The 56,215-nt window shown below is 68.7% G+C and carries 53 protein-coding genes and 5 pseudogenes (1 of these 58 cut by a window edge); 28 read left to right on the forward strand and 30 right to left on the reverse strand.

The window, feature by feature from the left end:
* Positions 1–646, forward strand: the 3' portion of a protein-coding gene (locus AB0O36_RS24870) for a VCBS repeat-containing protein (RefSeq protein WP_365114165.1). Its footprint begins 941 nt before the window's first position; only the last 646 of its 1,587 coding nucleotides appear in the window; its start codon lies off the left edge, out of view; its stop codon occupies positions 644–646.
* Positions 647–774: 128 nt separating this feature from the next.
* On the opposite strand, the gene AB0O36_RS24875 is transcribed toward AB0O36_RS24870, so the two are convergent.
* The gene (locus AB0O36_RS24875) at positions 775–1,473 is read right to left on the reverse strand and encodes a transferase (protein WP_365114167.1); all 699 of its coding nucleotides are present in this window, start codon (positions 1,471–1,473) and stop codon (positions 775–777) included.
* Between the two features lie 34 nt (positions 1,474–1,507).
* The gene (locus AB0O36_RS24880) at positions 1,508–2,560 is read right to left on the reverse strand and encodes an NAD-dependent epimerase/dehydratase family protein (protein ID WP_365114169.1); all 1,053 of its coding nucleotides are present in this window, start codon (positions 2,558–2,560) and stop codon (positions 1,508–1,510) included.
* A gap of 249 nt (positions 2,561–2,809) precedes the next feature.
* On the opposite strand from AB0O36_RS24880, the gene AB0O36_RS24885 reads away from it, so the two are divergent.
* The 3 genes and pseudogenes from AB0O36_RS24885 to AB0O36_RS24895 all read left to right on the forward strand — a co-directional run.
* Positions 2,810–4,168 (forward strand): tetratricopeptide repeat protein, encoded by a 1,359-nt coding sequence (locus AB0O36_RS24885; RefSeq protein ID WP_365114290.1) that lies wholly within the window; start codon positions 2,810–2,812, stop codon positions 4,166–4,168.
* Positions 4,165–5,055: a glycosyltransferase gene (locus tag AB0O36_RS24890; RefSeq protein WP_365114171.1), complete on the forward strand. Its 891-nt coding sequence runs from the start codon at positions 4,165–4,167 to the stop codon at positions 5,053–5,055. The genes AB0O36_RS24885 and AB0O36_RS24890 overlap by 4 nt, the downstream gene beginning before the upstream one ends.
* A gap of 100 nt (positions 5,056–5,155) precedes the next feature.
* A pseudogene (locus tag AB0O36_RS24895) lies at positions 5,156–5,503 on the forward strand (transposase); the annotation flags it as partial.
* 10 nt (positions 5,504–5,513) lie between these two features.
* On the opposite strand, the gene AB0O36_RS24900 reads toward AB0O36_RS24895, so the two are convergent.
* The 5 genes from AB0O36_RS24900 to AB0O36_RS24920 form a co-directional block, all read right to left on the reverse strand.
* On the reverse strand, positions 5,514–5,903 hold the full coding sequence (locus AB0O36_RS24900) for a hypothetical protein (protein ID WP_365114173.1): 390 nt from the start codon (positions 5,901–5,903) through the stop codon (positions 5,514–5,516).
* Between the two features lie 27 nt (positions 5,904–5,930).
* The gene (locus tag AB0O36_RS24905) at positions 5,931–6,272 is read right to left on the reverse strand and encodes a hypothetical protein (protein ID WP_365114175.1); all 342 of its coding nucleotides are present in this window, start codon (positions 6,270–6,272) and stop codon (positions 5,931–5,933) included.
* Between the two features lie 156 nt (positions 6,273–6,428).
* Entirely contained in the window at positions 6,429–7,076 is a 648-nt protein-coding gene (locus AB0O36_RS24910; RefSeq protein WP_365114177.1) for a hypothetical protein, read from the reverse strand.
* Between the two features lie 131 nt (positions 7,077–7,207).
* On the reverse strand, positions 7,208–8,332 hold the full coding sequence (locus AB0O36_RS24915; protein WP_365114179.1) for a hypothetical protein: 1,125 nt from the start codon (positions 8,330–8,332) through the stop codon (positions 7,208–7,210).
* A 27-nt stretch (positions 8,333–8,359) separates the two neighbouring features.
* Complete coding sequence (locus tag AB0O36_RS24920) at positions 8,360–8,635, reverse strand: hypothetical protein (RefSeq protein ID WP_365114181.1); 276 nt, start codon at positions 8,633–8,635, stop codon at positions 8,360–8,362.
* Here AB0O36_RS24920 and AB0O36_RS24925 point away from each other — a divergent pair.
* Positions 8,561–8,822 (forward strand): annotated as a pseudogene (locus AB0O36_RS24925) (hypothetical protein); the annotation flags it as partial. The gene AB0O36_RS24920 and the pseudogene AB0O36_RS24925 sit on opposite strands and share 75 nt — an antisense overlap.
* 138 nt (positions 8,823–8,960) lie before the next feature.
* Here AB0O36_RS24925 and AB0O36_RS24930 read toward each other — a convergent pair.
* From AB0O36_RS24930 to AB0O36_RS24945, 4 genes are all read right to left on the reverse strand, one after another.
* The gene (locus AB0O36_RS24930; RefSeq protein WP_365114183.1) at positions 8,961–9,431 is read right to left on the reverse strand and encodes a hypothetical protein; all 471 of its coding nucleotides are present in this window, start codon (positions 9,429–9,431) and stop codon (positions 8,961–8,963) included.
* 94 nt (positions 9,432–9,525) lie between these two features.
* Positions 9,526–10,200: a hypothetical protein gene (locus AB0O36_RS24935; RefSeq protein WP_365114185.1), complete on the reverse strand. Its 675-nt coding sequence runs from the start codon at positions 10,198–10,200 to the stop codon at positions 9,526–9,528.
* 8 nt (positions 10,201–10,208) lie between these two features.
* The gene (locus AB0O36_RS24940; RefSeq protein WP_365114186.1) at positions 10,209–16,763 is read right to left on the reverse strand and encodes a polymorphic toxin-type HINT domain-containing protein; all 6,555 of its coding nucleotides are present in this window, start codon (positions 16,761–16,763) and stop codon (positions 10,209–10,211) included.
* A gap of 574 nt (positions 16,764–17,337) precedes the next feature.
* Positions 17,338–21,003, reverse strand: a complete 3,666-nt coding sequence (locus tag AB0O36_RS24945) for a LamG-like jellyroll fold domain-containing protein (RefSeq protein ID WP_365114188.1) — start codon at positions 21,001–21,003, stop codon at positions 17,338–17,340.
* Positions 21,004–21,332: 329 nt separating this feature from the next.
* Between AB0O36_RS24945 and AB0O36_RS24950 the strand changes: the two genes are divergently transcribed.
* Complete coding sequence (locus AB0O36_RS24950) at positions 21,333–21,524, forward strand: hypothetical protein (protein ID WP_365114190.1); 192 nt, start codon at positions 21,333–21,335, stop codon at positions 21,522–21,524.
* 235 nt (positions 21,525–21,759) lie between these two features.
* Here the strand turns inward: AB0O36_RS24950 and AB0O36_RS24955 are convergent, their stop codons facing one another.
* The 6 genes and pseudogenes from AB0O36_RS24955 to AB0O36_RS24980 all read right to left on the reverse strand — a co-directional run bounded on the left by AB0O36_RS24955 (position 21,760) and on the right by AB0O36_RS24980 (position 26,575).
* The gene (locus tag AB0O36_RS24955; protein ID WP_365114192.1) at positions 21,760–22,917 is read right to left on the reverse strand and encodes an ATP-binding protein; all 1,158 of its coding nucleotides are present in this window, start codon (positions 22,915–22,917) and stop codon (positions 21,760–21,762) included.
* A gap of 324 nt (positions 22,918–23,241) precedes the next feature.
* Positions 23,242–23,628: pseudogene (locus tag AB0O36_RS24960) on the reverse strand (transposase); the annotation flags it as partial.
* 370 nt (positions 23,629–23,998) lie between these two features.
* Complete coding sequence (locus AB0O36_RS24965; RefSeq protein WP_365114194.1) at positions 23,999–24,250, reverse strand: type II toxin-antitoxin system RelE/ParE family toxin; 252 nt, start codon at positions 24,248–24,250, stop codon at positions 23,999–24,001.
* Positions 24,247–24,501 (reverse strand): type II toxin-antitoxin system Phd/YefM family antitoxin, encoded by a 255-nt coding sequence (locus AB0O36_RS24970; protein WP_365114196.1) that lies wholly within the window; start codon positions 24,499–24,501, stop codon positions 24,247–24,249. Before AB0O36_RS24970 ends, AB0O36_RS24965 begins: the two co-directional genes overlap by 4 nt.
* A gap of 515 nt (positions 24,502–25,016) precedes the next feature.
* The gene (locus AB0O36_RS24975; protein ID WP_365114199.1) at positions 25,017–25,655 is read right to left on the reverse strand and encodes a hypothetical protein; all 639 of its coding nucleotides are present in this window, start codon (positions 25,653–25,655) and stop codon (positions 25,017–25,019) included.
* Positions 25,656–25,711: 56 nt separating this feature from the next.
* Positions 25,712–26,575: a hypothetical protein gene (locus AB0O36_RS24980; protein WP_365114201.1), complete on the reverse strand. Its 864-nt coding sequence runs from the start codon at positions 26,573–26,575 to the stop codon at positions 25,712–25,714.
* A gap of 59 nt (positions 26,576–26,634) precedes the next feature.
* Between AB0O36_RS24980 and AB0O36_RS24985 the strand changes: the two genes are divergently transcribed.
* On the forward strand, positions 26,635–27,213 hold the full coding sequence (locus AB0O36_RS24985; RefSeq protein ID WP_365114203.1) for a YdeI/OmpD-associated family protein: 579 nt from the start codon (positions 26,635–26,637) through the stop codon (positions 27,211–27,213).
* Positions 27,214–27,282: 69 nt separating this feature from the next.
* Here the strand turns inward: AB0O36_RS24985 and AB0O36_RS24990 are convergent, their stop codons facing one another.
* A complete protein-coding gene (locus AB0O36_RS24990; RefSeq protein WP_365114205.1) occupies positions 27,283–28,323 on the reverse strand; it encodes an endonuclease VII domain-containing protein in 1,041 nt (346 codons plus the stop codon).
* Positions 28,324–28,468: 145 nt separating this feature from the next.
* On the opposite strand from AB0O36_RS24990, the gene AB0O36_RS24995 reads away from it, so the two are divergent.
* From AB0O36_RS24995 to AB0O36_RS25020, 6 genes and pseudogenes are all read left to right on the forward strand, one after another.
* Positions 28,469–28,681, forward strand: a complete 213-nt coding sequence (locus tag AB0O36_RS24995; protein ID WP_365114207.1) for a hypothetical protein — start codon at positions 28,469–28,471, stop codon at positions 28,679–28,681.
* 480 nt (positions 28,682–29,161) lie between these two features.
* Entirely contained in the window at positions 29,162–30,214 is a 1,053-nt protein-coding gene (locus AB0O36_RS25000; protein ID WP_365114209.1) for a serine hydrolase domain-containing protein, read from the forward strand.
* A 150-nt stretch (positions 30,215–30,364) separates the two neighbouring features.
* Positions 30,365–30,772 (forward strand): Tn3 family transposase, encoded by a 408-nt coding sequence (locus AB0O36_RS25005; RefSeq protein ID WP_365114211.1) that lies wholly within the window; start codon positions 30,365–30,367, stop codon positions 30,770–30,772.
* A gap of 567 nt (positions 30,773–31,339) precedes the next feature.
* Positions 31,340–32,779, forward strand: coding sequence for a hypothetical protein (locus tag AB0O36_RS25010; RefSeq protein ID WP_365114213.1), 1,440 nt, complete (start codon positions 31,340–31,342; stop codon positions 32,777–32,779).
* Entirely contained in the window at positions 32,776–33,927 is a 1,152-nt protein-coding gene (locus AB0O36_RS25015) for a hypothetical protein (protein WP_365114215.1), read from the forward strand. Before AB0O36_RS25010 ends, AB0O36_RS25015 begins: the two co-directional genes overlap by 4 nt.
* Before the next feature lie 121 nt (positions 33,928–34,048).
* A pseudogene (locus tag AB0O36_RS25020) lies at positions 34,049–34,758 on the forward strand (Tn3 family transposase); the annotation flags it as partial.
* 45 nt (positions 34,759–34,803) lie between these two features.
* Here the strand turns inward: AB0O36_RS25020 and AB0O36_RS25025 are convergent.
* On the reverse strand, positions 34,804–35,265 hold the full coding sequence (locus tag AB0O36_RS25025; protein ID WP_365114217.1) for a Clp protease N-terminal domain-containing protein: 462 nt from the start codon (positions 35,263–35,265) through the stop codon (positions 34,804–34,806).
* Positions 35,266–35,273: 8 nt separating this feature from the next.
* Positions 35,274–35,477, reverse strand: a complete 204-nt coding sequence (locus AB0O36_RS25030; RefSeq protein ID WP_365114218.1) for a helix-turn-helix domain-containing protein — start codon at positions 35,475–35,477, stop codon at positions 35,274–35,276.
* A gap of 126 nt (positions 35,478–35,603) precedes the next feature.
* On the opposite strand from AB0O36_RS25030, the gene AB0O36_RS25035 reads away from it, so the two are divergent.
* Positions 35,604–37,166, forward strand: a complete 1,563-nt coding sequence (locus AB0O36_RS25035; protein ID WP_365114220.1) for an FAD-dependent monooxygenase — start codon at positions 35,604–35,606, stop codon at positions 37,164–37,166.
* Positions 37,167–37,206: 40 nt separating this feature from the next.
* Here the strand turns inward: AB0O36_RS25035 and AB0O36_RS25040 are convergent.
* The 3 genes and pseudogenes from AB0O36_RS25040 to AB0O36_RS25050 form a co-directional block, all read right to left on the reverse strand.
* A pseudogene (locus AB0O36_RS25040) lies at positions 37,207–38,086 on the reverse strand (site-specific integrase); the annotation flags it as partial.
* A 62-nt stretch (positions 38,087–38,148) separates the two neighbouring features.
* Entirely contained in the window at positions 38,149–38,334 is a 186-nt protein-coding gene (locus tag AB0O36_RS25045; RefSeq protein WP_365114221.1) for a hypothetical protein, read from the reverse strand.
* Between the two features lie 55 nt (positions 38,335–38,389).
* Entirely contained in the window at positions 38,390–38,818 is a 429-nt protein-coding gene (locus tag AB0O36_RS25050; protein WP_365114223.1) for a DUF4158 domain-containing protein, read from the reverse strand.
* A gap of 491 nt (positions 38,819–39,309) precedes the next feature.
* Here AB0O36_RS25050 and AB0O36_RS25055 point away from each other — a divergent pair, with 491 nt between their 5' ends.
* The 4 genes from AB0O36_RS25055 to AB0O36_RS25070 all read left to right on the forward strand — a co-directional run bounded on the left by AB0O36_RS25055 (position 39,310) and on the right by AB0O36_RS25070 (position 41,506).
* Positions 39,310–39,783, forward strand: coding sequence for a hypothetical protein (locus tag AB0O36_RS25055; RefSeq protein ID WP_365114224.1), 474 nt, complete (start codon positions 39,310–39,312; stop codon positions 39,781–39,783).
* 95 nt (positions 39,784–39,878) lie between these two features.
* Positions 39,879–40,418, forward strand: a complete 540-nt coding sequence (locus AB0O36_RS25060) for a hypothetical protein (protein WP_365114226.1) — start codon at positions 39,879–39,881, stop codon at positions 40,416–40,418.
* Positions 40,419–40,468: 50 nt separating this feature from the next.
* Positions 40,469–41,188 (forward strand): hypothetical protein, encoded by a 720-nt coding sequence (locus AB0O36_RS25065; protein WP_365114228.1) that lies wholly within the window; start codon positions 40,469–40,471, stop codon positions 41,186–41,188.
* 18 nt (positions 41,189–41,206) lie between these two features.
* Positions 41,207–41,506 carry a hypothetical protein gene (locus AB0O36_RS25070; RefSeq protein WP_365114229.1) on the forward strand — a complete coding sequence of 100 codons (300 nt, stop codon included), beginning with the start codon at positions 41,207–41,209 and terminating at the stop codon, positions 41,504–41,506.
* A gap of 60 nt (positions 41,507–41,566) precedes the next feature.
* Here the strand turns inward: AB0O36_RS25070 and AB0O36_RS25075 are convergent, their stop codons facing one another.
* Positions 41,567–41,986: a hypothetical protein gene (locus AB0O36_RS25075; RefSeq protein ID WP_365114231.1), complete on the reverse strand. Its 420-nt coding sequence runs from the start codon at positions 41,984–41,986 to the stop codon at positions 41,567–41,569.
* Between the two features lie 309 nt (positions 41,987–42,295).
* Positions 42,296–42,472, reverse strand: coding sequence for a hypothetical protein (locus AB0O36_RS25080; RefSeq protein ID WP_365114233.1), 177 nt, complete (start codon positions 42,470–42,472; stop codon positions 42,296–42,298).
* 486 nt (positions 42,473–42,958) lie between these two features.
* Between AB0O36_RS25080 and AB0O36_RS25085 the strand changes: the two genes are divergently transcribed.
* Positions 42,959–43,126 (forward strand): HNH endonuclease signature motif containing protein, encoded by a 168-nt coding sequence (locus AB0O36_RS25085; RefSeq protein ID WP_365114235.1) that lies wholly within the window; start codon positions 42,959–42,961, stop codon positions 43,124–43,126.
* Between the two features lie 103 nt (positions 43,127–43,229).
* Here AB0O36_RS25085 and AB0O36_RS25090 read toward each other — a convergent pair whose 3' ends face one another.
* A complete protein-coding gene (locus AB0O36_RS25090; protein WP_365114237.1) occupies positions 43,230–43,532 on the reverse strand; it encodes a hypothetical protein in 303 nt (100 codons plus the stop codon).
* A gap of 379 nt (positions 43,533–43,911) precedes the next feature.
* Between AB0O36_RS25090 and AB0O36_RS25095 the strand changes: the two genes are divergently transcribed.
* The 3 genes from AB0O36_RS25095 to AB0O36_RS25105 all read left to right on the forward strand — a co-directional run bounded on the left by AB0O36_RS25095 (position 43,912) and on the right by AB0O36_RS25105 (position 45,767).
* Complete coding sequence (locus tag AB0O36_RS25095; protein ID WP_365114238.1) at positions 43,912–44,286, forward strand: HAD family hydrolase; 375 nt, start codon at positions 43,912–43,914, stop codon at positions 44,284–44,286.
* A complete protein-coding gene (locus AB0O36_RS25100; protein ID WP_365114240.1) occupies positions 44,283–44,720 on the forward strand; it encodes a GNAT family N-acetyltransferase in 438 nt (145 codons plus the stop codon). The genes AB0O36_RS25095 and AB0O36_RS25100 overlap by 4 nt, the downstream gene beginning before the upstream one ends.
* A gap of 144 nt (positions 44,721–44,864) precedes the next feature.
* Positions 44,865–45,767 (forward strand): transposase family protein, encoded by a 903-nt coding sequence (locus AB0O36_RS25105; RefSeq protein WP_365114242.1) that lies wholly within the window; start codon positions 44,865–44,867, stop codon positions 45,765–45,767.
* 399 nt (positions 45,768–46,166) lie between these two features.
* On the opposite strand, the gene AB0O36_RS25110 is transcribed toward AB0O36_RS25105, so the two are convergent.
* Together AB0O36_RS25110 and AB0O36_RS25115 are read right to left on the reverse strand one after the other, a co-directional pair.
* Positions 46,167–46,850: a hypothetical protein gene (locus AB0O36_RS25110; protein ID WP_365114244.1), complete on the reverse strand. Its 684-nt coding sequence runs from the start codon at positions 46,848–46,850 to the stop codon at positions 46,167–46,169.
* Positions 46,850–47,164, reverse strand: coding sequence for a helix-turn-helix transcriptional regulator (locus AB0O36_RS25115; RefSeq protein ID WP_365114246.1), 315 nt, complete (start codon positions 47,162–47,164; stop codon positions 46,850–46,852). The genes AB0O36_RS25110 and AB0O36_RS25115 overlap by 1 nt, the downstream gene beginning before the upstream one ends.
* Positions 47,165–48,678: 1,514 nt before the next feature.
* On the opposite strand from AB0O36_RS25115, the gene AB0O36_RS25120 reads away from it, so the two are divergent.
* On the forward strand, positions 48,679–49,308 hold the full coding sequence (locus AB0O36_RS25120; protein ID WP_365114248.1) for a hypothetical protein: 630 nt from the start codon (positions 48,679–48,681) through the stop codon (positions 49,306–49,308).
* A 250-nt stretch (positions 49,309–49,558) separates the two neighbouring features.
* On the forward strand, positions 49,559–50,419 hold the full coding sequence (locus tag AB0O36_RS25125; protein ID WP_365114250.1) for a hypothetical protein: 861 nt from the start codon (positions 49,559–49,561) through the stop codon (positions 50,417–50,419).
* Positions 50,420–50,506: 87 nt separating this feature from the next.
* On the opposite strand, the gene AB0O36_RS25130 is transcribed toward AB0O36_RS25125, so the two are convergent.
* A complete protein-coding gene (locus tag AB0O36_RS25130) occupies positions 50,507–51,766 on the reverse strand; it encodes a nucleotide sugar dehydrogenase (protein ID WP_365114252.1) in 1,260 nt (419 codons plus the stop codon).
* A 29-nt stretch (positions 51,767–51,795) separates the two neighbouring features.
* Between AB0O36_RS25130 and AB0O36_RS25135 the strand changes: the two genes are divergently transcribed.
* Positions 51,796–52,569 carry a glycosyltransferase family 2 protein gene (locus AB0O36_RS25135; protein ID WP_365114254.1) on the forward strand — a complete coding sequence of 258 codons (774 nt, stop codon included), beginning with the start codon at positions 51,796–51,798 and terminating at the stop codon, positions 52,567–52,569.
* Here AB0O36_RS25135 and AB0O36_RS25140 read toward each other — a convergent pair.
* Positions 52,566–53,459, reverse strand: coding sequence for a TauD/TfdA family dioxygenase (locus AB0O36_RS25140; RefSeq protein ID WP_365114256.1), 894 nt, complete (start codon positions 53,457–53,459; stop codon positions 52,566–52,568). The two genes, AB0O36_RS25135 and AB0O36_RS25140, sit on opposite strands and share 4 nt — an antisense overlap.
* Positions 53,460–53,632: 173 nt before the next feature.
* Between AB0O36_RS25140 and AB0O36_RS25145 the strand changes: the two genes are divergently transcribed.
* From AB0O36_RS25145 to AB0O36_RS25155, 3 genes are all read left to right on the forward strand, one after another.
* Positions 53,633–54,961, forward strand: coding sequence for a helix-turn-helix transcriptional regulator (locus AB0O36_RS25145; protein ID WP_365114258.1), 1,329 nt, complete (start codon positions 53,633–53,635; stop codon positions 54,959–54,961).
* A gap of 211 nt (positions 54,962–55,172) precedes the next feature.
* Positions 55,173–55,661: an NUDIX hydrolase gene (locus tag AB0O36_RS25150; RefSeq protein ID WP_365114260.1), complete on the forward strand. Its 489-nt coding sequence runs from the start codon at positions 55,173–55,175 to the stop codon at positions 55,659–55,661.
* Positions 55,658–56,137: an NUDIX domain-containing protein gene (locus AB0O36_RS25155; RefSeq protein ID WP_365114262.1), complete on the forward strand. Its 480-nt coding sequence runs from the start codon at positions 55,658–55,660 to the stop codon at positions 56,135–56,137. The genes AB0O36_RS25150 and AB0O36_RS25155 overlap by 4 nt, the downstream gene beginning before the upstream one ends.
* Positions 56,138–56,215 lie beyond the last annotated feature (78 nt).

Here is a 56,215-nt window from a genome sequence, read left to right on the forward strand (position 1 = left end):
GGCCCGGCAGTACGGCCCCGCCGGCGTCTACGACCAGCACTGGAGGCTGACCTACGTCTCCACGCTGGGTGAGAACGACAAAGCATGCCTGATGGAATCCGGCCCGCAGAACCTGTACTGCGACGGCGTGGGCGACCTCTCCACGAGCCCGGCCTTCTACCAGTACTGGGAGTCACTCTCGCCCGGTGACGTCACCGGGGACGGCAAGGGCGACGTCGTCGGTGTGAACACGAAGGGCGAGCTGTACGTCCATCCAGGCCTGAAGGACCGCGGATGGCCGCAGGTGGGAGCCGGTGTGAAGGCCGGCACCGGCTTTCCGTACGACAAGCTGGCAGGTGCCGGCGACATCACCGGTGACGGCCGCCCCGACCTCATCAGCCGTGACGGCGACCGCCTGTACGTCCACCCCGGCACGGGTTCGGCGACGGCCCCCTTCGCCGCACGCGTGCTGATCGGCGCAGGATGGGGCGCGTACGCGCACCTGGTCACGCCGGGCGACATGAACGGCGACGGCCGCGCCGACCTGCTCGCGGTGACGCCGGGCGGGGACGCCTACCGCTACGCCGCCACCGGCCTGACCGGCACCTCCACCTTCGCCGCCCGCGTCAAGATCGCCACCGGCTGGGCCTACGACCACATCAGCTGAGGGCTCCCGCCAGTCGCCTGATCGGTTCCCGAGTGACACAGCACCATGAGCGGGACCGGTCAGGCGCCGGAAGGGCGGCGGAGGCGGCTATGCCCCCAGGCGCGGGGCGCGGGGGACGTCCGTCGACGTCATCGCGAGATGCGGCGGGGCTTGATGACTGCCTCGGGTGAGGCAGACCGCACAATGCTGGCGGCGGGGATGATGCTGCTGCCCATGCAGACGCTCGCCGCGATGGTCGAGTGCCGCCCCACGGCGATTCCGGGGCCGAGGGTGATCATGCTGCCTGTCTGGACGTGGTCCCCGATCAGGCCCCCGAACCGGGACGTCGTGCACCGGTAGGGCGGTTCGTCGCCGGGGCCGTGAAGGACGATCTCCTTGACGGGGACGCGCATGTTGTAGTTCCACAGGCTGATCGCCGCGATGACGAGGTTCGCGGACAGGTGGGCGTCGGTCCCGATGACGGAGTGGCCGATGCCGACCTGGTGGCCGAGCACGGTGTTCTCCCCGACGAAGGAGTGCGTCACTTCGCAGCCGAAGCCGACCGAGACTCCGGCGGCGAGGACGGACCGCTTGCGGACGGTCGAGAACTCGTGGACGCGGACCCCAGGCCCGATGATGACGTCTTCGCCGATGATCGCGGTGGAGTGGATCCGAGCGGTGGGGTGAATCCGCTCGGGCAGGACCTGCAGGGCGTCGTCGTGAAGGACGTCCCAGCGGGTGAGGAAATCGGACAGCTCGAACTCGCCGATCCTGGCGTAGCCGGTGGCGTCCAGGCCGGACGCTGCGGGGGCGCGGACGTAGTCACCGATAGGGATGGACTCGGGCACCTGGCTTGCTCCTGTTCGTCGTCGGGTGGGCGGTTCAGGCGGCTTCGGAAGCCTCGCGGCGCAGGAAGTCGGGCAGGGCGACGGGGGTGTTGTCGAGCCAGCCGACGTAGCGGGCCACACCCTCGGCCACCGTGATCCGGGGCTCCCACTCCAGGGCGGCGGTCATGTGAGCCGTGTCGGCCGTCCCGCCGAGAGGGTCGCCTTCGGGCAGCGGCCGGTCCTGGAACTCGGCGTCGGGATAGTGGTTGCGGATGAGCTGGGCCACATCGGCGATGGAGGTGGCCTGGCCGGTGCCGATGTTGAGGGTCTGCCGGTCGGCGCCGGGGGCGAGCATGGCGCGGACGGTGGCTTCGGCGATGTCTTCGACGTGGACGAAGTCACGGACCTGCCGGCCGCCGCCGTTCAGGTGCAAGGGAAGGCCGAGCTTCGCGCGCATCGCCATCCAGGCGACCACCCAGGAGTGCGAGCCCTCCTTCACGGTCTGGGGCTCGCCGTAGACGGAGAAGTACCGGACCGAGGTGTGGGAGACGTTGGCCTTGCCCAGCACGAGCGCGGTCTGGGCCTCGCCCCACGCCTTGGTGTTCGCGTACACCGACAGGGGGGCCAGGGGCTGGTCCTCGTTCCAGGTCTGCACGTCGTGGCGCTTGGGGTCGCCGTTGCCGTAGACGGCCGCGGAGGAGACGAACACGAACCGGCGTACGCGGGCGTTGCAGCGGCGGACCGCGTCCAGGAGGACCTGAGTCCCCATGACGTTGGTCTGGATCGCAGCCATGGGGTTGCGGGTGCAGGCGGCCACATCGGCCACGGCGGCGGCATGGATCACGTAGTCGGCTTCCCGAACGACGTGGTCCATCAGGACCCCGTCGGCGATGTCGCCCACGATGGTGTCCCGGTCCGTGGGGTAGACGCCGAACAGGTCGGCGTAGACGGTGGCGGGGTAGCCGTCGAGCTTGCCCACGGCGATCACGCGGGCCCCGGCCGCGCGCAAGCGGGCGGTGATGCGGGAGCCGACCAGGCCCCCGCCCCCGGTGACCACCACGGTCGAACCGGAGAGGGCGGAAGACAGGTCGGCGTCGGACAGGGTCACGGCGGTCTCCTCGGACTCGGCGGGAGGGAGAAGGGTGCGGCGGGGAGGTTGCGACCGGGCCGGCTTGGGACCGCCTCCCCGCCACCCCGACAGGCACCGCCCAGGGCAGGGGTGGGCTCCACCAGAAGGAGCGGTGGTGCAGCCCCGAGCGGCGTGATGAACAGTGAACCCTCCCGCACGGAAGTTGAGTACGGTGGGCGGAGAGGCAACCCGTTCAACCTGTTCAAGATCGCTTGTAAGGGGGCCGAGTTGGCAGGGGACCGGACGCCGAACAGCGCGTTAGCGGACGTGATTGCCGAGTCCGGGGCCACGTACTACGCGCTGGCCAGGGAGATCCGCTCTGTTGCGGCCGAGGCCGGCCGGCGATTGAGCACCGGCCCGTCGGCCGTCACCTACTGGGTCGCCGGGGGTACACCGTCCGGCCAGACGCCGTTCTACATTGCCGAGGCCCTGACGAGACGGACCAAACGGCGGGTGACGGTCGCCGAGATCGGTCTAGGCTGCGAAGGCGGCGGGGCCATGGAAGCAGATCCACTGGCCGTCATCGCCGATCTCGGGAGATCCGTCATGCAACGTCGCCGCGACTTCCTCGGCGCCGCGTTCACCGCCGCGGCCGTCGGCCTGCCGCTGGCCTATGACCACGAAGCGGTCGCCGCGACGCTCCGAGCGGCCGAGACCCGAGGCAGCGTCGGCCCGACCGAGGTGACGACGGTCCGGCAGCTGACCGAGATGTTCCGCAGCGCGGACGAACGGCTGGGCGGCGGCCACGGCCTGACCACCGTCACCGCCTATCTGACCGACACCGTCGCACCGATGCTGACCGCGCGGTTCCCCTCTGCCGCGGTTCGAGCTGAAGCCTTCGGAGCGGCGGCCCAGCTGGCTTGCCTGGTCGGCTGGAAACACCACGACCTCGCCCGGGAAGGCGCAGCCCAGCAGTACTACCTGCTGGGCTACCAGCTCGCCTGCGAGGCCGACCCGAATGGCCACGCCGCATGGATGATGCGGGCCCTGACTCATCAGGCCCTCGACCTGGGCCACCCCCGCTCGTGCCCTGAACTAGCCGAAGCCGCGCTGCACCGGGCCGTGGGGAAGGTCGACCGCCAGACCGAAGCCCTGCTGTTGGTGACATGCGCCAGGGCATACGGGGCCGGCGGCCAGAGTGCCAGGGCGGCGCGGGCGCTGCTGGCCGCGGAGGACGCGATGACGGACACCCGGGAGCCGGTCCCCGCCTACGCCGCGGCCTCGGGTCCGGTGGCGGCCACGGTCGCCTCGCACATGGGCAAGACCCTGACCGCGATGAAGGACCACCAGGCCGCCGAACGGCATTTCCGGAGAGCCCTGGCCGGCCGCACGCCGGGCACCTACCAGCTCAAGCACGGGCTGACCATGGCCACCCTGGGGACAGCTGTGGCCGCCCAGCACCGCCACGAGGAAGCCGTGGGCCTATGGGCGCGCTCCCTGGACTTCATGGGTGGCGTGGTCTCCGACCGCAACCGGCAGGCCGTCAAGACGATCAAGTCGGCGGCGGCCGGATACCGCAAGCGCGGCGTGACCGGGGCTGCGGCCCTGAATCAGCGTGCCACCGCACTACTGAAAGGCCAAGAGTGACCAGCACGAACCGTAGGACTCCGACGCTGGGCGTCGTGGTGCTGACCATGGGCGACCGGCCCGCCGAGCTGCGAGCGTTGCTCGACTCGGTCACCGCCCAGGAAGGCGACCCGGCCACCGTCGTCGTCCTCGGCCAGGGCGTCCCCCTGCCCACGCTGCCGGACGGCGTGAACGGCGTCGAACTGCCCGAGAACCTGGGCATCCCCGGCGGCCGGAACGCCGGCGTGCAGTGGCTGCGCGAGAACGGCGGCGTGGACGTCGTCGTGGTCCTGGACGACGACGGCCTGCTGCCCCACAAGGACACCCTGGACCTGGTCCGCGAAGCCTTCACCGCCAACCCCCGCCTGGGCGTCGCCGGGTTCCGGATCGCGGACGAGACCGGAGCGAGCCAGCGCCGCCACGTTCCCCGCCTCGGAGGCAAGGACCCGCTCGTATCCGGGCCGGTGACCACGTTCCTCGGCGGCGGCCACGCCATCCGCACGACCGTGATCGACCAGGTTGGCGACTTCCCCACCCAGTTCTTCTACGCCCACGAGGAGACCGACTTCGGCTGGCGGGCCCTGGACGCCGGCTGGGAAATCGACTACCGGGCCGACATGGTGCTGCAGCACCCCCGCACCGCAGCGTCCCGGCACGCGGTCTATTACCGCAACACCGGCCGGAACCGGGTCTGGCTCGCCAAGCGACACCTGCCCGCCGTCCTGGTCCCCGTCTACCTCGGTACCTGGGCTGCGTACACGATCGCGCAGCGGCCCCCACTCTCCGGCCTGGCCGCCTGGTGGGCCGGCTTCCTCGAAGGCGTACGCGTGCCGTGCCCGCCGAGGCGGCCCATGCGGTGGCGGACGGTATGGCGGATGACCCGACTGGGACGACCCCCGGTCATCTGATGCGGCCGCGCCCCGATGTCCGCTCTCGCAGAGCCTGCGACATCGCAGAGACCGTCCTGTGGTTCACGATCCAGGACGACGACGGCATTGCCCTCCCCGGCGAGTGCCCCGGCAGGCTGGTGGACGACCGCGTACCCGGCCCGACCATGTCGGGGGCGACAAAGCGTACTCGTCACGCCGCAACCGGCGTCACCTGCGCAGACGCCAGATCAAGCACACGATCCCCGAACCCAGAGACCAGCGGGCCAACCGCCGGCGCCGCGGCAGCCGAGGCGGCCGGCCCACAGGGTTCGACAAGACGGTCTACCGCCGCCGCAATGAAGTCGAGCGGACCATCAACCGGCTCAAGAACTTCCGAGCGGTCGCCACACGCTTCGACAAACGGGCGTACGTCTTCCACGGAACGGTCACCGTGGCCGCGATCCGCCTATGGCTCCGTCCGCAGTGAAGTGGCCCGTTCAGAGATCCTCTGCACCCGGGTAGTGGTGGCGGAGCTCGCTGAGTACACGCTCGTCGACAGCCCTGACGTCCCACGAGGAGCTGTCGACCTCGGTCAGGACGACCAACAGGCCGTCCCCGGCGAACCCCCGTGCTTCGGCGTCGATCAACTGCAGGAAGGGGGTCGTCAACGACAACAGCGTCAACGTGTTCATGCCGGCGTCGGCGGACCTCTTCTCCATCTCGACACAGCGAGGATCGACAATCTCGTCGAACTCGACGTGCCACATCAGGTCCAGGCCGAAGCTCCCGAGACGAACCAGCAGCTCAGCCAGAGTCACGTAGTGCTTTCCGTGCCAGGCAGGAAACGTGACCCGCAAGAAGTAGGCGGTGGCGGCGGTGTTCAGCAACTTTGTGTGCTGGTCAGCGCCTTGGCGTCACCCGTGGTCGAGGGGTTCGGCGGCGTATGTACCGTCGCCCAAGGGGGCGTCGGTCAGCTCGAAGCGCTGGGGATGGCCGTTGACCCGGTAGGTGATGACGGTGCCGGGCGGCCGGGTCGTCTCGTACTGGTCCGGGGTACCGCCCCCGACAGCGGTGCGCAGCAGGGTGTAGCGGCGGAACGTACGGGATGCCGCCAGTGCGGCGGTGGTGCCGGCCCCTTGGGCCCCCTGCATGCGGCGGGACTGCAGGCGGCGCCAGGCTGCGGCGCCCAGGGCGGCCAGGGCGGTCGCGCCGGTCGCGCTGAGCAGGCCGGGCAGTGCGTCGGTGAGCAGCGACATGGGACGGGCCTCACTCCGCGGTACGGACGGAGTGGGTAGCGCCGGGGGTGAGGAGCACGGGTGACCTCCAGAAGACAGCCGGGTCGGCAGCCCGCCTTTCCGACGGGCCGCGCCGACTCTGCGGGAGTGCGGGGTTAGCTCCGCAACTCCAGACCGTCACTTGTTTTCTCCCTCCTCGGTGTTCAGGGCGCTGGGTACATCGTCTGCCGCCCACCACCCGGCGTCGGTACGGTGGGCCAGCGCCGAGGGCGCGTCCAGCGACCAGTGCTCGGCATCCGCGTGGTTCGCCGTCTGCTCGGCGGGATACTCGGTCCCGTTCGCCTGCATACGGGCCGGGACGCCACCGCGGTTCTCGTCCGTCCACGACACAGGGGAACCGGACCTGAACAAGCCGGCCGCTTCGCGGAAGGCGGGCAGGTACTCCTGGTCCATGACGTACGAAATGGCCCTCTGCCAGGAGGGATTGTCAGGGTCGTAAACAGGTTGGATGGGAGCGGGAGTGCCCTGTGGCCACCATCCTGCCTTCACGCCGCGCGGCACCGCACGGGACAGCGCGATCGTGGCGCCCCGCAGCGACCCGAGCAGCTCGCGCAGTTCATCGGCATCCGCCACACCGTTTTGGGTGTCGATGACCGTGAGGGCGAACGCACGGGCGGCGGCCGGAAGGGTCCGCAGATAGCGGTCGGCACGCGCAACCGTCCACCCGGTGTCGGCAGTGAGGGTCAGTTCCTCGCGGTGCTCGGCGAACAGGGCGAGCAGCTTGCGCTCGAACTCCGGGGACGCTCCTTCGATGGTGAACCTCACGAGCCCTCCGAGCGGTGTTTACCGTGTTCTGCTTGTTCTACAGAGTCTGCCGAACACGGACCGCCTCCGTCTAGCCCAAGGAGAATGCGTGAGAAACTGACGCGCTCGGCACCGGTTCGGAGGTCGGGGTGTCAGAGGCCGATGCCTTCGGTGGCGGCGTCCTCCCACTTCTCGCCCTCGTCGATGTAGTCCCAGAAGACGGGCGACTTGGCCGACCATCCGCCCTGCCTGCGCAGTTTCTCGGCTCGCTTGCCCCTCTTGCGGCCCGTGGTCACCACTCCGCGGCGCCCGGAGTGGCCGGTGATACGGGCTTCCAGGCCGGCGCGCTCGGCGGCCCGGGTCATCGCGCGGCCGCAGCCGTCCGGGGAGAGCCGGCCGGTGCCCAGGTTCCCCCACTGGTCCACGGCGAGGAACGCGGGTCCGGCCGCAGCCGCACCCGCGGCGAGCTTGGCCTGCTGCCAGGCGAGCCAGCAGCGGACGGGGCAGGTGTCGGCGTGCTGCCCGTACGCCACCACGACGTCACGCGGGGGGCGGCCCTTTACGCTGGGAACGTGTACCTCCAAGCCCTCTGCAACTAGCCGGATCCCGGTGTCGTCGAGGCAGGAGACCTCCTCGTTACGCCCGGCGATGGCGAACCGGAGGGTGTTCATCGCCCGGTCCCGAAGCCGGGCCAACTCCGGGAGTTCACGCGGGAGCCTGCTCCCGGCATCTGCTTCCGAGGTTGGAGCACCTCGCCGCGCGGTGTTCATCCTCCGCAGGTCGGCCGGGGTGAGGGCGACGGCCTTGCCCCGCCCGCGCGCCATCCGCAGCGGATCATTCTTGTACTGCTTGACCAGCTGTCGGGCCGCGAGCGTGGCCTCCTTGGGAACCTCCGCCCCGAGGCCGCGCGCGGTGACGGTGACCCCGGTGATCCGGCGGTCGATGCTGTTGGGAGCCGCCTGCTTCACCTCGTCCAGCCACACGGTGAAGCCGACCATCGTCCCCTTGGTGACGGCGGTCAGGGGCAGCGGGGTGCCGGTGCGCTCGGCGAGCCAGCCGTGGAACTCCTGCCAGAGCGCCCAGTCGTTGGCGTACGAGACCTTCGTCTTGTGCGGGCGTGCGGCCGCGATGTGCTCTTCGGCCCCCTCTTCGAGGGCGGCGAGCACCGCCACCGCCCTCGGGTCGTACCCGACGACGCCGGCTCCGGCCGACTGCCCGACTGCCTCGACGAGATCGGCGTCGACGACGTCACCGGTATGCACGATCTCGGTGCTCATAGGGACGTCCCCTCCTACACGCCGCGATCACGGCTGATTGTGACGTTGCGTCACGATGCTGGTATCACCTCGGATATGGCATCTTATCCGAGGTGATACCAGCAATGCGGTGATGCCCTCGGCCAAGCCAACGACCGCCCAGACGCTCCACCCATCAAAACGTCCGTCCGCTGACGTTGCCGTCAAGCACACCGAAGCCCTGCCAGAAAGCGTCTGGCAGCACTTCACCTCCGGCACTCGACCGCCGCGCTGCTGCTGGAGCAAGGCGTCGAACTCGTCGTGATCAAGGAATTCCTCGGCCACATCCACATCGGTGCCATTGTCACCGTCTACGCCCAGGTTCGATCCCGCCTAGTGCGACGCCATCAACACCCTCAATGCGGCGCTTGACGGCCCTGAGACCACCTGGACGGCTCGCTCTGCCGGCGATGAACCGCCCCCTTGCGCCGCTGGCGTTGCCGTCAACTACTGCCGTCAAACACCAGATTAGCCCCGCCGAGCACAGCTCGGCGGGGCTAATCTCGGCCACTGCATGATTCTTTATCATGGCGCGGCCGGGTTGAATCCGACATCGGATCTTATGCGACCCCTAAGCGCCGAAGTTATGGAACCGGATACTTCAGATCCATCAGCAAGAACCGAAGAACCGGTCCCACCAACTCGGCTCCCCAGAACCATGGAAACGGAGAGTGGATCCGTCATAGCGACTTGTGAGAAGTTCTTCCGGAATCGTGACGTACCCCGATTCCGAAATAACTTGCTCTACCTTCTCAAGATCACTCGCGTCGAGCTCGCCTTCAGTACGCGCTTCATCCGTACCCAAGAAGGCGCCAGGGTTATCAGCTGCCACCATTGCCAATGGCTTGAACTTGCTCACCAGGACAACGATCCTCGTCCCGCAAACCGTGGCTTCCCCCGGCACTTCGATTCGTCCGTACTGAGCGGAGTCATGGATGTCTTGATCGATCTCGCAAGGCATCGAGAAGCGAGAACCTACCTGCACAGTCAGACGGCTGAATGAAGCCGCCGCATCGGCTGCATTGTAGTTGGCCGGAGCTTCTGGCCGTTCGGGATCATCCAGGCGATGCAGCATTTCCATCAGACTCGCATCTCTCTCCATGATCCTCCAATCTCGAAGATGACACACCCAGATCGATTGAACTATTTCCTCGGTGCGGGAACGCTGGGAGAACTTAATTCGACCTGGGGTTTGCGTCAGGGGACAGGAATTCAAGAGAAGATAGTAGATCTTCTCCAAGCGCCAATCGGTAGGCGATGCCCTCATACCTCATCCAAGCGGAACGATCCACTGGAATGAAATTGGCGACATGAATCCTCAGGAGGAGCCGAAAAGCGAGATCGGTGGCGGCTGATCGCACGCAAGCGTCGAGTGCATCGCGTAGTTCGGATACATCGGACCCGAAGTATCTGCGAAATTCCCCAGGGAGCTGCAGAGGGGTTTCGGCGATGACGTCGCACACCTCATTCGCTACGACCCGTGAAGACCATGCGGCGTCCACCTCCACAGGAACGCAACCATACATCGCCTGCCATCGCCGACAAGCCTCGCCGATACGACCCAGAAGGACGCGGCCCGTCTCGTCACCTTGGAAGCGATAATTCCCTGAAGTTGACATCGAGAAAAGCATCTCGATGTCAACTTCACTCAAGGAAGAATCGGCGAGTTTGGCGACGTCATGCTCAAGCGCGGCTGCCTCTTTCTGCTGGGCCTCATCGGCGACGAGTGCCTCCCCAATGGAGAGGTAGGAGTGGACAACTTCCTCGACTCCTCCTACATGAATCCAGTCCTCGTGGAACAGGGCAGACAATCCCGACAAGCCGAAGTCGAAACTAGTGAACCTTGCCATGGTATCCCTCACTTCGGATAAAGCGTCGAGACGTAGAAGCCGCCTGGGTGTCCTTTGGCGCGTGTCAACTGTATGAAGTAACCGTTTCCTGTAGCGGCACTCGACCCATTCGCGTAGAACGTGGTGCCCAGAGAACCATGGGCACCAAATCTACCGGAGAAGGTCAGCTGCTGCTGCGATCCCCGCAACCATTTATTGATGCGGGTCTGATTGAAAGCTACGGCGTAGTCCGCAACTTGTTGGGCGGTCTGGTGATCAATGAACACACTGTTCTTTCCGCCCGGCTTGCTTGCCGCCAGGGAGATTGCTCTGGCGTTCGATATGCCGACGTGTTCGTCAAGAGTGTGAGCCACCCCGGGGAAATTATTGCCAGCCGTTGTAAGGCACGAGGAGTTGTGTACGAGGACCGGAGTGGCCCCCGCCAGCACATAGTACGTGTGGAGGCCGTCAACGGTGAGGTTGTAGGTGCGTGCCGACTGGGAGTAGGCGCGGTTGGCGAGGACGGTGACGGTGCCGTCGCGTGTTTGGAGCGTGGTGTTGGGCTTGAGGTCGCCGGCTTCCACCCATCGGTGGTCGGAGGGGGACCAGAAGGGGTGCTCGTGAGTGGCGGTTATCTTTTCGTTGCCGTGTTGGGTTGTCAGGGTGAGTTCGTTGAAGTGTTTGTCGTCTTCGGTGACGATGAGTTTTGCTACTTCACGCGGTCCTGATTCTCCGGTTTCAGGGTCGGTGGCCTGGACCTTGTCACCGACGTTTATGTCCTCGATGTCCTTGGTGGTGCCGTCGGCCATGAGTACGTCGGTGCCGGCAAGGAAGCACTTGCAGTTTCCGCTGGACGTGGGCCCCTTGGCGCGGCCGCTGCCGAAGCGCTGTTCTGCGCCGACCATCAGGCTGGCGGCCATGCGGTCACCGACCTGGTAGCCGCCGGGGCATGTTCCGCCGTAGACGTCGCGGCAGGCGTTGTCGCGTGAGCTGGATACCGAAGCGTTGTCGTCGCCGTCGCTGCCTGTGTAGCAGTCGCCGGCGTCCTTGTACCGGCACAGGGTGAGTATCTCGGCACTGAACGTCTCGGCCAGCTCGGGAAGCTGCTTCCAGGTGACGGGCACCACGAACTTGGGGTGGATTGCGACGACGCCGTCGTTGTTGAAGTCGTAGCCGTAGTTTTCACCGGGCGTGGAGCCGCCACCGAATCGAGACGGAACGTATTGCGCCTGCTCGTACTGGTCGCCGTCGTCGTGGGCGTTGCCGCCGTCGGGGCGTCCCTGCCCGCCGGGCATTGTCCTCGGGCACGCTTCCGAGGCGCGGCCGGAGCCTGAGCAGGCGGTTCCGAGGCCGGTGGGGTCGGTGAAGGAGAGGGGGTTGTTGATGCTGTAGCTGTAGCCGTTGAGGGTCTGGTGTTTGTCGGCCTCCAGGAGGGGGTCGATGCTGATGAACTGTCCGAGGGCGGGGTCGTATTCGCGGGCGCCGATATGGGTCAGGCCCGTGTTCTTGTCCTCCGTGGCGCCCAGGAAGCGTTTGTCGTCGGGCCAGGTGCCGACCGTGGAGCCGCGCTGGCCGCCAAAGGGGGTCGTGTAGCGCTTGCTGAGGGCTTGGGTGTCCGCGCTGTCGATCGCCAGGCTGGAGGTGCCGTGGCGGTCGCCTGCCAGGAAGGACAGCTTGCTGGTACCGGTCTCGTTGGTGCGGACCGCGACCGGCTGCCCGGCGAAGCCGTAGGTGCGCGTCGCCCACTTCGTGGCGCCCTTGAGGTGGACCTCGGTGGCGCCGTTGTAGAGGACGGTTTCACCGCCGGGCAGGCGCCGGATGAGGAGCTCGCCGTCGGCGTCGTAGAGGTAGTCGGTGGACGTGCTGCCTTCGGTGAGTTTGCTGAGCTGGCCTTCCGGGCTCCAGGTCAGTGTCTGGGCGGTGGTGCCGGCCGGGTCCTGCTGCCGTTTGATGGTGTTGCCGGCAGCGTCGTAGGCGTACTGGGGTGCGAGACCGGTGCAGGAGGCGGCTGTGGTGGTTGCGGCCAGTGCGTGCTTGCGCGTGGCGTCGTAGCAGTAGGTGCGGGTGATCGGGGCACCACCGGAGGCCGGGGTGGTCTTCTCCGTGGCCCGCTGTCCGGAGGCGGTGTAGGTGTAGCTGCTCCAGTAGGGGGCTGCGCCGCCGAGGTTGGCAGCGGTGCGTCCCGCGGTGGAGCAGTCGGCTGTCTTGGGGGTCCAGGCTTCGGTCAGGCGGCGCTGGCCGTCGTAGGTGAAGCACTGGTTGTCGGCCTGGGTGAAGCCGCTCTGCGGGGCCGCGTCGAAGACGGACAGGACGTTGCCGGACTGGTCGTACTTGTACGTCAGCTCCTGCAGCAAGCCGTTGTGGGCCTGGCCGGTGACCAGGGACTTGATCAGGCGGCGCGTGCCGTCCTCGTAGGTGTTGGTGACGTACGCCTGCTTGACGCCGGAGGCGCCCGAGCGTGCCAGGGTGAGCTGCTGGAGGTCACCGAGCGGGTTGTAGGCGGCGTTCTCGACGTAGCCGGTGGTGCCGGTCAGGCCGGTGGGGAGTCCGAAGGTGTTGTAGTCGTAGCTGAGGATCTCGGCCGGCAGTCCGCCGCCTGCCGGTGCGTCGGTGCTGCTCAGGCTTCCGTCGAGGAGGTAGCTGACCCGGTGTTCGGTGGTGGCGGCGGTGGCTCCGGAGGTGACGAGCGGGTCGTCGGCCGGCAGGCGCAGCTGGGTCTTGACCGGACGGCTGAGCAGGTCGTATTCGGTGACGGCGTTCGTGTATGCCTTGCCTGCGGTACCGCCGTAGTAGCGGATGGATTCCGAGGGTGCGCCCTTGAGGACGGTGTCGTAGGTCCAGGCTGCGAGCTTGTTGCCGTCGGTCTTGGAGGTCTTCCAGAGACCGGTCTTGCGGCCCAGTTCGTCGTAGTCGAATTCGAGGACGGTGTTGCGGGAGTCCTTGGTCGTGGCCACCTGGTCCAGCGCGGTGAAGGAGGTGGTGGCGGTTCCCTTGTCGGGGTCGGTGGTGGTGTTCTGGCGGCCGAAGAGGTCGTAGTTGTAGGACCACTGCGAGCCGTCGATGCCGTTGAAGAACCGCAGCTTGCCGTTGCGGGTGTACGACTGCGTCGTCTTGGTGTACGGCGTGCCGGGGCTGGTGCCGCCGAAGGCCGGGTCGTCGGGTGTGGTGCCCCCGTACGTGCGTGTCTCGACCGTACGCCCGAGCGCGTCGGTGATGGTGCGGGCGGCGGTGCCGCCCTGCGGTGCCGTGGTGGCCACCGAGTCACCCGTGTAGGAGGTGGTCGTGGACCACTTCTTCGCGCCGAAGGTGTACAGGGTGGAGGTGGTGGCGCGGCCTGCGCCGTCGAACGCGGTCTGTGTCTGGAGCGGGCTCTCGCCGTTCTCCGCGCGGGCGTAGCGGCCTTCCGGGGCCTTTGTGGAGTCGTAGATGTCGGTGTGCGTCTCGTGGGCGAGTCCGCGGGTGTCGTAGCGGGTGTCGGTCAGGATGCGTCCGCCGCCGGGCGATTCGGTCTGGGTCTGGACCGGGCGGAGCAGCGCGTCGGCGATGGAGTACGTCGTCCGGTAGCCCTCGTTGTTGGCCAGCGTGGACACGGAGGTCCAGGGCTCTTTGCCGCGGGCGATCTGGTAGCCGTACTTGATGTTGGGAGTGAAGGACTGCGGCCGGTTGGGCAGTCGGGTTTCGGTGATCCTTCCCAGTGCGTCGTAGGTGCTGAAGGCGGACTTCATGTTGGCGTCGATGCTGCGGACGGTGGAGCCGCGCAGGTCGACGTAGGTGTACGAGGTGTGCTGCTGCCCGTTGGAGGCCAGCTTCGGCCCGGTGGCCACGGAGACGACGAGCGGGCCGGCGGCTGCCGGGGTGTAGCTGGTCGTGGTGGTCTGGCCTTCGGCGTTGGTCACCGACAGGGGACGCCCGAGCTTGGCGGTGGCTGTGTCGTAGGTGGTCTTGGCCACCGTCTGCCATCCGCCGGAGACGGCCGGGTGACGGTCGCCGGTGCCGGAGGCAGCGGGGTAGGACTGGGCTCGGCCGGTCCAGGTCGGCAGGCCCAGGGTCGGAGCCTGGGTGGGCGACCATCCGGTGGTGCCGGCGTTGTCGTAGACGACGGCTTCGTCGGAGAGGACATCGCCGCGGACGTCGGCGCTGGTGGGCAGGTTGAGCTTGTCGTCGGTTTGGGTGCAGGGTGCGCCGACCGTGCGGGTGCGCGAGACGAGGCTGGTGATGCCGTTGCTGTCGTTGCGGGCGTACCACGTGCGGGTGCACAACTCGTCACCGGACTTGGCGATGTCACCGGTGACGGCCTCGTGCGTCTTCATGCCGAACACGCCGTCATAGGTGTAGTCGGTCTGCGTGCCTCGCCAGGTGTTCGCTGTGCCGGACGCCGTGAGGTGGGTGTACGCGTAGACGGCTGATGTGCGGACGAAGTGCGCCTTGGTGTTGGCGTACGACTTCTGCTGGCTGGCGGTCTCCTTGGACCACAGGCCGTTCACGGTGACCCCGATGGGCGTCGTCCCGTTGTGCGTGATCGACTGACGGAGGGAGCCGGCGTACTGGTCGTAGTCGTTGGCGTTGGCCACGGTCACGCCGGGGACGGCCACGCCCGTGACGACCGCGGTTCGGGAGCCACCCGCCTTGAGCTTGTCGCCGTGCAGGCCCTGCATGAAGACGTTGACGGTTTTGGACCGGGTGGTGCCGACAGCTCCGGAGTAGGAGGTGACCTTGCCGTAGCCGCGCCAGGTCGACCAGGTGCGCTCCTTCTCAGGGGTCAGGGGGTCGTCGTTGTAGTGCCAGCCCGGCTGCTCGTACTCGTAGGAGTGGTGGAGCATCTCCTGGTCGGTGGCGGGGTCGGCGACGGTGACTGCGGTGACACGGTACTTGTGGAACCAGTCCAGCTTTGGGTCACCGCCGTTGACCGGCCAGTACACCGGGTAGCAGGGCCTGCCGGCGTCAGAGTTGTCGTCCTCGGCCTTCGGCATGCGGCTGCCCCGGATGCACTCAGGGTCGGACAGCGTCACCGTGGTGATGGCACCGGCTTCGGAAGTGATGGTTTCGATGCGCGGTCGGGACAGCGGGACGGTGTCGTCGCTGTCGGTGTCGACGCGGTTGGGACGTTCCTGGTAGGTGAACTCCACCGGCGGCAGCTCCAGCGAGCCGCCGTTCTTGCCCCATCGCTTGATCGACAGCAGGATCAGGGACTTGTCGCTGGCGTCGCTTAGGTCAGCGGCATCCCAGAAGTCATGGACCAGGTCCCAGGTGTCGATGGTCGCGTAGGCGTCGGGTTCGGCTGTGGTGTTCCAGGCGTGAGTGTTGATGCTGGTCAGCCGCTTGCGGGTGAAGAAGCCAGGACCGGTGGCCTTACAGTCCGTTTCGCCTGCATCGCAGATGGCATCGAAGGGAACGTCCGGCCACTTGCTGGAGGTGTCCTTGGTCAGCGTGCCGCACTCGTCGATGACGCACCGCGGCTTGTAGCCGAAGGTCACTTTATTTGAGGTGACCCCGGTGAAGAGGGCGTCGGCTCGCTGGCCGTAGCGGATCTCGTTGAGGTATCCGCCGGCGGTGTAGGAGGCGAGCTTGGTCTTGTCGCCGTTCTTGGCGTAGTTGTTGCCCTCAGCCGTGTACCAGTAGGTGGAGGCGTTGCCGCGGAGGTCCTGGACCAGGTCCAGGTTCCACCGCCATGCCTGGACCTCGGAGCGGGTGGAGAAGCTGCTGCCCTTGTTGTAACCGGGCTCGCCGCTGTCGTCGCCGAAGACGGGGACGGTCCAGGTGGAGTTGGTGCGCTGTGCGGCGGCGCCGGTCAGCTTGTTCAGGCCGAAGGTGTAGGTGGTGCCGTCGCCGGTGACGACCTTCCAGTACTCGCCGTTCTCGTCACCGTTGTCAGCGCCGGTCTCCAGGGTCACCTTCGAGGCGTCGTCGTTCTTCAGCCGCCACTCTTTGGAAGTGTCGTCCTTGACGAGCTCGGTGGCCTTGCCATTCAGGACCAGCGAGGCGTTCTCGTACTTCCAGCACAGGTCGAACTTGTCCTTCTGCCCGTCGTCGTCACACGAGCCGTACTTCCGCTCGATGTACGAAGAGGTCAGGTCGAAGCCCTCACCGACCAGGGACGTCTGGTTGTTGGTGTTCGCGGTGCGCCCATCGACTCTGCCCGAGTCGTAGGACAGGGCCAGCGACGGCGCAGGCCCGGCCACTGCAGGTGGTGTGGTGATCGGATACGACCAAGAGAACGCCCCCGAGGACTGGCCTGCCTCCCAGTTCGAGGACGAGGACAGGGGGGTGGCCTTGTAGTCGCCCGCACCCTTGCCCGCACTGGAGGCATCCGCCATCACGGCGAACACAGCAGGATCCGCGCCCGCCACTGCCTTCGGTACGGCAGGCACGATTCCCGTGACGGTGCGGTTCTTGACGCTGTTGTCAGAGGTCAGCAGGGTCGTCTTGCGGCATTCCGACTTCTCCGGCGTTGTCAGCGCGCAGGAAGGCAAGCTGGCCAGGGCAAGGCGGGTGGACCAGCCACCTCCGATGACGGAGGCGAAGGTGCCGTAGTCGACCTGAATCCGGGCGGGGCCGGCCTCGTCGGCGGTAGCGGAGAACAACACACCAGTGATACCGGCACGCTCAGAGGCGTGCTGGTCCAGGACCTTGACCGTCGCCTTGCCCGCGGCTGGCTTGAACGGCAGCGGAGGCCCCTTGGGCGAGGGAGCCGACTGCACACTCACCAGTGCCTTGGCAGCAGGCCTGCCAGGAGACAGGTTCTGGATGAGCGTTGCGGGCTTGGGCCATTCGGCCTTTGCTTCGGCGCGCGCCCGGTCGGTCTGGATCTTTCTGGCTGCCTGGCTCTTGGCGACTTGCTCTCGGGCTGCTTTGGCACCCTCGGCATTCACCGCAAGCACCTTGCTGGTCCGGTGCTTGGGCAGGCCGGGGGCACCCGGTATCTCTGCTGCGGTCGCCAGGGGCACGAGAGAACCCGGCACGGATAGGGCAAGTGCCAGTGCACCGATCAGCGGGACGCGATACGGCGTCCGCCGGGGCGGCTTCGGTTTCAACACGACGTTACTCCGGTTGAAGGGATGGCTGATATCCGGGGGGCCGCGGGAAGCGACCCCCCGGGATGTGATGGGGTGTACGGACGGCCAGCCCGTCAGAGGCATGGATGGGCTGGCCTGGTTTGAGTCAGTCGGTCAGTTCACGGACCTGAGTGGCGCTCTGCGCCGCACCCGACCACAGATGGATGTCCTTGATCTCGCCGGGCAGGTAGTGGCTCCAGGTTCCGGTGAACCCCCTGCCGACGGCGAAGTCTCCGCTGCCCACGGCAGCGGTGAACGAGTCCACGGTGCCTCCCGCGTCGCCCCCGACGTAGAGGGTGATGGTTCCCTTCTGGGCGTCGTAGACGCCGGTCAGCTGGACATGCACGCCGAGGGTGGCGGGGTCGGTGCTCGTGACGGACACGCCCTTCCCGTCAGCAGTCAGGCGTCCGAAGTGCCACTGCCCCACTACCTCGGTGGTGAACTTCGTCGGGTCCTCGGGGACAGGGACTCCAGGCACTTCGCCCGTTTTCTCGAACCAGATGCCCCAAGAGGAACCCGCTGCCGTGCGCTGGCCGATGACCTGTGCGCGCTGCCCATTGGGCTTCCCGACCAGCTTGGCGCCATCGATGTCGGCACTCGCTGTCGCTGTGAAGGATCCCGTGTCGTCGACGAGGGGACCAGCTGCGGTGCCGGCGTGACTGGTGCCGTTGAGGACCAGCGTGCCGTGTTTGATGGTGGTGCCGGTGGCGAGGGTCAGGTCGCGGTTGTAGACGGTGTCGTCCTGAACCGGGTTGCCGGCTACCTCCAGATCCCATGTGGCGGCCAGTGCCAGGTGTGCCCGGTTGCTGCCGTCGAGGAGCTTGGCCTCCGTCTTGACCGCGGTTCCGGTGAGCTCGTCCTGCCAGACCTTCAGTTCGTCGATGCGGCCGGGGAACTGGTCGATCCAGGCGCCGCGGTGCCAGATGGTGCCGATGCCCATCGGCTTGGTGGCCGCGATCGGGGCCGCGACGATGGTTTCGCCCTGGAGCTGGCCGTTGACGTACAGCTTCATCTTGTTGGTGGATGCGTTGTAGCTGGCTGCGACGTGCGTCCACACTCCGACGACGGCAGGGTTCTTCGACTCCAGCTTCGTCATGTGCTGCCAGCCGTCGGGTCCGTCGGCCTCTGCCATGCGGACGATCCAGGGGCCGTTGGCCACTGCGGTGATGGCGACGCCACTCTGATGGCTGCCCCCGCCCTGGGACACCATCGTGTACCACTTGTCCTGGCGGTCCAGGCGGGCCCAGCCGCCTACGGTGAAGGACGCACGGGTGTCGATGACGGGCTTGTCGGTCAGGGCGTACTGGTCGACGCCGTTGAGGAGCAGGGTCCGGTCGGTTCCGGTGGCCAGCTTGCCTCGGCGTCCGGACGTAGGACGCTGGCTTCCAGGCTGGAGGTCGGCGTTGTTCTGCAGTGAAGCGCTGGTCGTGGAGGTGTCGAGGGCCGGGCCGCTGGATTCGTTGAAGTTCCAGTAAGCGACCGGCCCGCTGCCTTCCTTGACCACGAAGTCGACGACGCTGTAGGCGCCCGCCCGGCCCAGGGAATCGAACGCCCGGACGCTTAGCTGATGGGTGCCCGGTGCCATCGGTGTGACGGAAACCGTGGCGGAGGAGCCGGATTTCACCGTCCAGTCGTCCTCGGTGCTCAGCTTGTACTCGTACTTGGTGTTGTTGCTGTCCCCAGTGGCCGGGGTGAACGTCACCTGACCTGGGGTACCGGGCTTTCCGGCAGCTGTGCAGGAGGTGCTGGTGCAGGCGCTGTAGGGGCTTCCGAAGGTGACCTTCGGCGCCTTCGGGGCGCTGGCGTCGACCTTGAAGAAGCAGCCGCTGGTGGCGACGCTGCCGCGCGGCGTCAAGGAACCGGCGAAGGCACGCGTCCAGGTGCGGAACTTGTACAGCACGCCCTCGTCCAACGTAACCGGGTGCACACCGACGACCCTGGAGTTCGCCCCCACATATCCGGCGGAGGGGTTGTCGGTGGCGGACCAGGACTCCGGAGTCTGTTTGACCGGAGTCCAGGAGCCGTCGCTGTTCTTGCGGTCGATCTGGAACGCCGCACGCAGGGACGCGCCCTCCTCGCCGCCGGAGACCACCTCGGTCGTGGCAGTCAGGGATGGTGTCCGGTCGGACACGACGGCGGGCGCGGACTCGTTCGTGGCGCACACCTGGCCGTTTCCTGCCACCAGGCCATACGCGGTCGGTACCGCCGGACGGGCGATGTAGTCCACAGAGAGGACGGCGTCGTTGCGGAACCGCTTCCAGGAGGACGTGTCGCCCTCGTCCTCTGCCCGGATTTCCAGAGTCAGGCGCTTGAACTTTCCGGCGGCGAAATCACGCACCGTCGGGGTGAGGTTCTCATCCGGCTCGTCCGGATTGTCGGCGAACTCGATCGGCGCGGGCGGCGCGTTCGGATCGCACAGCGAACCGCGGCCGGCCGACACCCACCGGTCACCCATCCGGTCCAGGTAGCCGGGCTTGTTCGCCCAGGTGGTGGACTGGGAGATCTCGCCGTTCGTCCGGACCAGCCACACGTTGCGGACTTCGCACTGGAAGGCCCAGGGCTCGGTGATCCGGAAGCGGGCGGAGAGGACTTCCTTGCCGGCCAGCTTCTTGGGCGAGAACTCGAAGTACAGACGCTGTATGTAACCGGGACCGCAGTAGTAGGTGCCCCAGGTGCCGCACTTGCCGACACCCTTGCCCTGGTTGTCCTTGTCGTTGTCGAAGTTCCAGAACTCGTAGCCGTCCGACCGCAGCAGCGTGCGCTCCACACCGTCATCGAGCGCGACCGGCGGGTCGATGTACAGCGGGAACGCGGCCGGGTCACTCTGCCCGAGCAGGGCAGCGTCCGGCACCACGGTCAGGGAATCCGCACCCACTGCCACCTGCAGGTTCGCAGACTTGTCCCCCGGCCCCGGTGCCTCGGCATCCGGATCCTCGGCGACAGCGTTCGCCTGGACGACCGACCTCGGGGTGTCAGCGGCCCGGAGTACCGCCATCTTGGGCTGAGCGGAAGGCTGGGACGCCGGTACGTCGTCACCGCCACTGGAGTCCCACATCAGGGCCGGCGGCGAGGTGAAGACACTACGACCGTTGGAGTCCTCGGCGACCAGGCCACCGTCCTTGCTGGCGCTGACCTGCAGCTCTTCGGCCTTGAGCCCGAACTTGATGTTCTTGAGCGCCGGGTTCTTGGCCGCGGTGGGTGTCTTGACGACCAAGACCTCGCGGTAGCCCTCCGTCGTAGCCGTCATCCGGAGATCGACCCCCGGCAGAACCTCCGCATACACCGCGGTGTCCCCGTCGAGAGCCGGCTTGGGCAGTACCCCCGGCCACTGCAGGGAGAGCCGGTGCACACCCTGGCCGATGGCGACCAGATCTGCCTTGTCACCGCCGCCGGAGAAGCTGATGTCCGCCGTTGCGGCCTTCGGCCCTACCGTCCCGTCGCCACGCACCTCCAGCGTCGCATCCGGCGTGGTCCAGGAACCGTTCTCCTCCTTGACGCGAACAGGCACTACGGACTGGTCGAGCCTGAAGGTCTGACCATCCGGATTTGCGTAAGTGGTAGTGAACTCCGAACGATCACCGATCACTTCAACAGGCAGGCCATTTTCGGCCGCCTCCTTCAGCGCCTTTTGGCCTTCAGTCAAGGCAGGCGCGGGTCCCTCGGCGGCCGCAGCCGCTGAAGGGGTCTGAGCAGGGGTAACGCCAAGAATGAGTGCCGCGCCCATCGCGGCACTCATGGCATGACGAAGCCCCTGCCTGTCGAACACAGGCATTGATTCATCCCCCAGTGACGCAGGGCTCCCCTATGGCCCTGTCGTATGCGACCTGGCATGGATCGCAGGCGCGAATGTATGAATCATTCATGCGGCGATCAAGAGATTCTCACGTCAATCTCATCAAGTGCAGCTAGTTGCAGGGTTGCCTAAACGGCCTAGATTTGGCCTAACCGGAACAATTTGCGGCTTGGCCTATTGGGCCACATCACGCCGTGGCGGCCTGAACTGAACCTGTCTGTTGTATAAGGCCTATTCCCAGGGGTGGCGTGACGCGGGGGCGCGCTGTTCTCATCTGCTCCACGCCACGTTGATCAGGTTCCGCTGGGTTGTTCTTCGAGCCGGCCTCGGCCCGGATCCCGGCGATCCGGGCACGGACGAGGCCGCGGTGGGCCTCCGCGGTCCGCATCGAGGCGTACTGGCTCGGCACGGTGCGGACCGCCAGCTCCTCCGCCCTGCGGAAAGTCGACCACCGCGTCCGGCACCTCCTCCCGCTTCGGAAGCGCGCCATCCGCTGGTAGGGCTTCAAAAGCAGCAGCGCCAACTGGTGGTCCTCGATGTCCGCGCGCTCCTGGCTTCCGCTGTGCGACGCGCCGACCTTTGAGGCTTCTCGAGGGTGAAGCTCTCCTCGCGTCGTGGTCGCGGCCGGGTGGCCCGCAGACACTGCGGATCGCTTCGGATGTGCTGCCGGACTCCGCCACTTCCGGCGCCCTGCCGGTCCGGTTCTTCCGGACCGGCAGGGCGGTTCGTGGTCGGTCAGTTTTTGCGGGCGCCCTGGACGGTCCGGTCGATGATGGCTGCGGCCTGCTCCGGTTCTTTCTTCAGCCACCTGCCGAGGCGGTCCTGGACGGCCTGTTCGACGCAGTCGCGTACTTCGGAGTTGCCCAGCACGCCAAGCGTGGAGCCCTCGAACTCGGGACGGTCCAGCTTCACTGACACGACCGCCGTCAGGCCCTCGCCGATCCGATCGGCGTCAAGGTCGGGGTCCGTAGCTGTCAGCAGCCCCTGCTCCCGGGCGTACGCGGTGACCGAGGCCGTCATCCCGTCGCGGAAGCCGACCTCGTGCGTGCCGCCGATGGTGGGCCGGCTGTTGGCGAAGCTCCGGATCCCCTCCCCAGGGCAGCTGCACCAGCGGAAGGCCACCTCCATCATCCCCGCCATCCGAGGGTCCTCGTGCTCGAAGGCGATGGTGTCCGTGGGGGCGGACGCCGCCGCGTGGCCGTCGAGGAAGGCGACGAAGTCCCGCGCCCCGTCCGGAAACCGGAGCCGCACCGAACGGGACTCATCCGGGCGGCGCAGGTCGGTCAGCGAGATCTCCAGACCCTGGTTCAGGAAGGCCAGTTCCCTGAATCGCTCCTCCAGTCCGTCGAACGAGAACTCCGCGGCTCCGAAGATGTCGGCGTCGGGCCAGAAGGCAAGGGTGGTCCCGCTTCCCGTCGCCGCCCCTGCCTCGGTGAGCGGGGTGACGGCCACGGCGCGCGCGTACTCCTGGACCCATCGAGCCCCCTCGCGCCGTACCTCTGCCGTCATCCGTTGCGACAAGGCATTGATGACCGCGGGCCCGAAGCCGCACAGGCCGAGCATTACGTCGTGGCGGCCTCCGGCTCCTCTCCAGGCCTGCATTTGGGTGAGCAGGGCTTCGAGCCCTGGACCGGCCCCCGTCTCGTCGATGGGAATGCCCGGCCCGTCGTCGGCGACACACACGCCGCCGTCGGGCGTGAGAGTGACGTCAACGGAGGCGGCACGGCCGGCCAGAACCTCGTTCACGGCCCGCTCCGCGACCTCGAACACCATCTGGCGCAGGCCGCGTTCACTTGTCGAGCCGACGTACATTCCGGGCCGCTTTCGAACGGCTTCCCACCCCTGAAGTACCTGGATGTTGCTGGCGTCGTATCTGGTGGCTTCCTCGGTCACGATGTCCCCTCCGATGGTGTCCAGCAGGACTCCCCAGGCTAGGCGAATCCGAGGAAAACACCAGGTCAGAGCGTCTTTCCCGATGTCGCAGGCGGGCGTGTGAGTGACTGCCCGGAGGTGGTCGGCCCAGGGGCCTCGAATCATCGCCGGAGTGCGGCCGCGGTGCCGCCGAGGGCGTGAACGGCACCCTTACCAGCGGCCCTGAGGCCCCAGTTTCGACTCCGGCAGAATCCTCCCCTGTCCGGTGCCTCTCCCCAGGCGACAAGCCGGCTCCCGAGGGCCGCCATGTTCACGTCTGCTCCTCGCGCGGGTGGTGCCGTATCAGTCGGTGACCTGCGTCGTGGCCGCGTTCAGGCTCACCCCGTGTCCGGCTTGGCGAGGCGGAACTCCTTGCCGTGCTTCAGCGGTCGCCCGCCCTGGGGATGGGCCAGGGCGTACTCCCTGAGCGAGGGTGTCGGCCATCACGTGACCCGGTCGGAACGCATCCGTCCCAGGACCTCGACTGGGAGGGTGTCGAGGAGGTGGACCATGCGTGGAGCGTCGCGCTGGCGTCGAAGACGATGAGGTTGTCGCGGTCGCCGACGTGCCAGCGGCCCATCCGATCAGACCGGTGACCACCCTGCGGAGCTGGGAGGCGGTGGCCATGGCGACGTCGTCCTCGGGCCCGAGGCGGACGGTATCCAGGAGCCGGCACCAGGACGTCCGGCCCGATGCGTAGGGTCGTCCCCGCATCTGCGGGGAGCTGCCATTCGGAGCAAACCGAATGGTGCGAGCGTCAGGTTCTTGTGGGCGGCGAGCGGATCGACTGGGCGGCGGCCGAAGCTTTGCTGGGCACCAGGCGAATCGCTGAGGCCCGGCCGCGCCTGAGCGGGAACTCCAGCGGTCCGGAGCTGGTCGAGCAGGCTGCTCTGGTCCATCCGATGCCCGGGCGCCGAAGCGGTTCGGTTGGACCGCGGACGCCTCCGGAAGACGGCCGGCTCTGACCATGTCGGACCTGTTGGGTCCAACGGGTCCGACAGGGGAACGGCGATGGGCCGGACCGTGGTCGGTCCGGCCCATCTGGGCGCGCTCTTGGGGTGTGTCAGCCGAGGCGGCCGAGGTGGATGACCACGATGGTGACGGTGGCCTCGGTGATCTCGTACAGGACCCGGTAGCGGCCGACATGCATCCGGCGCAGGTCCGCGGAGCCGAAGGGGGTGGTGCCCTCGGGCCGGGGCTGGTCGGCGAGGAGGTCGACGGCGTCCATCAGCTGGCGCAGGCCCTCGGGGTCGTCTTTGAGGAAGTGGGCGGCCGCGTCGATGGGGGGCTCGTCCCAGACGATCGCGTAGGTCACCCGCGCTCCAGGCCGAGCCGGGCGCGGACATCATCGTGGGGGACGGTCGCGGCGGCGCCGGCGGACTGCCGCTCCCGGTACAGGGCCAGGGCGAGCGCGTCCTCCAGATCGGCGAGCTCCTGGGGGTTGATGAGCACGGCCGCGGGCTGGCCGTGGTCGGTGATGGTGATGCGCTCCCGGGCGTGGGACGCCCGGCGGACCAGCGAGCCGAACTTCGCCCGCGCTTCGGTGATCGGCAGAGTCTCACTCATGTACAGAACTGTACACTTCTCGCGCCTTGGATGGATGGCTGTACGGATGGTCCTCGCGCCCGGTTGGCCCCGGACGCGGCCCTGCGTCCTCTTGTCCCGTCGAGTGGGGGCCTCGGCCCCGAGGCGTGGGAGTTCTCCCGCCGAGCGGTGTCAGGGGCGGTCGCAGGGCGGGGCCACGGGCTGGTCACTGTTTGTATCGACGAAGGCGTCGGAGACCCACTGGCCGTCGCCGATCTTGTCCCACAGAGATCACGGCGTCGTCGCGGCCCTCGGCCCCGGTGTCACCCAGTGGCGGCCCGGCGTTGGGGCTCGTGGAGGCCGGATGCTCGGCTAACGGGCACGTCCGGTTCGGAGGGCGGTCCGGGGAAACGGGCTGGTCGAAAGACCAGAACCGCGCCTCGGGCCGACCCTACTGACCGGACCGCCGCCTTCCCGGGTCCCGCACTGCGAGGAGAGGATCACCACAGGCCTGGCAGCGGCTGGCCTGTGGAGCCCAGGCGGTGCGGGCCGGCGACTCATGGCACCGAGACGAACCGCTCGGGCCGTCCGTTCGGTGCGATGCGCACCACGTGCACCGCGCCGTCCCCGGTGACCATCCGCACCCGGTCGGCGGTCTCCCAGGAAGCATCGGCGAGCTCGTTCCCCATGGCGTCCCCGTTGAAGAATCCGACGCGCCATCGTCGCTCGGTAAGCCCCCCACCTTGGTGGACGTACACGTACCAGAGCGGGTCGATCGCGGCTGATCCCTCCTCCACCACCAGCCGGCGGTCCCCGCGGCCCGGCGCGGGGACCCGGGCCGTCTCCTCGACGTCCCCCACTACGAGGAGGACGAGCGGTGCCGACAACATCAGCACCAGGCCGAGGCCACCGAGCGGAACGAGCAAACCCAGGCGGAGCCGCCGGGTCCGTACCCCCAGCCGGACAGAACCCGCCAACAGGGCCAGGGCGGTGAAGCCCATCAGCAGGGGGTGCGAACGGACCGAAGCGGCCACCACCAGGCCGCCGTCGCGCGGCTGGGCCGCGGCGAGCCCGGCGACGGCCGCCAGCGCAGTGGCGGCCAGGAGCATCACCACCGCCCACCGGCGCCGCGGGTCGGCGGCCGGCCCGCTCTGGTGCTCGCGCGGTGCGCTGCGGGCATACGAACGACCGGTCACAGATGTCCCCTCCCTGCTTCGACCGGGCCACTGTACGAGCCGCTTCTCCCACCCGGTCAGGCGGCAGGCGGGGAGTGGGTGATGGCGTCGGCGGAGAGGGTGGGGGCGATGTCTTCGAGGTCGGGGTGGGTGGCGGCGACGGCGCGCAGGACCCGGAGGACTGACTGGGGTTCGAGGGGGTTGCCGTTGACGGTGGTGAACAGGTGGCCGGTGTCGGGTACGGCGGCGGCGCGCAGCGGCAGGTATTCGTCGATGGCGCGTACGGCGTCGTGGTGGACGGGCTGGAGGCGGGTGGCGTCGGAGGCGGCGTTCTTCTGGGGGACGTCCCAGGTGGTGCGGTGCTGTTCCTGGTGGCGGCCGGTCAGGCGCATGGCGGTGATCTGGCCGGGGCGCAGGATGTCGTCCTCGTGGTGGCGGCCCCAGAGGTAGTGGTTGAGGCAGAGGTAGACCAGGGCGCGGGCGCGTGGGGGGCGTTCGCGGGTGGTGCCGGGGTAGCGGTCGGCGGCCTGGGCGAGCCAGCGGCACTGGTCGGCGGTGAGGAGGTCCCGGCCGGGCAAACCGGCGGAGAAGTTGCCGCCGCGCCGGAACTGCAGGGAGCGGGCGGTGCCGGCCGGGACGAGCCCGGGCCCGGCGGGGGCGGCAGTCTCCATCCACCGGTAGAAGGAGCGGACGGCCCCGCAGGCGGCATCCCGGGAGCGGGCGGCCACCGCGTAGCCGATCGCCCAGTTCTGCAGCGCCATGGGGGTGGGTTGCAGGTACAGGTCGGGGTCGGGCTGCCCGTCGGTGCCGCAGCCGGTGGTGAGCCAGTGCAGGACGGCGGGCCGGTAGTGCTCGACGGCCTGGTATCCGAAGTAGCCGTTGGCCTCGGAATTCGGGCCCGCCAGCCAGGTCTCCACCAGCCCCGCCACGTCATGGTTCATCCGGCCAAATTACCTGTACCACGAGGAGCTCCGGGGTCGCGCGCGATAGCCTGCGCCGCATGGATGAGATCACGGGGGTGGAGATCATCGCTTTCGCGGACGCTGCGGCGTTTGAGAGCTGGCTGGCCGAGCACTACACGCGCCACGAGGGTGTGTGGATCAAGGTAGCCAAGAAGAAGTCCGGCATTCCGACGGTCACCGACGACGAATTGGTCGACATTGGGCTGTGCTACGGCTGGATCTCTGGGCAACGGCGGTCGTTCGACGAGCAGCATTACCTGCAGAAGTACGTGCCACGTCGACCCAAGAGCCTGTGGTCGCAAGTGAATGTGGACAAGGTGGCGATGCTGACCGCCACGGGGCGGATGCGTGAACCCGGGTTGGCCGAGGTGCGCAGGGCGCAGGAGGACGGGCGATGGGCGGCGGCCTACGAGTCGCAGAAGACGGCGACGGTACCGTCCGACCTCGCGGCGGTGCTCGATGCGAACCCTGAGGCCAAGAAGGCGTTCGAGGCGCTCGACAAGACCGGACGCTACCTGCTGATCCTGCCGTTGCTTCAGGCGCTCACGCCGGAGGCCAGGCAGGTTCGGCTCGACAAAGCCCTGGACATGCTGGGGAGCGTCGACAGCCCGGAATGAGCCGGTAGCCGCAAGCCTGAGGCGGCCGCGCCCATGGAGCAGCACGCCTGGCGATTCCCGCCGACTGAATCACGAAGGCGACGTGACGCCGGAGGAGTCCTGGGGCTCCCGCTGCTCAGCGATCTCCAGGTAGCGCACAGCCGAACGGAGCCTGTCGGTTGCGTCGCCGAAATGCCCGAGCCCCAGGTTGCACCGCTGGCACAACAACCCGCGGACCAACCCGGTCACGTGTGAGTGGTCGACGCACGGAGGCAGTGTCTCCGGATCAAAGCTGCGGGAGCAGATCGCGCACGCGAGGTCCTGGGCCACCAGCAGTGCCTCGAAGTCCTCCGGAGTCATGTTGTAGTTCACCCGTAGCCACCGCTTCCGCTCCTTCTCCGCGAAGCACCGCTTGCAGATTCGGGTCTCTCCGTTGTCGTACCAGCCGACCTCCGCGAACGTGTGGCCGTTGGGGCACTCCGGCGTGTTCTCCCAGCTCTTCCGCGGTTTCCACTGGTGCTCGTCCGGGCCTTTGCCCTGCCGGGCGGCCTGGGCATGGGAGACACACTCTCGGCATGCGAGCCGACCGTGGGCATCGCGGTAGGTGTTCTCCTCCGTACGCTCGTGCCCGTTCGCGCAGCGCTCCAGATGATCTTCCCGCTTCCCCTTGTACTGGCCCGCGTCACCCAGCGGCGTCCTCCCCTGCCGGGGCACAGATGCCTTCAAGTGTCCGGCGGCAAGGCACAGCTTGTTGCCGCAGGTCTGGCGAACGTGCTGGCCCTTGCGCAGGGTCTCCCCAGTGGCCTTCTCGTACATCCAGCGATGCAGCGCGATCTGGAGGGTCTTGCCTTCCTCCCGGTAAGACCGGCGGTCGCTCGTCTGCGGCCGCCCTTCCTTGCCGGTCGTCCCCTCCCAGACCAGACAGTCCCCCTTCTGGGTGCATTTCCCTCGGACCCACTCCACCGTGACATCCTCGACCTCTTCGCGGATGTAGATCGCGGAGCCGTATTTCTTGGCCCGTCTGTAGCAGGGCTGGCACATTCCATCCCGCAGCGGCTTGTACGGCTTCTTGCACTTCCGGCAGAGTCCGGGCGCCACCGATGCCTCAGGAACGTTGATCTCGCGCTCCATGCGCGCAGGGTAGAAGCCGCCTCTGACAGTAGACCCGCCGACCACTGGCAACGGGCCGGCCCCGGGGGCCAGCGAACGCGGCGGCATGGACCCGACCGGACATCGCCTGAGTGCGGCCCATGGCCCCGGAGCCGACTCTGGAGCCATGGCCGACGAGTCCAGAGTGACCATCCACCCTCCCGACGACCGGGGGCGCCGCCTGGTGACCTACCGGCGCGAGGAGCTCGGCCGCGCGACCAGCGAGCGGGACGTCCGGGAGTTCCTCTACCGGGCAGGCATGGCCGACGCCGAAGACGTCGACCTCACCGACGAGGCCCTCTTCGACTGGCAGGGCACCGGACCCGAGTCCTGGGCCTGAGCCGTGAAGGCCCTGTGGAACGGCGCGATCTCGTTTGGGCTGGTCACTTCTCTGAACCGGATGAGGCATCACCTCGGACCTATGGATCCGTGAGGTGCTCCGCCCAAGCACCTCGCACTGTCGGCTTGCGCCAGTTCCTTGATGCCGGAGCTTCGTTGTATCGCGGGCGTATCGAAAACCCCATACGCCACCGCAACAGCCTTCCGTCTTGAGTAGCGGCACGGACCGCAGCAGACCGGCAACGGCCGGTTTGTCGATCAGGGAAGGATCGTGATCATGGACTCGGATTCCGTACGTGGTACCGATCGGCGGCGACTGCTCAGGTGGGGTGGGGCAGCGGCCGCCGGCGTGGTGGCGACCGGCGCGCCGCTGGTGGGCGCCCAACCCGGCCATGCCTGGGCTGCGAGACCGCACCGTCCGACCCCGGGCGACCCCGACATCCCACTGGACACCCGTCCCGGCGGAGCCTACGACCGATACGTGGCGCAGCTGGCCGCTCAGGGCAGGTTCTCCGGCGTGGTGCTGTTATCGCACCAGGGCCGGACGGTGCTGTCGCGCAGCTACGGCATGGCCGACAAGGAGAGGAGCATCCGCCATCACGAGGGCGTCGCGTTCAGCCTCGGTTCGGCGGGCAAGCCATTCGGTGCGGTGGCCATCTTGCAGTTGGCGCAGCAGGGCAAGGTGAAGCTGTCGGACACGGTGGGCAGCCATCTGAAGGGCTTCGCCAAAGACGTCGCCGACCAGGTGACCATCCACCACCTGCTCTCCGGCACCTCCGGGCTGGACAGCCCGGAGGAGGACGTGCAACGCGTCTTCCAGAGCCGGGACGAGGTGCAGAAGTACTACGAGCAGCGGGCCCGGCGGGCGAAGCTGGTGGGCGTCCCGGGCACCCCAGGCACCGCTCACGCGGAGGCGGAGGTCACCATTTCCGCGCTGATCGTGGAGGCCGTGGCCGGCACGACGTACTGGGACTACGTCGAGAAACACATCTTCAAGCGCTCCGGGATGACTGGCTCGGCGTTCTGCACCAGGCCGCAGTGGCTCGCCGACAAGCACATCGCGCACCCGTACATGACGCTGGCCGACGGTAGCCAGGTGGATGCCGTCCGCAATCTGGACAGGGGCAGCCCGTACCCGAACGTACTCGGCAGGAATCCGGCCCGCGCCTTCATCGATGCCCCCGGGGACGGTGGCTTCGCCACCGCGCCGGATCTGGTCCGGTTCGCGCACGCGCTGGGCGACGGGACGCTCCTGGACCGGCCCTGGGCCGATGTGCTCACCGGGGCCAAGATCCCCCACGGACCGGCGTCGTTCGGCGCGTACGGGATTGCGGTCTCCATCGTCAACGGCCAATGGAAGTGCCAGCGCGCCGGCGGCAACCCCGGTGTCTCCGCCAAGTGGACCATCTACCCGTACACCGGCTGGGTCGGCGTCATTCTGAGCAACATCGACGGCGTGCCGCTGCAGGACATGGGCGAGCGGGAGACACAGGCCATCACTGGGGCTACGCCTGGCGGCGGGTCAGGTGGCTGAGGTGATCCGGCGGCCTGGTTGCACGTACGGCTGGGCCGGGTCGGTCACTTCCACCAAGGCGCCGGTCTGGGGAGGACGAAGGTCTTCGGATCCTGAGAGGGATCACCGTCTCAAGCATGAGCGGAAGCCATCAGAGACGCCTTCTGAACTGTGCTTATTGACCGACTGGACCTTCAGCGGGAGGTCGAGGAGGGCCTGAACGTGATGGAGTCCTCCAACGGCGCGAACTCCGTGATCGCCTACGGCAAGGGCGGGGAGATCGCCTCGAACCGGCGCGACGAGCAGCAGATGTTCGTGCTGTGCCTGCACACCCTGCAATCGGCGCTGGTCTTCGTGAACACCCTGATGCTCCAGGACATCCTCGGCGAACCGGAGTGGGCCGGCCTCCCCACCCCCGCGGACCGGCGCGGCCTGACCCCGTTGTTCTGGTCCCACGTCCGGCCCTACGGCGAGGTGAACCTCGATATGGGCGCCCGCCTCAACCTCGCCGCGGCCTCCGTGCCGGGACCCCGGGCCCCGGCCGACCAGGCCGCGCGATCCACCGTGGAGAACGTATGAACCTGCGTCTGTACGGCACTGTGAGCGAACCGCGCCGGCGTCTCGCCTGGAGGGATCCCGACACGTGGCTGCCCCGGACACGCGCCTGGGCGACGGTGCTGGCCTCTCCCGTATGGTGGCGCCTGCCGGAGGAAGACCGCGACGCCCACCAGCTCCGGCGTCGAACTCGCCTTCTGGACCAACCGCCAGGTTCGCCGCAGCGGCCTGTGCCTGTCGTGCTGGATGCACGAGAGCGAGCCCCACATCCTCGTCTGCGACGGCGGCCGGTGCCGCAACTTCACCCAGCTCCTCGATGACGGCTTCGGCGGCCGTACAGTCGAAGCGGCGCCCGAAGCCACCTCTTATGGCTTCGGGCGCCGCTGCTCGTGGTGCGGTGTCAGGCGCGAGGATCGCCGCATGCAGGCGAGGTGAAGAAAACCAGTAGAGGGCCTGTGGCCTGCTCTGTTACGGTCCTGGGGCCGGCCGCGGGACTCCGGTGCGACTTCCGGAACCTGCCTCTGAAGCAATGATTCGCAGCTCGTGCCCCCATTCCCCGGCCGGCATCCGCACCCTTGAGGAATGAATGGGATGGATTCGTACGGGGACCTCGTCGCAGCCGACGATGTACTGCTCTTCGTCAACGCAGCGATCACCTCCACCGGCCAGCGTGAATTCCACAGCGACGCGGGCGAGCAGCGGCTGTCCTTGGACTTCCTCCATGCATACATGCTGGGCAACTACCGCGACCTGTACGCCGGAGTACTTGCGCTCGACATCAACGACTACAACGCAGTCCTCATCATCAGACAGTTGTTGGAGACCACCGGTGAGGCCACTGCCGACCAGCGTCGCAGCGAGGGCCGACTGATCGCGTGCCGTCTGGCGACGCTGCCGCCACAACGCGTGTACGGGCTGTTCGATGCCCTACGCCGGGCCGGGGTGAACAATCGTCGCACTCGCGCGATCATGCGTGACTGGCTGTCCGCCCGCCCGGACCTGGCGTTCGATGCCGTGAAGTACCGCAGCGGCCTCAAGCGAGCTCTTCGTCACGCACACCTGGCCCCTGCCACCGAGGAGCTAGGTGCGTTTGTATTTGCGCCGCTGACCCGCAAGCACTACGCCACCCCTCTCTTGGAGACGTGGCGCCGCGCGCACTACGAGCAGGCCGCCCTGTATGAGCTGCCCTATACGGCTGCCGAGGGCTTCGCCGCCAAGCACAACATCCCCCGGGATGTTTTCCTGGAGCGCATAGCCCCGCGGATGACCCGCCTGGAGACCTTGCGGTTGCAGGAATCCGCGCACAAGATCGGGATCACAGGAGTACAGGCAGACCTGTCCGGCATGCCGCTGACCCGGTTGGCAACCTATGTGCTTTCGCTGCCGGTCGAGGACCGCCTGCGCCGACGTGCCGAGCTGACCCATGGCCTGGAATCGGCCGCCGACCGGGTGGCCGGCTCCCACCGGGGGAGCTGGGGCAAGGTCACCGCCGTCCTGGACGACAGCTTTTCCGCCTTCGGTTCGACTCACAAGCGTCGTCGACCGCTGGCCGTGGCACTGGCCTGCCACTATCTGCTCGCGGCCCTTGCCAGCAACTACACCGGACTGTGGACGTCTGGGCGGACTGACGCACTGCTGACCCACCCGTACGGGCCCACGCCAGTGGGACGGCGGATCCTCGACGCGCTGGACACCACACCGTCCAGGCTGGTGATCGTTTCCGACGGATGGGACAACGCACCTCCCGGCCTGGCCGCCGAAGTTCTGCGCATCTGGCGCACTCGGCTCGACCCCGAGCGTCGCACCAGCATCGTCCATCTCAACCCCGTCTACGACGCGGCCGATTTCGACGTACGTCGACTGTCCTCGACCGTGCCCACCGCGGGTATCCGTGACGCCGAGGACCTTCCCGCCCTGGTGGAACTCGCCCAGTTCGCAGAAGGCCGGACCGGCCTGGCCGAACTGGTCACGTACATGAACACCCGTGCCGCTCGAATGCTGAGCGGACACCAGCAGGAGCAGGCGCGATGACCACACTGGACCTGACCGGCCTTGCCGCCCGCCCCTCACAGGTCTGGGGTGCCGTCCGTCTGGTGCCGCTCGTACGTGACGAACCTGTCGCCGATCTCCGCCTGCGCTCTCAGCTCTACGGCGATGCGGCCGGTCTGGTCGAGGTCGGCCCACGCGATGCCTATATCTCCTACATCCCACATGGATTCGTCGCTACATGGACTGACGATGGCACGCCGGCAGCCGCCTACGGCACCCAGCTTTCCACCGACGGCAACGCGGCTCCCTCCGCTGCAATGGGCCTGCACTTCCACCGCAGAATGGCCCGCCGTCAGGCCAAAGACCGGCTGCGGTTCCTCCCCATGCACCTGGCACTGGAAGGCTACCTGGCACTCCACTTCGGCGGCCCCTCGATCGCCTGGGAGGAGTGGTCGCAGCGTGCAATCCGCCAAGGGCTCTCCCCTCGCGTCGAGGAAGCCTATGTGGGTGCCGAAGTACGCGGACTCGCCGACGCACTGCGCATCTTCGAGATCCACCCCAACCAATGCGGTGTGATGGTCTACGTCGCTGACGCACTCGCGGCCACGTTCGCGGTCCCGCATCCCGACGACTACCGAGCCCTCCACCCAACACTCCTGCAGGACCTATATGGCGAACTGATCCACCACTACGCCACGCTGATGCCACCGGTACAGGATTTCCGGGCCCGCATCTCTGGCTCGCAGATCCGCTCCCTAGCCCACCTGCGCAGGGCAGTTGCCGAGCAGGAACATGCCTGGACATATTTTCACGACACAACCATGGCGGCCGGCCTGCTGGAGCACGCTTATACCTGGCAGTCGGTCTACCAGATGGGGCGCTTCACGCTCTCCCGCTTCCTGCCGCCGTTCCGCCCTAAGCAGGAGAACCACATCGGTGAGTCCATCGCCGACGACAGGGGCAGGATCGCCTACCTCAAGACGTTTCGTCTGTCGGAGACCCAGGTCCGTCGCGGTCACCTTCTCAGCAGGCTTGCCGCCAACGACTGGCACCTGGCGAACACCGCAGCCGATCTTGGCATCAATGAGGCTCAGCTAGGGCTGCGCCTGGAGTCCGCCGGCTTCGGTCTCCTGCTCCGTCAGGACGTTTTGGATGGATACCGCAAGCACGGACGAACCCGGACCGGCTGAGCGCGGCACAATCAACTGGCCTGCCGCAGTAAATGCCGGATTTATTGCGGCGGAGCCTCTACCGTGATCATCGCGACCTGCGGCGGGTTCTCCGGCCGTCGCAGGCGAGGTCTACGCATTTACTGCGGCAGGGGCAGACATCGTCTTCGGCCTGCTCACCCTCGCCGGGTTCGCGTACGCCCCGCAGCTCGCCGACCTGCCCGATCAGAAGATGTGGCGCATCGACCGCACCGCGGACTACGGCGCCTTCCAGGACGCGGCCCGCGGCCGGGTCGACCTCGCCCGCATCGAGCGGCACCGGGAGGACATCCTGCGGATCATCGGCTCCTCCACACCGGAGCCGTCCGCGCCTACGACGTCATCCGGCTGCTCTCCCGCGACGGGCGCCCGACCCCGCTCTGCGACGCGATCGCGCACTACGGGCGGATCGCGAAGAGCCTGCACATCCTGCGCCTGGCCGACGAGCCCGGCTATCGAAGGCAGATCAAGGTGCAGGCCAACCTCCAGGAAGGCCGGCACGCGCTCGCCCGGAGGATCTTCCACGGCCGCGCCGGGCAGCTCTACCAGCGCTACCAGGACGGCATGGAGGACCAGATCGGCGCCCTGGGCCTGGTCCTCAACGCCCTTGTGCTCTTCAACACCAGGTACATGGACGCCGCCGTGACGCGACTGCGCGCGGACAGTTTCGACGTCCGCGACGAGGATGTCGCCCGCCTCTCCCCGTTCGTGCGGCACCACATCAACATGCTCGGCCGCTACTCCTTCCAGCTCCCCGACCTGCCCGGCGGACTGAGGCCTTTGCGCGACCCGGACGCCCCCGAAGACGAGTGAGACCGGCGGCCGAGAGCCCCGCCCTGCGAGAGGACGCCCCGCGTCTCAGGCGCCCGTCCGAATGCGTTCCCGGACAGCGGCGCGGTCGATGCCGAGCTCTGCCATGAGCTCTGCCGCGGGATCCGGCTGCTCACAGTCGAGCAGGGCCAGCAGAAGATGCTCTGGTGTGATGCGCCGACTACTGGCCTTCCTCGTCTCAGCCAGGGCGCGTGGGAGGACGGCACGGGCGCCGGAGGTGAAGGGGGTGCGCTTGCGCGAGGCGGGAATCGGCGGCCGCTCGATCCCCTGGACGTCGATGCCGACCACGGCCAGCGCGGACCGGTCGAGGGAATCGAGAGCAGCACGCGCGGTTTCCAGGTCGGTTCCGAGGGCCCGTACCGCGCCGGGCTCGTGGAGCACTCCCAGAAGAAGGTGCTCGGTGCCGATGCGGCGATCGCCACGCAATGTGGCTTCGCCCAGTGCCGAAGTGACGGCCGCACGGGCACCTGCTGCGAATTGTTCGAACATTGGTCGTCTCACTTCCCGTACTTGGCGTGCACGGATTGCCGGGAGACGCCGAGGGCATCGCCGATCTGTTCCCAGGACCATCCCTGCTCCCTGGCGCGTGTGACTGCTGCCGCTTCGACTTGCTCGGCCAGCCGGTGCAAGGCGCCCACGGCCCGCAGCCCCACCGCAGGGTCATGCGACCTGAGGCGTTCTGAGAGATCTCCCGATTCCATGCCTGTCAGTCTGGATTGACATCCCTCGATTGTCAATCCAGACTGACATCAGGTCGCGCCGTCAGTCCAGGCTGACATGCAGTCGCGGCTGGACGCCTCCTGCCCGGCGAACCGAAGGAGAACGTGATGACTGCTGACGTCACCATCGTCGGTGGCGGCCCGAACGGGCTGCTGCTGGCCTGTGAACTACGACTCGCAGGCGTGCGACCGCTGCTCTTGGAGCGGCTGCACACCCGCAGCGAGGTCCCCCGTGCCAACGGGCTCGTCGGCCGCGTGGTCCAGGCGCTGGAGTTGCGCGGCCTGTACGAGCCCCTCACCGGTCGTTCCGAGCGTGCGCAGCCGTTGCCCTTCTACCAGTTCAGTGGCCTGCCGCTGGACCTGCGCGACCTGCCCGACAACCCGCTGCACGCCCTTCAGGTTCCGCAAGCGCGTATCGAGCAGGTACTCGAAGAGCGCGCCCGAGAACTGGGCGTCGAGATCCGCCGCGGGCACGAACTGACCGCCCTGCACCAGGATGACGACGCCGTCACCCTCGACATCCGAGCCCCGCAGGGCGCCTACCAGGTCCGCACCCGGTACCTGGTCGGAGCGGACGGCGGCCACAGCACGGTCCGCAAGCAGGTCGGCATCGCCTTCCCCGGCACCACCGACGACAGCTTCGCCTCCCGCGCGGGACACGCCGTCATCCCCGGCGCTCTGCTGGATCCCGCCACCGGGGAACTCGACCTGTCCGAGCTGGGCATGCGCCTTCGGCCGTACGCCCACAACCGTCTGCCGGGCGGCGTGCTCACCTTCGCGATGATGCAACCTGGATCGGGTATCCACCTCGTAGCCACCTTCGAGTGGGACCAGCCACCGGCTGACGACAGCACCCCGATGACCTTCGATGAACTCCGGGCCAGCGTCCGCCGCGTCCTGGGCGCAGACCTGCCGCTGAGCCCACCTACTACCCCCGGACCGCACCTGCTGCGCCGCCTCACCGGCACCAACTCGCGGCAGGCCGACACCTACCGCGCCGGCCGCGTCCTACTGCTCGGGGACGCCGCGCACGTTCATTCCGCGGTCGGCGGGCCGGGGCTGAACCTGGGCATGCAGGACGCCATCAACCTCGGCTGGAAACTCGCCGCCCAGATCCACGGCTGGGCGCCCCCCGGGCTGCTGGACACCTACTCCAGCGAGCGGGCTCCGGTCAGCCGGCGAGTGCTCATGCAGACCCGCGCCCAGATGGCCCTGATGCGTCCGGCAGCCGAGATCACCGCGGCCCGCGACCTGCTGGCGGAACTGCTCGACGAACCATGCAACCGCGCGCGCATCGCAGCCCTCCTGGCCGGAACCGACATCCGGTACGACATGGGCCACGACACCGGGCATTCACTCGCCGGGCGGTGGCTGCCCGACCTCCGGACGCACATCACCGACGGCTGGAAACAGATCGCCGAACGGCTGCGAGCAGCCCGCCCCGTGCTCGTGGACCTCACCGGAAACTCAGCGACGGCCGAGGCCGCCAACGCCTGGACGGACCGGGTGGACGTCATCACTGCCCGATCCGCAGACCGGTCCCTGCCAGCCTCCGCCATCCTCGTCCGTCCCGACGGATACCTGGCCTGGGCCGCGGATGACACCGCGGGCCAGTCAATGCGCAATCACATGCACGAAGCGCTGACCAGGTGGTTCGGCGCGGCGGCCTGAATCGCGCCAACACATCCACAGCGGCCGATCCGCACGGCGGTCAACGCCGGCTGTCTCCGGGCGCGAGCAGGCTGGTGACCTCGGCGATCGCTTCCGCCGAGGGATGGAAGTAGCGCCGTACATTCTCCGGCTTCTTGTGCCGCGACTTCGCCATGAGCATCGGCAGGCTGGCCCCGGCCTCGCCGAGGTGCGTGAGTCCGGAGTGCCGGTATTCATGGAGGTCCCAGCCCGCGCCTGGCACCCCGCCGACGGCCGTGTGCGCGTCGAGCAGGGCGCGGGCTTGGCCGTACGACAGCCGGACCAGCCCGGCGTCCGGGCAGACACCGCGCGGACTGAGGACCTTGCCGGGGCCCGGCCTGCGGTGGGTGACGAACACCGGGCCGCGCGTACGGCCCTTGATCAGCCGGGGCAGCAGCCGGGCAGTACCGGCGTCCCAGAACACGGGCTCCAGCACGAACTCCTCGCGCGGAGCACCCCGGCGTCGCGTACGCGGCCGGGCTCCCTTCGCCTTCACCCGGGTCCGGCGTCCGGCGAGGTCCAGCTCCTCGATGTTGACGCCGAGGATCTCCTCCGCCCGCGCGCACGTCTCGTACAGCATCCGCCACAGCGTCTTCTCCCGAAGGTGGACGTCGCGGCGGGCGATCAGCCGGTCGACCGCCATCTTCGAGTGGGCCGGAGTCTCCGAGTCCGGCGGGGTCAGCCGCTTCATCCAGGCCGGCACTTGCGGCCCGTCGTAGCCGCGCTCACCGCACCAGCCGAGCCACGACAGCACCGACGCGCGGCGTGCGTTCCAGGTGTTGACCGCCGCACTGCCCAAGAGAGAGGAGTTCGAGGGCCTCGCCGATCTCGTCGTCCGTGACCGCCGCCAGTGGGCAGCCCGCGCCGAGCCGTTCAGCGGTCTTGCCGACCCCGATGCCGTAGGGGCATGACCCAGATACGCCGGGAACCCGCCACGGGATGATCTTGGAGACCGGAGGTCTCGCTACGGGGTGTTGCTCGCGAGGACGGTGACGCGGTTCTCGTACTCGCGGCGCGCCTTGCGCTGGGCTGGGAGCGCTGGGGCGCCCGGGGTGCCGTCGAGGGACTGGCAGCGGATGAGGAGCTGGCGGTGGACCGCGGGGGTGGCGCTGACGCGCAGGGTGTAGCCCTGGCCACGCGGTACGGCCACCCCTTGGTCGAGCGCGTCGCGCTCGGCAGGTTCCAGCTCGGCGGCCCGGAGAAAGTCAGCGACCTTGCGCGATGTTGATCAGATCGGCCGGGCGGTTCTTCGACACGGCCTCACTCCGCATCACCGCCTCGGCGATCTTCCGGGCCCTCGCCTTGTCGTACGACAAGCCCGTCCGCCGGCGTACGGCGATCCGCTGCCGTTCCGCCGTACGGCTCGCGGCCTTCGCCACCGTGCCCTCCGGCAGGTCCACCGCGCGGCGGACGAAGTCGACCACCGTCTCCGGGATCTCGTCCAGCTTCGGAAAGCACCCCATCCGCTGGTACGACTTCAGCGCGAGCAGCTGGGCCAGGAGGTGCTCGTCGCAGTCGGTCCGGCCAGCGGCCCACTCGACCTCATCACGGCTCGGCGCGAAGAACAGATGCAGCTCATGCGCGGTGATCAGCCGCTTGAACCGCGGATACGCGGTCCTCTCGATCGAGGTCACAGCCCACCCCACCCCTGACGGAATCCAACATCACCACCAACGACACTGGGCTGTACGGGTGACGGGGCAAGGCCCTCAACAACGCAAGATCATCCCGTGGCGGGTTTCTGGCGTATCTGGGTCATGCCCCCACGTCGGCCGCACCTTCGCGGGCCTGCGGGTAGAGGAACGGTGGGACGCCCACATGAAGGCGTACTTGTACCGGGTGGTGTGCCGGTCCGCGGAGCGCCTGGCCGCCGCCGGCCGCGGAGTTTCAGCCGCTCTGCGACGCAGAATGACCCCCTGGCAATCCATGACACCCCGGGCGCGTACTCTGCCGGAGGTCCGTCGTGAGGCCGCCGACCGGCGCGCCCAGCGGCTGCGGGCAACGCGGGTAGAACCCGGCCCCGACTACGGCGCAGCCCTGACAGCCCTGGCCCGGATGACCCCGGCCCGGCAGTAAAGCCGCCCCCTTCCCTCCAGCCCTGCCGACCGGCAGAGCCTGCCCGACCATGCGCAAGGACACCGACGTGACCACGCCCCCGCCCGATCAGTTCGGCCCCGCCTACGGCTACCCGGCCCCCATACCGCCACCGCCCGCCCACGCCCCGTACCCGGGCCCTGCCGCGCCTCCGGCGATCCCTCAGCCGGGCGCCTACGGCGCGCCCGCGGGCTACGGCGGCCACCCCTCCTACGGCGGGCAGCAGCCCGGACCGTACGCCAGCGCACCCCAGCCCCCGCCGGGCCACTACCAGGCAGCCCCCGGCCCCTACCCGGGCCCGTACCCGGGGCAGCCGCACCCGGGCTCCTACCAGGCACCCGCCCCTTACGCAGTCCCCTACGGCCACCAGCCGCCCCCCTACATTCAGCCGGTCGTGGTCCGGAAATCCTGGGGCATCGACATCCTCATGACGTTCATGACCTGCGGCGCCTGGGCCCCTTTCGTCATGCCGTTCCGGATGCGGCGTTCCTGCGTCGTGCGCTGATGGCCCCCACCGCGCTGCCCGGCAACCGGGCCCCCGCCGGGTCCAATCCGGCGGGGGCCCGCGCCCAGCACCCTACGAAACAGGCAACCCGACCCATGCACCGCACCCTCACGGCGGGCACCCTCGCCGTGCTCTCCGCCGCCCTGACAGGCTGCAGCCTGCCCGACCCCAAACCCCTGCCGACGTACTCGTACACGCCCCCGGCACCCCCCAGCGCACCGGCAGCCAGGCCCACCCCGGCGAGCGTCACCATGCCGAGCCTGCTCGGCGTCCACACCATGGCCGAGGTCCGCGAGCGCCTCAAGATCGCCCGGATCCCGGTCGAGAACCTGACGCTGGAACCGATGTACGAGGGCGAGGCGACCGTGCCCGGCGCCACCGCCGACACCCGCCGGTGGCGGATCTGCTTCCAGTCCTACACCGAGGGCCTCTCCGTATACGCGCCGGAGTTCACCAACGTACGTCTGTCAGCCGTCCGTGAGGCCCACCAGTGCCCCGAGACGGCGTACGAGGATCTCGACGCCAACGGCCGGGTCCGCAAGGTGCCCGTGCCGGACCTGGGATCGGACTCCGGCAGCAACACCAGCGGCAGCAGCAGCGGCGGGAGCCGCAACGGCGGCAAGCGCCGCCACTGACGGCCGCCACACCCCTCACACCACAACCCCCAAAGCGAGAAAGCAGCACCATGCAGAACCAGCACTACGGCCAGACCACCCCGCCGCCGGCGAAGGCCCCCATGGGAACAGGCAAGAAGATCGGCATCGGCTGCGGCGGCCTCCTCGGCGGCCTCATCCTCATCTCGGTGCTCGGCGCCCTGATCGGCCCGGACGACGACAGCAAGACCGAGACCAAGCCGTCCGCCACCGCCGCGGCGCCGTCCCCGGCCCAGCCCTCCAAGGCACCCACGCAGAAGACCACCCCGGCCAAGGCGCGGCCGGCCGCGACGCTGACCGGCCTCAACATGCCCGCCTGGGTCGCAGCCATGGAAGGCGCCGGGATCGACTTCGAGTCCAAAGGCGAGCAGTACACCCCGCCCGGCGGAGCTGAAGCGTTCAAGGACTGGAAGGGCAAGAACCAGAAGCGCACCACGGCGGGCCTCTACCTGAAGGCCACCGCCACCGCGTACGCCAGCGACGGCGCCGTCCTGAACGCGACCTGCAAGGCCCAGGAAGCCGCCAGCCAGGAAGCCAAGGTCACCGCCTTCTTCGAGAAGTGCGTCACCGCCCTCGCAGTCCCCGGCCTGGACACCGCCAAGGCCACCGGCTTCGTCAAGGAGAACACCGCGCGCATGATCGCCGCCTCGGGCAGCCAGCCCGCCACCCGCACCGCCGGCGGCGTGACCCTGCGCATTGACGACGACCTCCAGACCGGCGCCGCCCAGCTCACCATCACCGCCAAGCGCTAACCACACAGGAAGGACACCATGCCCGACTCTGTCCCCATCCCGATCGGCAGCACCACCCACACGCTGCACCGCCGCGACATCGAGGCAGCCGCCAGCCGCCTGGAACCCGCCCACAGCAGCAGGGCCCTGGAGGCCAAGTGGTACGCCCTCGTCGGCGGCGGACTCCACTACGTCCGCCCCCTGATCGCCGCCGTCACCAACGAGACCCCCAAGGTTGACGACGCCCGCCAGGCCCTGGCCGCACTCGGGTTCTCCGTGTTCTGCCTCGCAGACGACGACCTGCTGAACAACGGCATCCCCTGGCACCGCGGCTACTAAGTCCGCAACACCCGTGCCCCCGCCGGTCACCGACTGGCGGGGGCACGGGTGTATCCGGGCTCAGGCCGAAACAGTCCAACGCACGGTCAACGCCTGGTCAACGATCCGGTCCAGCAGTCCGTCAGGGATGTGATGCCACCGGCGGAGCGCCGGGTCATCGACCGGCAGCGTCCCCGGCACCTCCGAGTACGGCGTCAGCACCCGGTACGGCTGGCGCATCACATCCCGGACCACGAGCGCGGCCACCAGGTCCCGGCGGACGGCGACGAGTTCGGCGAGCGGGTTCGCCGACCGGCCCCGGCTCCGCCACGCCGCGACCTCCCGGTCACACTCCCGGCAGATGCGCCAGCCGTACCGGCCGCGCTGCTCGACCCGGGCCACCCCGGCCGCCGGCTGCCGGGCCGGGCCCCCGCACTCCGCACACGCGAGCGGGCCGCCGTAGTTGAGGGCAGGCAGGAGCTGATCGGCCGCACGATTCATGGGGGGAGCGTAGGCAGGCCCCACCCTTCGGGCTGGAAGGCGCGGCCAGCCGCGGGCCCGAGCGGCCGCCAGCCTGATTTGCCTGGTATGAGTTAAATGCCGGAGTCTTTGATTCCTGCTTCGGACACGGTGTCTTGGCAGCGGCGAGGCTCTACTCTCAGCGCATGACGAAGGCAGGCCGGGACACCACCCGGCAGGGCACCTGCGACGGAGCTGCATAGCGTGGGTAGAAGGCAACCCAAGTCGATGCGCCCAGTGCGTATCCCGCCCTGGGAAGCGGTCCCCTCCCCCTTGATATCGGTCGACTCCCTAAGGGAGCAGGTGGAGCGCGCCAAAGCCAACGCCGAAGCCGGCGAAGCCAAGGTGAACCAGGAAGCCGAGGAACATCGCCGAGCACGGCAGCGCGAACGTGGCCCAGGGGGATCGTCCCCGAAAGTCCAGAAGCTGGAGAGCAGTCTTCAGCGCCTCCAGCAGCGGAATGACCACCTCTGGGACCACCTTGCGCGACTGCAGGCGCAGCTTGATCGTAGACTCACGGGCTCCATAGGCAGAGGAGCCGCCAAGCCTGGAGCAACGCGGAGCGAAGAGCCGTCCGCTACGCCGGCGCAGGCAGCAACTGCCTCTTCTGACCGGCTGTGCCCAGTGTGCGAGAAGCGCGGCCTGCCGCCGGGGCGGTCTCGGCACCTGAAATGCGAGAACGCCTCACGCCCTATGCGCGCTCCCATCGAGGCCGAAGCAGACGTCGTCACAGCGACGACGGCCAGCAAGGGCGAGCGGTACAGAGTGCTGGTGAGGCAGACCGAGCAGCGGGAATCCTCCATGCAGGGCAGGAGGGGCAAGGCCAGTGGGAGGCCAGCTCGGATCGCGGCCGCTCGCCGAGCGGTGCTCCTTCGCAGCGGTGGGCACTGCGAGAACCCGGGGTGCGCTGGGCAGCCAGAAGACCTCACCGACTCGGGGGATCTAATCCTCGAAGTGGACCACATCGAGGAGTTGGCCGCGGGCGGGCGGGACCACCCCTCACAGATGATCGCCCTATGCCCGAACTGCCATGCAGTAGAGACCCGCGGCCGCAGCCGCGCCGCCCTGGCCCAGATCCTCAGCCGTGCCGCCGGAGAAGCGCACGCCCGCTGGTTCAGCTGAGAGCGACGTAGGCACTGCGCCGGCCACGGGCCGTTGGCCCGTACGCAGTGCACCGCCAAATCGCGGAAGCATCGTACGGGCCGGGAAGCGAGGCGAGGCGGGTTCAGTTCTCGGCGTCGTGCGCCTGCAGCGCCTGCGAGATAGCGCCGACACTGGGGTTCTTGCCCTTGCGCTTGCCTTCCTTGATCAGAAGGTGTGGCTGGATCTGCCGGATCGTGAAGCCCTGCTTGCGCAAGGCCACTGCCTGGATCAGCGCGAGCAGCTGGGCCAGGAGGTGCTCGTCGCAGTCGGTCCGGCCAGCGGCCCACTCGACCTCATCACGGCTCGGCGCGAAGAACAGATGCAGCTCATGCGCGGTGATCAGCCGCTTGAACCGCGGATACGCGGTCCTCTCGATCGAGGTCACAGCCCACCCCACCCCTGACGGAATCCAACATCACCACCAACGACACTGGGCTGTACGGGTGACGGGGCAAGGCCCTCAACAACGCAAGATCATCCCGTGGCGGGTTTCTGGCGTATCTGGATCATGCCCCTCCATCGACCCGACCGCGGGCCCGCGCGCACCGCATCGCACTGGACTGCCCCAGCGACATCATGTCCGTGACCCTGCCGCGTGGTAGTCGCCTGGAGAAGCGGACCGAAGCCTGGCCAGGCCTTACGACCTCGGGGGAGCTTGCGGTCGGGATGTCCTGGACTGCCGTGATCCGGCACCATTGAATGTGGCCAGCGCTTGGGAATTGGCCCTGGCGTTGAGCGGGGCGTAGTGGCCAGGATCGTGAGCCATGCGTGCAATTGTCTTCGACATGGATGGGACGTTGCTGGACAGCGTCCCCACGGTGTCCCGGGCAGACGCCGACGCGATTCGGTCGCTCGGCGGCCCGCCGGTTTCGCCGGATGAGATGGTCGCCGAGTGGCATGTCGGCCACACCGAGTTGGTTCCTGCGGGATCGCTCGGAGTGCATGCCAGGTGGGGCGCACGCGCCGGTGTCCGTGGCAGTGCTCACTTGGTCGCAGCGCATCCGTACGACGTGCTCAACCTGCTGGTGGCGCCTCGCAGGCGCATGGGCGACGGCATAGGCGCCAAGGCGACTCTCAGGCTGCGTCCCGCGGGTCGGCAGATCAGTTGCGCGCACGCGACCGAGGAAGGACAGCCATGATCAGCGTTGGTTCGTTGCGCGAGGAGGATCGCGCCGCCTGGGAAGTGCTGGCGCGCCGTTACAAGGCGTACTACCGCACAGCGGTGCCGGACGAGGGGTATGAGGAGACTTGGCAGCGGCTACGGCGCCGCACAGAGTTCCACGGCCTCGGCGCTTGGTCGAACGGGAGGCTGGTCGGCATCGCGCACTATCTGTTCCACCGGACGTTCTGGATGGAAGACAGCTGCTACCTCCAGGATCTCTACGTCGATGAGGCGACGCGCGGCCGAGGCGTGGCGCGAACGCTGATCGAGCAGGTGGCCGAGGCATCGCGGGAGAGGGGCGCATCCCGCTTGTACTGGACCACCAAGGAGGACAACACCACCGCCCGCGCACTGTACGACAAAGTGGCGAGCTTCAAGGGATTCATACGCTACGACTACCCCTCGCTATGACCAGGCGGAGGTACCGGCGGGTCAGTCGGCCGTGACGTGAGAAAAGGTCCGTGCGGGTTGGGTGAGTTGTGAAGCTGACCTGGGCCCCGCACGGCCTGCTCCCATCCTGCCCTGTCCGGCGTCTCCCGGGCACACTTCGGCGAGTTGCTCGCCGAACTCGCCGGCCCGTGGGAGGCGGCACGGCAGTCCAAGCTGCGCGTGGCTCGGGGTGGTGAGCGCAAGCGGGCGGCCGGGGCGGGGCGCAGGCCGAAGCTGGTCCTTTGCGACCGGCTGCTACTCGCACTGGTGTACCTGCGCCATCAGCTGCCGCATGAGGTCCTGGCCGAGCTCTTCGACGTCGACCGCTCGACCGTCTCGGCGGCGATCCGGCAGGTCCGCCCGCTGCTCGCGGCCCGCGGCTTCGCGGTGCCCGACCGGCCCGGGCTGCGACTGCGGACTCTGGCCGACGTCTTCGCCTACGCCGAGGCCGAGGGCGTCGAACTGCGGCTCGACGGAGCCGAGACCCAGGTCAGGCGCCCACAGACGGGCCGCCCTGGACGCCGCGCCTTCGTCTCGGGCAAGCGGAAGCAAAACACGATCAAGACCACGACGTTCAGCGGCGGACAGGGCCGGATGCTGCTGTCCGGGGTCGTACGGCCCGGCCGGATGCACGACCAAACCGCCGTACGCACTGGGGGCATCGCTGAGCAGTTCCGGCTTCACCCGTCGGTAAGGTCCCAGGCCGACGCCGGGTATGCCGGGCTGGCCAAGGAGTTCCCCGATCAGATCACCGCCCCGCCGAAGAGACCGAAGGACGACGCGTGTGACGGCGACAAGAGGGCCTGGAGCGAGGCACGACGGCGGCAGTCCTCGGCCCGGATCTGCGTCGAGCACACCAACGCCGAGCTGCGGCAATGGGCGCCCTTGCAACGCTTCACCCGACGCCGTGACACCTACGACGAGACCCATCGGGCGATCGCCGGCCTGGTCTCCGACCGCTCCGCGCGGCGCCCCACCCGACGCCGGACGAGCACCGAACTCGTCCTCGTCCACGACAAGTCGAGCTGATCACACACCAGCCGAGCCGCCAGTCCAGCACGTCCCGACCCCAATTTCCCCCTGGGTCGTTACATCCGCTCCTCGTCCACAACGACGCTCGGCACCGCCTGTCGGCGTACATCCGAATGCCGAGTGTGCGCAATTAGGTACGGCCGTATGTGCACAGCGCCTCTGTTCGCACCGTGGCCCGGTGCGGGCGGAAAAGTCATCCGGGCCACTGGTCCGGCGGGTGGTGCTGGGCGGACTGCCGGAGCTGGGTGAGCGCCGGTAGGCTCCCGGAGCCTCGCCGTTCGCGCGGCGCCGGAGCACGGTGTGCGTCGGCGATGAGGGGTGGGCGGCCGCCGGGTGTGCGGGGCGAAGCCTGCTTCGACCCGCACACCCCCCTGCTCGGGGAGGCTCTTGGACTCGTCACTCCCCTGGCATCTGAGCCTTGGCTTTCGGTTCGGCCGGGATGACGTCGACTTGCAGCGGCCCGCGAAGCCAGCGAAGGAACACGTACAGCGCGCCCGCTGTGATCAGGCAGGGTTCAGGTACCTCGGTCATCAGGGCCTGCATCGCCTCCTCCGCGCCCTTGACGATCAAGAGCGCTTGGCCGCCCACGATGAAGGTGATCAGCCCATTGACCCGGGAGTCTTTACGGAGAACCCAGATCAGGGGTGCGCACAGATCGGTCAGCCGGTATACGAGTGCCGCCCGGACAAATCCGCCAGCTGCCTTGGCCCGCTGCCAACGTGTGAGCGTGATGCCTGCGTCCGGGTCGCCGGCGAGGTGGGCCAGCCACGCATTACGCATGTCCCGTTCGGAGCCAGCCAGCCACGCCGCCAGCGACGTAGTTCCGCGTGCCAGAGGAGCTCTCGCCATACCGCGGCGAACCTGCCCCGCATAGCCTCGGATCTCGGCAAAGAACCTGTCATGCCCGTATTTGATGTATGTCCCAAGAGCGGAGAGCACCACGGACATGGCCACCGCCGCCAGGACGAGCCAGATCCCCGACCTGAGGTACACCTCCGTGACGGCTACCAGCACCACCCCGAGCGCCGTACCTGTCGTGACGACCTCGAGCGCTGTGCTGTATCGCGTTCGGTTGCCCATCAGTGGCCCCCCGCCAGGCCCAGGCCCAAGGTGCGGCGGCGCGCCGCACGTGCGTCCAGAGCGGCCCTGGCTTCGGAGCGTCCGGTACCGGTGAGTTCGTAGTAGCGGCGCGGCGGGCGGCCGGGATGGGGATCGGTCTCGTCCCGGCTGGTGAGCCAGCCCCGCTGGGTGAGGCGGTCGAGGATCGGATAGACGGTGCCGGAACCCAGGTCAGCCTGCGCGCAGATGCTCAGCCCCCAGGCAGGAGCTTCAGCAGTCGCAGCAAGCAGGACTTCCAGAACCGCGATGGTGGGTTTGGTGAGTCTCGTAGCCATACCACGAGTGAAGCATGTGTCGAATACGACATACAAGCCCTCGGTGTCCACGGCGCCAGCCGTGGTGGCCGCCCAGCAGAACGTGCCTCCGATCCCCTTGACAAGCTGTGCCACGCAACGTCAACCCCTGCCAGGCTGCGGGTAGCCACCAGCCTGAGGGAGTGCGCCCGCCCCCCACCGGCACCGGCCACGCTCTTCGAAGACGACACGCTCCTCCTGCCCGCTGAAAGGCTGCCGTCACGACACCGTGCAGCCCCACCACGCACGGTGGAAGCAGCTCGCCTGCGCGGGGGTGGCGGGCGGTGAGGATCACCGGACGCAGCCACCGCGTTGGGCTTGGTCGGCGGCCTCGGTCGCGCCGAACCTCACCCGCGCGCACCGCACGGTGCGCGGCGCCACGGACCGGACCGTCTGACCCGTCCCACATGGCGGGCGGCTCTTACTCGCCAGTACGGGCGCCTGCACAATCCCCGTGCGCGACATGATCCGAAAGGCCCCAGTGACGACCCGTAGAACCGCCCCGGCCTCCGGGCCCGACAACCCGTTGCCCGGACAGATACCCCTGTGCGGGAAGCCGACGAAGACCGGCCGCCCGTGCCGGAACCGCTGTTACCCCGGCCTGGACGGGTGCCGGCTCCACGGTCGCCCCCGCACTGACGCCGGCCGCCCCCAGGACGTTCCCGGGCGGCCGAAGCGATCGGCTGCCGAGGAGGTCAAGGCCTGGCCCGGATGCTTCATCGTGCTGGTGCTGCTCATCGCATTGCTGGCCCGGTGCGCCGGCGACGACACCGACACCGACACGAGCCCGGACAGGCCTCACCACACGCCCACGTCGTCCGTCACGCCCAGTCAGAAGCCGACCCTGTCGCCGAAGTACACACCGGCTACGCCACCGAAGGCCACCCCGACACCGACAACTTCTGCGAGCAAAACCGCAGACGGCGACGGGAACGGGGACGACGACCGTCCGTACATCCCCGCCCCCGACATCAACCATGACGATGACGATGACCGACGTGGGTCCAGCACCGGCGGCGGAAGCAGTGGCGGCACCAGCGGCGGAAGTACCCGGCGGGACTACCACCCCGGGACAAAGGGCGGCTGCCCGCCGGGAGGCTGCTACAACCCCTGCCCGCCCGGGGGATGCCGCTGAAGGTCTCGCCCGTCCCGCCCGCCTCCGCATCGGCCGCCGCGGGGCGCAGCGCCATGGCAGCCGGCTTGGGGCGTGACCGCTGTACCAATGTCATCAACGCCGATTCCGCAGGAGACCCGGCTGGAGCACGTACGTGAGCTGCGGCGGGTCGTGGAGTACCGCGAGTTCGCCGAGGCGGAGGCCGAGCTGCAGGTGGTCTGGGTGGACGCGCGCTCCGCCGGGCGACCGGAAGTCCCAGTCAGTCGGCACCGATCCCGTGATCACCGGCTGACGGGCCCGGTAGGTCCGCGCCTCGGTGGATTGGCAGGCACGGGAGCGGGAACGATCGGTCCGTCGTTTCAGCCGAATCCGGGGGGTATCCGTGGCCGCATTCGATGCCGAGTTCGAGCGTGCGTACGAGGGCATGCGAGAAATCGTTCACCAAGCCCGGTTCGCAGAGTCGATCCAGCCGCACCAGACCCTGCCGGCGAAGGACGCCTTCACCGCCATGGCCGAGCGCTGCCGACCTGCGTACGACCGCCTGGCAGCGGTCGCGCAGCCCCCGGTGCGGGTGCTGCTCCTTCCTCCGACCGGTTTCCCGGACCGCTGGCCGGGCCGTTCGGAAGCTCTCGTCCCGCCTCCCACGGGCCCCTACGCGCAATGGTCCATGGCGGTCACCCAGGGTGGCAGCGGCGTCGGGGCCGGGTACGGGGCCTTGCGCGGCGAATCCGGGATGACCGGCCTCGACGTGCTCGGCTACCAGGTGCTGGTCTCCCTCAACCCGCGCGACGGGATCGACGTCTCCAACGACAACCGGCGCGGCACCTACCTGAGGCACAACGGCACCTACGGCAGTGTCGTCGGCATCTTCCACCGCGGGGGCTCAGGCAACGGCTGGCTCGAAAGGGAGGTGGAAGTGCCGCCGCGGACGATCATCACGCACGCCAGTTCCCTGTACCGGGCCCGCAAGTACCGCCACGTAGAGCGCACAACCTTCGCGACGCACCCCTGACCAGCTGGTCGGGCCCGCGGCGGTACGGCGGTCGACGACGGGGCCGGGCAGTGCCCGTACGCGGAGCCCTACGACGGCCCCGGGCCGCGGCACTCACCCGGCACCGCCTGCGCCGGCCCGGCCCGCCGGAGCCCTGTCCTCCACGCCGATCGGTACCTACCATCGGCACCACACCGCGGGCCTGGGGGAGGCTGAGGCGATGTCAGGGCAGGGGCAGTGGCAGGGACAGGGGCAATGGCACCACCCGGGGATGGTCCCGCCGCCTCCGCCTGCCGGCTGGCGGCCGCCGCCTCCGCCGCTCCCGAGCCCGGGTGTCTTCCTGGGCAGCGCCTTCCGGATCCTGGGCCGGCACTGGCTGCGCCTGATGGGGGCCCTGCTGCTGTCCCAGCTGGCGATCTTCGTCCTGGCCGGGATGACCGGGTTCGGCATCTACGCGCTCTGGGGTGGCCCGGACCCGGAGGGCAGCGCCGGCCCGGGCTACGTGACGGACATGCTCCTGATCGTCCTCGTTCCCGCTCTCCTGGCCATCTTCCTGGTCCAGGGCGCTGTCGGCTCCCTGGCCTCCACCCTGGCCCAGCAGGACGCCAGCGGGCAGCGAGTCACCGTACGCGGCCTCCTGAGGGTGAGCGCGCCCCGGGTCCCCGGCACGGTCGGCGGCTACCTGCTGACCGTCTTCCTCTTCCCCTGCTTGCTCAGCCCTCTCGCTCCGCTGCTGGCCTGGCCGTGGGTGGTGTACTCGCTCGCCCCGTCGGTCATGGCCCGCGACGGAGTGGGCATGTTCCGGGCCCTGGGCCGGTCGGCGGCGCTGATCAAGGGCGTGTGGTGGCCGGTGTTCTCCACCCTGGCCCTAGCGGCGCTGATCGCGTTCGGCATGGACCTGACGGTGGGCTTCCTGCCTCTTGACGCGATGGTGAACAGGGCCGCCGACGAGCCCACGGGCCCGACCGACGCCTCCCTGTCCCTCGGGGTCATCATCGCGGCCGTCTCCGTCGCCTTCAGCGTCCTGATGTTCCAGGTGGCCTTCGCCCACCTGGTCGCCGACCGGCTGTGCGAGGCCCTGAGGGCCCGCCACACCACCTGGCCCCGGCCCTCGGGCACGGCCGTACCGTGAAGTCGGGTGTGAGCAGTTGACGGGGCAAGGGGCTCAACGACTCAAGATCATCTCGTGGCGGGTTTCTGGCGTATCCGGGTCATGCCCCTACAGCACGTCCACGTTCCCCGCCGACGGCAGCCGGTTGCGGCAGTCCAGCACGTACGCTGCGCGCCCCGCGATCATGTCGTAGTCGAAGGCGTCGTGGTCGGTGAGGAGCACGACCGCGTCCGCGGCGGCGATCTCGGTCTCGGTGGCCCGGACGCGGAGGAGGCGGGCGTCGGCGTGGATGTCGTCGGCCACGTGCGGGTCCGCTCCGCGTACCTCGGCGCCGAGGTCGAGGAGGAGCTGGGCGACGCGGGTCGAGGGGGACTCGCGGGCGTCAGCCGTGTCCGGCTTGTAGGCCATGCCGAGCAGCAGGATCCGGGAGCCGTTGACGGTCTTGCGGCGGTGGTTGAGGGCCTCGGTGAGACGGCGGACGACATAGTCCGGCATGTGCGCGTTGATGTCGTTGGCGAGCTCGACGAACCGGAACGGGACGCCGGCCGAGCGCTGCACCTTCCATGACAGGAACGACGGGTCGATGGGCAGGCAGTGGCCGCCGACGCCGGGCCCGGGGGTGAACCGCATGAAGCCGAAGGGTTTGGTCGCGGCGGCGTCGATGGCCTCCCACACGTCGACGCCGAGGGGCCGGGCGAACATGGCGATCTCGTTGACGAGGGCGATGTTGACGTGCCGGAACGTGTTCTCGATGAGCTTGGCCAGCTCGGCCTCCTTGGGCCCGGACACCGCCACGGTGGTGTCGACGAGGCCGTCGTAGAACGTCTTGACGACGCGGAGCGAGAGGGCGTCGATCCCGGCCACGACCTTCGGGGTCCGCTCGAACGGCCAGGCACGGTTGCCCGGGTCGATGCGCTCGGGGCTGAAGCCGACGTGGAAGTCCGGGCCCGCGAGCAGGCCGGTTGCCTCCTCCAGGAGGGGGACCATCAGCTCTTCGGTGGTGCCCGGGTAGGTGGTGGACTCCAGGATCACGGTCGCCCCGACGGTCAGGTGGGCGGCCACGGTGCGGGTGCACGCCTCGATGCAGCCGAGGTCGGGGACGCCGTCGCGCAGCGGCGTCGGTACGGTGATGACCGCGACCTCGAACCCGGCGGTTTCGGCCGGATCGGCGGTCGCGGTATAGGCTCCCGAGTCCAGCACGGCGCGCAGCCGCTCCGGTGCGACGTCCTCCACGTAGGACTCGCCCGCGGCGAGCTGCTTCACGCGGTGCGGGTCCACGTCGTAGCCGGTGACCCGGTGCCCGGTCTCGGCGGCGCGTACGGCCAGCGGCAGCCCGACGTAGCCCTGGCCTGCGACGACGACATGCATGACGACTCCACTCGTAGGAGAGGGAAAAAGTGGCTCTGGTTTCCGTGGTGATGCCGGTACACAACTCGGCGGCCACGCTCGGTGCCTCGATCCGGTCGGTGGTCGCGCAGACGCACACCGACTGGGAGCTGCTGATCACCGACGACGCTTCCACCGACGGCTCCATGGAGCTGCTGGCGGAGTTCGCCCGGCAGGACGAGCGGATCCGGCCCGAGCCGGCCCCGGCGCAGGGCGGGGCGGCCCGGGCCCGGAACCTGGCCCTGGAGCGGGCCCGCGGCGACTACGTCGCCTTCCTGGACAGCGATGACATGTGGCTGGCGGACAAAGCCGAGAAGCAGGTCCGCTTCGCGGCGGAGGCCGGCACGCCGCTGACGTTCACCTCCTACTACAAGATCGACGCCGACTACGCCGGTGAGGCGGCCGACTTCACCCCGAACGGCAGGGTGGTGTGGGCGCCCGACCGGGTCGACTACCGGGCCATGCTGGTCCAGGACCACATCGGGGCCCTGACCGCCATGTACGACCGCAAGGCGCTGGGCACGCGGCTGATGCCGGACATGCCCAAGCGGCAGGACTACGCCCTGTGGCTGTCGATCATGCGCGACGGCGCCTGTGCCCGAGCGCTGCGGGAGCCGCTCGCGCTGTACCGGGCCCAGCGCCCGGGATCGCTCTCCTCGAACAAGATATCGCTGATCCCTTACAACTGGGCCCTGTACCGCCGGCACGAGCACCTGTCCGTCCCGCGGTCGGCGCGGGCGCTGGCCGGGGCGGCGTGGCACTCTCTCCGCAAGTCGCGGATCTAGCGGGCGTCGGCCGCGCGCAGGAACAGCTGGAGCAGCATGCGCCGCTCCTCCTCGGGGACGGTCTCCTGGCCGTCCCCCAGGGCCTCGCGGCCGTGGACGCAGCGGTGCTGGTCGATGACGAGGAAGTCACCGGCCTGGAGGGTGAAGGACACCTGGCCCCATACGAGCTGCTCCGCGAGCTCCTCTGCCGCGCGGGCGTGCTCCTGGCCGAGCTGCTCCCTGCCGAGCATCTTGGCGGTGAAGCGGACGAAGCCGGCGTCGGCGGCTTCACCGTCGAGGACCGGGAACGGCTTGTACTCGGCGCCGACGTCCGAGAAGCCGTAGAACGTGCCGTACCGGTAGGCGTCCTCTGAGAGAAGGGCCCGGGTCTCCTTCGACAGCCGGCCGACGGCCGCGCGGGCGTCGGAGACGATGGAGGGGCCGCCGCCGAGCGGGTCGGGGCGGAGGCACAGCAGCGAGGTGTAGTCCGGCGGCCGGCTCGCGTTCACCAGGTCCATGTGGAAGGCGTTGTAGCCGGTCCCTGACGACAGGCCCGGGTCGCCGCCGATGCGCGTACCCATCGTCTTCCACAGCGGCCACTGCTCGAACGGTGAGAACGGCACCGCGACCTCGGCGGCGAAGGCGGTGGCCAGTTTCAGGAACGGCTCGCCGGTGCCGAGGGCCGTCGCGAGGCCGCCGAGGCGGACGACCGCGTACCCGCCGGACGTCGCGGTCAGTCGGCCGCGCAACGCGGCGATCGTCTCCTCGTACCCGGGCACCGCCTCCAGGGCGGCCCGGTACTGCTTCATCGTGGAACCGGCGAGGAAGCTGCCCTCCAGCTCCCAGGCCGGAAGGGTCCCTCCGAGGTCGATGAGGGCTTCCTCGAGCTCGCCGGGCAGGTCGATGAACATGCCTCTCCTCCACTGCTTGCGGTGGGTGGGTTGCCCGCCTCGGTGTGCTCGGCGGGGTCACCACGGTCCGGGCAAGTGGGCTGCCGGGGAAAGGGTTTGAGGGTTGACTCGGGGTTGCCTCACCCTGCACGCGGGGTAGTGTCCCCGTCACCGTCGATGATGGGATGGGGCGCGTGGACGACGCGATCAGACACCCATTGGCGTACGCACGCGAGCTGAGGGGCTGGCCGCAGTCCGAGCTGGTCGCACGCTGCCAGAAGGCCGCGGCCGCCCGCCCCGAAGGCCTGAGGACCGGCATCGACAAGCCCTCCATCAGCCGTTACGAGAACTGCGTCCGCGTGCCCGGCACCGACACCCAGCTCCTCCTGGCCGACGTGTTCGGCGTCCCGCACGAGGACGTGCACCTCCACCCGTGGCCGTACTGGCTGCCCGGCCGGGACGATCCCGTCCCCCTGGGCCAACCCCACACGGTCCCCGCCCTCCGAGCAGCCCAGAGAGCCGGCATGAACCACGAGCGACGCACCTTCCTCACGTTCGGCGCCCTGGCCCTCGCCGGGCTGGCCACCCAGTGGGCCGAGCTCGAACCGGAACGGCTCACGACCGCCCTCGGCGGGCAGCCGGTCGACGACGGACTCGTCGACTGGCTGGAATCCACCAGCAGCCACCTGATGAGCCTGCCGACCGAGCAGCGCCGGCACACCGCGAAGCTGATGGACGCCCACCTGGAGACCGTCACCGACCTGCTCGGTCACGGCCGCTACAGCTCGGCGACCGGGCAGCGCCTGCACCGGCTCGCCGCACGCCTCGCGAACGCCTGCGGCTGGTACCGGTTCGACCAGGGCCGCCACTTCGCGGCGGGCAAGCTGTGGAACGCCGCCCTCGTCAACGCACACGCCGCCCGCGACCGGGACCTCGGCACGGCCGTCCTCGCCGACTTCGCCTACCAGTCGATCTGGCTGGACCAGCCCGGTTCGGCGGTCGTACCGCTCGGCCAGGCCCTCACCCACGCCGACCACCCCTCGGCCCGGTCGCTGCTCCTGCTGCGGCGCGCCCGGGCGCACGCCGCGCTCGGCGAGGCCGCCAAGTGCCGGCGGGACCTGAAGGCCGCCGAGATGGCGCTGGAGACCACCGCGCCCGAGCCGGCGCCCGCGTGGTGCGGCTGGATGTCGGCGGCCGACCTGGCGGTGGACTCCGGGCAGTGCCTCCTCGACCTCGGGGAGACGCGGCAGGCGCGCGCGCTGATCGCGGAGGGGCTGGAGCTGCTGCCAAGGGCACGCGACAAGACCAGGGGCGTGTTCCGTACGTACGAGGCGAGGTCGCTGCTGCAGGCCGGCGAAGTGGAGCAGGCGGTCCTGGTGGGCGGGGAGTCGCTGGACCTGGCCCAACGGATCGGTGCGGACCGGTGCGTGGCGCAGGTACGGGACCTGGCGCCGGACCTGAAGAGGCATCGGCAGGTCGCGGGGGTCGGCGACTTCCTGGAGAGGCTGCGGGTGGCGGCGTAGGCGACACATCGCCCGAACCGAGACCCGGCATCTCCGGGGCCCGAGAGAGCGACGCGGTCCACGGCCACCGGCCTGGGCTTTCTGTGTCGCTCTGACACGCTCAGCGGCTCCGCGGCGTTGGTCTTCCGCTGCTGCGGCCGTTGGAAGACACAGCCTTTCTGTTCTTTGCCGAGTCGGGCCGTGGTTCGTTGACCGCTGAAAGGGAGGCTCAATGGCTGACTGGATCCCCCGCGAGGAGTGGGTGAAGACGCAGCCCCAGGCGCTCGTGGCGTCGTGCGTCATGCTGCTGGATGACCAGGGCCGGATGCTTCTCCTCCGGTACGGCCCCGGCCAGGAGGAAGCCAGCGGCACGTGGTGGCTGCCAGGCGGCATGATCGATGCGGGCGAGAACCCGTGGCCGGCAGCCCGCCGTGAGATGGGCGAGGAGACCGGCGTCACCTTGGACTCGCCACCCTGCCTCATCGGCATCGACCACAGGGCCGACGTCCTCGGCACCGGCCCGGTCGTGGACTACTTCTTCGCCGCGAAGCTCGCCGCCGGTCAGCAGATCCTGCTCAGTCCGGAACATGACCGGCATGCCTTCCACCGCCCCGACGGCCTTCCGGATCCTCTCGCAGGGCACCGTCAGACGCTCACCGCGCTCCATGCCGCAGCCCTGGCAGGCCGCGTCGTTTACCTGCAGGAGGGAATGCCCGCATGAGCCGCATCCGCACAGCCGCGACCGGCCTGGTCGTCCGTGACGGCCACGTCCTGCTCGTCAAGGGAAACTGGCCTCGGCCGGATACCTGGCTGCCTCCCGGCGGCGGACAGGAGCCGGGGGAGCCTCTGCACCGCGCCGTCGAGCGGGAGGTGCTGGAGGAGACCGGGGTGACCGTTCGCGCCGGACAGTTGCTGTTCCTGCGCGAGCACATCCCCGCCAACCACGAGGATGGCCCGATCGCGTACGACCGTAATCACCGGGTCGATGCGCTGTTCTGGTGCGAGGTCGTTTCGGAGCCGCCCAACCTCGGCGGGAGCCTCCCGGACCCGACCCACACCGGGGTTGAGTGGGTACCGCTCGACAAGGTCGGCGGACTGCGGATGATCCCCCTCTACCTGCGTGACCAACTCACTGACGTCGTTGCCCAGGCCCTTGCCGGTACGTGGCAGACGAGGTACCTGGGCGACATGGCCTGACCCACGCAAAGAAGTGCTTCGTCGCGCCGGGCCGGACAGTGTCGGTCGATGCGGCCCCGTTGAGGACGCCCTGGTAGT

The organism is Streptomyces sp. NPDC089799, from assembly GCF_040684755.1.
Classification (GTDB): domain Bacteria; phylum Actinomycetota; class Actinomycetes; order Streptomycetales; family Streptomycetaceae; genus Streptomyces.

What these genes read in the sequence shown, in the direction of transcription:
- AB0O36_RS24985 (WP_365114203.1), top strand. Translation starts at nt 26,635, where the DNA reads ATGGATGAGATCACGGGGGTGGAGATCATCGCTTTCGCGGACGCTGCG.
- AB0O36_RS25075 (WP_365114231.1), bottom strand. Translation starts at nt 41,986, where the DNA reads ATGAATCGTGCGGCCGATCAGCTCCTGCCTGCCCTCAACTACGGCGGC.
- AB0O36_RS25025 (WP_365114217.1), bottom strand. Translation starts at nt 35,265, where the DNA reads ATGTTCGAACAATTCGCAGCAGGTGCCCGTGCGGCCGTCACTTCGGCA.
- AB0O36_RS25070 (WP_365114229.1), top strand. Translation starts at nt 41,207, where the DNA reads ATGCCCGACTCTGTCCCCATCCCGATCGGCAGCACCACCCACACGCTG.
- AB0O36_RS25155 (WP_365114262.1), top strand. Translation starts at nt 55,658, where the DNA reads ATGAGCCGCATCCGCACAGCCGCGACCGGCCTGGTCGTCCGTGACGGC.
- AB0O36_RS25095 (WP_365114238.1), top strand. Translation starts at nt 43,912, where the DNA reads ATGCGTGCAATTGTCTTCGACATGGATGGGACGTTGCTGGACAGCGTC.
- AB0O36_RS25150 (WP_365114260.1), top strand. Translation starts at nt 55,173, where the DNA reads ATGGCTGACTGGATCCCCCGCGAGGAGTGGGTGAAGACGCAGCCCCAG.
- AB0O36_RS24915 (WP_365114179.1), bottom strand. Translation starts at nt 8,332, where the DNA reads ATGAGCACCGAGATCGTGCATACCGGTGACGTCGTCGACGCCGATCTC.
- AB0O36_RS25100 (WP_365114240.1), top strand. Translation starts at nt 44,283, where the DNA reads ATGATCAGCGTTGGTTCGTTGCGCGAGGAGGATCGCGCCGCCTGGGAA.
- AB0O36_RS25130 (WP_365114252.1), bottom strand. Translation starts at nt 51,766, where the DNA reads ATGCATGTCGTCGTCGCAGGCCAGGGCTACGTCGGGCTGCCGCTGGCC.
- AB0O36_RS24980 (WP_365114201.1), bottom strand. Translation starts at nt 26,575, where the DNA reads ATGAACCATGACGTGGCGGGGCTGGTGGAGACCTGGCTGGCGGGCCCG.
- AB0O36_RS25115 (WP_365114246.1), bottom strand. Translation starts at nt 47,164, where the DNA reads ATGGCTACGAGACTCACCAAACCCACCATCGCGGTTCTGGAAGTCCTG.
- AB0O36_RS24970 (WP_365114196.1), bottom strand. Translation starts at nt 24,501, where the DNA reads ATGAGTGAGACTCTGCCGATCACCGAAGCGCGGGCGAAGTTCGGCTCG.
- AB0O36_RS24935 (WP_365114185.1), bottom strand. Translation starts at nt 10,200, where the DNA reads ATGGCAAGGTTCACTAGTTTCGACTTCGGCTTGTCGGGATTGTCTGCC.
- AB0O36_RS25055 (WP_365114224.1), top strand. Translation starts at nt 39,310, where the DNA reads ATGCGCAAGGACACCGACGTGACCACGCCCCCGCCCGATCAGTTCGGC.
- AB0O36_RS25060 (WP_365114226.1), top strand. Translation starts at nt 39,879, where the DNA reads ATGCACCGCACCCTCACGGCGGGCACCCTCGCCGTGCTCTCCGCCGCC.
- AB0O36_RS24930 (WP_365114183.1), bottom strand. Translation starts at nt 9,431, where the DNA reads ATGGAAATGCTGCATCGCCTGGATGATCCCGAACGGCCAGAAGCTCCG.
- AB0O36_RS25010 (WP_365114213.1), top strand. Translation starts at nt 31,340, where the DNA reads ATGGATTCGTACGGGGACCTCGTCGCAGCCGACGATGTACTGCTCTTC.
- AB0O36_RS25065 (WP_365114228.1), top strand. Translation starts at nt 40,469, where the DNA reads ATGCAGAACCAGCACTACGGCCAGACCACCCCGCCGCCGGCGAAGGCC.
- AB0O36_RS25110 (WP_365114244.1), bottom strand. Translation starts at nt 46,850, where the DNA reads ATGGGCAACCGAACGCGATACAGCACAGCGCTCGAGGTCGTCACGACA.
- AB0O36_RS24945 (WP_365114188.1), bottom strand. Translation starts at nt 21,003, where the DNA reads ATGCCTGTGTTCGACAGGCAGGGGCTTCGTCATGCCATGAGTGCCGCG.
- AB0O36_RS25125 (WP_365114250.1), top strand. Translation starts at nt 49,559, where the DNA reads ATGGTCCCGCCGCCTCCGCCTGCCGGCTGGCGGCCGCCGCCTCCGCCG.
- AB0O36_RS25015 (WP_365114215.1), top strand. Translation starts at nt 32,776, where the DNA reads ATGACCACACTGGACCTGACCGGCCTTGCCGCCCGCCCCTCACAGGTC.
- AB0O36_RS24995 (WP_365114207.1), top strand. Translation starts at nt 28,469, where the DNA reads ATGGCCGACGAGTCCAGAGTGACCATCCACCCTCCCGACGACCGGGGG.
- AB0O36_RS25030 (WP_365114218.1), bottom strand. Translation starts at nt 35,477, where the DNA reads ATGGAATCGGGAGATCTCTCAGAACGCCTCAGGTCGCATGACCCTGCG.
- AB0O36_RS24990 (WP_365114205.1), bottom strand. Translation starts at nt 28,323, where the DNA reads ATGGAGCGCGAGATCAACGTTCCTGAGGCATCGGTGGCGCCCGGACTC.
- AB0O36_RS25035 (WP_365114220.1), top strand. Translation starts at nt 35,604, where the DNA reads ATGACTGCTGACGTCACCATCGTCGGTGGCGGCCCGAACGGGCTGCTG.
- AB0O36_RS24905 (WP_365114175.1), bottom strand. Translation starts at nt 6,272, where the DNA reads ATGTCGCTGCTCACCGACGCACTGCCCGGCCTGCTCAGCGCGACCGGC.
- AB0O36_RS25140 (WP_365114256.1), bottom strand. Translation starts at nt 53,459, where the DNA reads ATGTTCATCGACCTGCCCGGCGAGCTCGAGGAAGCCCTCATCGACCTC.